This window comes from Pontibacter aquaedesilientis (assembly GCF_014773225.1).
GTDB classification, from domain to species: domain Bacteria; phylum Bacteroidota; class Bacteroidia; order Cytophagales; family Hymenobacteraceae; genus Pontibacter; species Pontibacter aquaedesilientis.
The window spans coordinates 57672-114109 of the sequence record NZ_JACXAJ010000006.1 but is presented as its reverse complement, the minus strand read 5'-3'; the positions used below and the strand labels follow the sequence as shown (position 1 = coordinate 114109).

At 50.6% G+C, this 56438-nt stretch carries 58 protein-coding genes and 2 tRNA genes (2 of these 60 cut by a window edge); 13 read left to right on the top strand and 47 right to left on the bottom strand.

Going from position 1 to position 56438, the window contains the following annotated elements:
* On the bottom strand, nt 1-312 hold the 5' portion of the coding sequence (locus tag H9Q13_RS12905; RefSeq protein WP_191184224.1) for an RNA methyltransferase. 219 nt of this gene lie to the left of the window's left edge; the window shows 312 of its 531 coding nt (coding positions 1-312); the start codon lies at nt 310-312; its stop codon lies off the left edge, out of view.
* Between the two features lie 594 nt (nt 313-906).
* On the opposite strand from H9Q13_RS12905, the gene mutS reads away from it, so the two are divergent.
* The 4 genes from mutS (at nt 907) to H9Q13_RS12885 (ending at nt 5204) form a co-directional block, all read left to right on the top strand.
* Nucleotides 907-3537, top strand: coding sequence for a DNA mismatch repair protein MutS (gene mutS / locus H9Q13_RS12900; protein WP_191184223.1), 2631 nt, complete (start codon nt 907-909; stop codon nt 3535-3537).
* Between the two features lie 167 nt (nt 3538-3704).
* Nucleotides 3705-3777 (top strand) — tRNA-Gly (locus H9Q13_RS12895).
* A gap of 84 nt (nt 3778-3861) precedes the next feature.
* Nucleotides 3862-3945, top strand: a tRNA-Leu gene (locus tag H9Q13_RS12890).
* Between the two features lie 140 nt (nt 3946-4085).
* On the top strand, nt 4086-5204 hold the full coding sequence (locus H9Q13_RS12885) for a hypothetical protein (RefSeq protein ID WP_224744269.1): 1119 nt from the start codon (nt 4086-4088) through the stop codon (nt 5202-5204).
* A gap of 34 nt (nt 5205-5238) precedes the next feature.
* Here H9Q13_RS12885 and rodA read toward each other — a convergent pair whose 3' ends face one another.
* From rodA to H9Q13_RS12710, 35 genes are all read right to left on the bottom strand, one after another.
* A complete protein-coding gene (gene rodA, locus H9Q13_RS12880; protein ID WP_191184222.1) occupies nt 5239-6561 on the bottom strand; it encodes a rod shape-determining protein RodA in 1323 nt (440 codons plus the stop codon).
* A gap of 3 nt (nt 6562-6564) precedes the next feature.
* Entirely contained in the window at nt 6565-8394 is a 1830-nt protein-coding gene (mrdA, locus tag H9Q13_RS12875) for a penicillin-binding protein 2 (protein ID WP_191184221.1), read from the bottom strand.
* Complete coding sequence (locus tag H9Q13_RS12870; protein WP_191184220.1) at nt 8391-8915, bottom strand: hypothetical protein; 525 nt, start codon at nt 8913-8915, stop codon at nt 8391-8393. The genes mrdA and H9Q13_RS12870 overlap by 4 nt, the downstream gene beginning before the upstream one ends.
* Nucleotides 8908-9771, bottom strand: a complete 864-nt coding sequence (gene mreC, locus H9Q13_RS12865) for a rod shape-determining protein MreC (protein ID WP_191184219.1) — start codon at nt 9769-9771, stop codon at nt 8908-8910. Before mreC ends, H9Q13_RS12870 begins: the two co-directional genes overlap by 8 nt.
* Nucleotides 9772-9780: 9 nt before the next feature.
* Complete coding sequence (locus H9Q13_RS12860; protein WP_007652384.1) at nt 9781-10806, bottom strand: rod shape-determining protein; 1026 nt, start codon at nt 10804-10806, stop codon at nt 9781-9783.
* 392 nt (nt 10807-11198) lie between these two features.
* The gene (gene purH / locus H9Q13_RS12855; protein ID WP_191184218.1) at nt 11199-12722 is read right to left on the bottom strand and encodes a bifunctional phosphoribosylaminoimidazolecarboxamide formyltransferase/IMP cyclohydrolase; all 1524 of its coding nucleotides are present in this window, start codon (nt 12720-12722) and stop codon (nt 11199-11201) included.
* A gap of 60 nt (nt 12723-12782) precedes the next feature.
* Nucleotides 12783-13397, bottom strand: coding sequence for a phosphoribosylglycinamide formyltransferase (purN, locus tag H9Q13_RS12850; RefSeq protein WP_317173903.1), 615 nt, complete (start codon nt 13395-13397; stop codon nt 12783-12785).
* An 81-nt stretch (nt 13398-13478) separates the two neighbouring features.
* A complete protein-coding gene (locus H9Q13_RS12845; protein ID WP_191184216.1) occupies nt 13479-14711 on the bottom strand; it encodes a hypothetical protein in 1233 nt (410 codons plus the stop codon).
* Between the two features lie 73 nt (nt 14712-14784).
* Nucleotides 14785-15240, bottom strand: a complete 456-nt coding sequence (locus H9Q13_RS12840) for a DUF1801 domain-containing protein (protein ID WP_191184215.1) — start codon at nt 15238-15240, stop codon at nt 14785-14787.
* An 18-nt stretch (nt 15241-15258) separates the two neighbouring features.
* Nucleotides 15259-16032: a LytR/AlgR family response regulator transcription factor gene (locus H9Q13_RS12835; protein ID WP_191184214.1), complete on the bottom strand. Its 774-nt coding sequence runs from the start codon at nt 16030-16032 to the stop codon at nt 15259-15261.
* Nucleotides 16033-16040: 8 nt separating this feature from the next.
* Complete coding sequence (locus tag H9Q13_RS12830) at nt 16041-17075, bottom strand: sensor histidine kinase (protein ID WP_191184213.1); 1035 nt, start codon at nt 17073-17075, stop codon at nt 16041-16043.
* Between the two features lie 57 nt (nt 17076-17132).
* Entirely contained in the window at nt 17133-17879 is a 747-nt protein-coding gene (locus H9Q13_RS12825) for a hypothetical protein (protein WP_191184212.1), read from the bottom strand.
* Between the two features lie 262 nt (nt 17880-18141).
* On the bottom strand, nt 18142-18963 hold the full coding sequence (locus H9Q13_RS12820) for a Cof-type HAD-IIB family hydrolase (RefSeq protein ID WP_191184211.1): 822 nt from the start codon (nt 18961-18963) through the stop codon (nt 18142-18144).
* 64 nt (nt 18964-19027) lie between these two features.
* Nucleotides 19028-19537: a PaaI family thioesterase gene (locus tag H9Q13_RS12815; RefSeq protein WP_224744268.1), complete on the bottom strand. Its 510-nt coding sequence runs from the start codon at nt 19535-19537 to the stop codon at nt 19028-19030.
* A 73-nt stretch (nt 19538-19610) separates the two neighbouring features.
* Nucleotides 19611-20048: a Fur family transcriptional regulator gene (locus H9Q13_RS12810; protein WP_191184210.1), complete on the bottom strand. Its 438-nt coding sequence runs from the start codon at nt 20046-20048 to the stop codon at nt 19611-19613.
* A gap of 189 nt (nt 20049-20237) precedes the next feature.
* The gene (locus tag H9Q13_RS12805; RefSeq protein WP_191184209.1) at nt 20238-21083 is read right to left on the bottom strand and encodes a geranylgeranylglycerol-phosphate geranylgeranyltransferase; all 846 of its coding nucleotides are present in this window, start codon (nt 21081-21083) and stop codon (nt 20238-20240) included.
* A gap of 115 nt (nt 21084-21198) precedes the next feature.
* Nucleotides 21199-21393 (bottom strand): cold-shock protein, encoded by a 195-nt coding sequence (locus tag H9Q13_RS12800; RefSeq protein ID WP_191184208.1) that lies wholly within the window; start codon nt 21391-21393, stop codon nt 21199-21201.
* A 117-nt stretch (nt 21394-21510) separates the two neighbouring features.
* Complete coding sequence (locus H9Q13_RS12795) at nt 21511-22008, bottom strand: KdsC family phosphatase (RefSeq protein WP_191184207.1); 498 nt, start codon at nt 22006-22008, stop codon at nt 21511-21513.
* 93 nt (nt 22009-22101) lie between these two features.
* Nucleotides 22102-22344, bottom strand: a complete 243-nt coding sequence (gene iscX, locus H9Q13_RS12790) for a Fe-S cluster assembly protein IscX (protein ID WP_191184206.1) — start codon at nt 22342-22344, stop codon at nt 22102-22104.
* Nucleotides 22345-22412: 68 nt separating this feature from the next.
* On the bottom strand, nt 22413-22742 hold the full coding sequence (locus H9Q13_RS12785) for a 2Fe-2S iron-sulfur cluster-binding protein (protein ID WP_191184205.1): 330 nt from the start codon (nt 22740-22742) through the stop codon (nt 22413-22415).
* A gap of 105 nt (nt 22743-22847) precedes the next feature.
* The gene (locus tag H9Q13_RS12780; RefSeq protein ID WP_191184204.1) at nt 22848-23642 is read right to left on the bottom strand and encodes a Rossmann-like and DUF2520 domain-containing protein; all 795 of its coding nucleotides are present in this window, start codon (nt 23640-23642) and stop codon (nt 22848-22850) included.
* Complete coding sequence (locus H9Q13_RS12775; RefSeq protein ID WP_191184203.1) at nt 23639-24856, bottom strand: glycosyltransferase; 1218 nt, start codon at nt 24854-24856, stop codon at nt 23639-23641. The genes H9Q13_RS12780 and H9Q13_RS12775 overlap by 4 nt, the downstream gene beginning before the upstream one ends.
* 106 nt (nt 24857-24962) lie before the next feature.
* Nucleotides 24963-27560, bottom strand: a complete 2598-nt coding sequence (gene ccsA, locus H9Q13_RS12770; protein WP_191184202.1) for a cytochrome c biogenesis protein CcsA — start codon at nt 27558-27560, stop codon at nt 24963-24965.
* A 78-nt stretch (nt 27561-27638) separates the two neighbouring features.
* Entirely contained in the window at nt 27639-28064 is a 426-nt protein-coding gene (locus H9Q13_RS12765) for a cytochrome c maturation protein CcmE domain-containing protein (protein WP_191184201.1), read from the bottom strand.
* Nucleotides 28065-28198: 134 nt separating this feature from the next.
* A complete protein-coding gene (locus H9Q13_RS12760) occupies nt 28199-28528 on the bottom strand; it encodes a hypothetical protein (RefSeq protein WP_191184200.1) in 330 nt (109 codons plus the stop codon).
* 123 nt (nt 28529-28651) lie between these two features.
* Nucleotides 28652-28921: a CcmD family protein gene (locus tag H9Q13_RS12755; RefSeq protein ID WP_191184199.1), complete on the bottom strand. Its 270-nt coding sequence runs from the start codon at nt 28919-28921 to the stop codon at nt 28652-28654.
* A complete protein-coding gene (gene ccsA / locus H9Q13_RS12750) occupies nt 28914-29576 on the bottom strand; it encodes a cytochrome c biogenesis protein CcsA (RefSeq protein WP_191184198.1) in 663 nt (220 codons plus the stop codon). The genes H9Q13_RS12755 and ccsA (H9Q13_RS12750) overlap by 8 nt, the downstream gene beginning before the upstream one ends.
* A gap of 191 nt (nt 29577-29767) precedes the next feature.
* Complete coding sequence (locus H9Q13_RS12745) at nt 29768-30409, bottom strand: heme exporter protein CcmB (RefSeq protein WP_191184197.1); 642 nt, start codon at nt 30407-30409, stop codon at nt 29768-29770.
* Between the two features lie 253 nt (nt 30410-30662).
* The gene (phoU, locus tag H9Q13_RS12740; protein ID WP_191184196.1) at nt 30663-31337 is read right to left on the bottom strand and encodes a phosphate signaling complex protein PhoU; all 675 of its coding nucleotides are present in this window, start codon (nt 31335-31337) and stop codon (nt 30663-30665) included.
* Between the two features lie 61 nt (nt 31338-31398).
* Entirely contained in the window at nt 31399-32160 is a 762-nt protein-coding gene (gene pstB, locus H9Q13_RS12735) for a phosphate ABC transporter ATP-binding protein PstB (RefSeq protein ID WP_191184195.1), read from the bottom strand.
* Nucleotides 32161-32170: 10 nt separating this feature from the next.
* Complete coding sequence (gene pstA, locus H9Q13_RS12730; RefSeq protein WP_191184194.1) at nt 32171-33028, bottom strand: phosphate ABC transporter permease PstA; 858 nt, start codon at nt 33026-33028, stop codon at nt 32171-32173.
* A complete protein-coding gene (gene pstC / locus H9Q13_RS12725; protein ID WP_191184193.1) occupies nt 33021-33896 on the bottom strand; it encodes a phosphate ABC transporter permease subunit PstC in 876 nt (291 codons plus the stop codon). Before pstC ends, pstA begins: the two co-directional genes overlap by 8 nt.
* A gap of 72 nt (nt 33897-33968) precedes the next feature.
* Nucleotides 33969-34964, bottom strand: a complete 996-nt coding sequence (locus H9Q13_RS12720) for a PstS family phosphate ABC transporter substrate-binding protein (RefSeq protein WP_191184192.1) — start codon at nt 34962-34964, stop codon at nt 33969-33971.
* Nucleotides 34965-35064: 100 nt separating this feature from the next.
* Nucleotides 35065-36252, bottom strand: coding sequence for a porin (locus H9Q13_RS12715; RefSeq protein ID WP_191184191.1), 1188 nt, complete (start codon nt 36250-36252; stop codon nt 35065-35067).
* A 280-nt stretch (nt 36253-36532) separates the two neighbouring features.
* Nucleotides 36533-37819 (bottom strand): porin, encoded by a 1287-nt coding sequence (locus H9Q13_RS12710; RefSeq protein ID WP_191184190.1) that lies wholly within the window; start codon nt 37817-37819, stop codon nt 36533-36535.
* 510 nt (nt 37820-38329) lie between these two features.
* Here H9Q13_RS12710 and H9Q13_RS12705 point away from each other — a divergent pair.
* Together H9Q13_RS12705 and H9Q13_RS12700 are read left to right on the top strand one after the other, a co-directional pair.
* Nucleotides 38330-41134, top strand: coding sequence for a TonB-dependent receptor (locus H9Q13_RS12705; protein ID WP_191184189.1), 2805 nt, complete (start codon nt 38330-38332; stop codon nt 41132-41134).
* A gap of 46 nt (nt 41135-41180) precedes the next feature.
* A complete protein-coding gene (locus H9Q13_RS12700) occupies nt 41181-42533 on the top strand; it encodes a T9SS C-terminal target domain-containing protein (RefSeq protein WP_191184188.1) in 1353 nt (450 codons plus the stop codon).
* A gap of 245 nt (nt 42534-42778) precedes the next feature.
* On the opposite strand, the gene H9Q13_RS12695 is transcribed toward H9Q13_RS12700, so the two are convergent.
* The 5 genes from H9Q13_RS12695 to H9Q13_RS12675 form a co-directional block, all read right to left on the bottom strand.
* The gene (locus H9Q13_RS12695) at nt 42779-42967 is read right to left on the bottom strand and encodes a hypothetical protein (protein ID WP_191184187.1); all 189 of its coding nucleotides are present in this window, start codon (nt 42965-42967) and stop codon (nt 42779-42781) included.
* A gap of 288 nt (nt 42968-43255) precedes the next feature.
* On the bottom strand, nt 43256-44248 hold the full coding sequence (locus tag H9Q13_RS12690) for an AAA family ATPase (RefSeq protein ID WP_191184186.1): 993 nt from the start codon (nt 44246-44248) through the stop codon (nt 43256-43258).
* 117 nt (nt 44249-44365) lie between these two features.
* Nucleotides 44366-44833: a hypothetical protein gene (locus tag H9Q13_RS12685; protein ID WP_191184185.1), complete on the bottom strand. Its 468-nt coding sequence runs from the start codon at nt 44831-44833 to the stop codon at nt 44366-44368.
* Between the two features lie 360 nt (nt 44834-45193).
* On the bottom strand, nt 45194-45580 hold the full coding sequence (locus tag H9Q13_RS12680; RefSeq protein WP_191184184.1) for a hypothetical protein: 387 nt from the start codon (nt 45578-45580) through the stop codon (nt 45194-45196).
* A 304-nt stretch (nt 45581-45884) separates the two neighbouring features.
* On the bottom strand, nt 45885-46994 hold the full coding sequence (locus tag H9Q13_RS12675) for a hypothetical protein (RefSeq protein WP_191184183.1): 1110 nt from the start codon (nt 46992-46994) through the stop codon (nt 45885-45887).
* A 34-nt stretch (nt 46995-47028) separates the two neighbouring features.
* On the opposite strand from H9Q13_RS12675, the gene H9Q13_RS12670 reads away from it, so the two are divergent.
* The 3 genes from H9Q13_RS12670 to recO all read left to right on the top strand — a co-directional run bounded on the left by H9Q13_RS12670 (nt 47029) and on the right by recO (nt 49042).
* Nucleotides 47029-47352, top strand: a complete 324-nt coding sequence (locus tag H9Q13_RS12670; protein WP_191184182.1) for a 2Fe-2S iron-sulfur cluster-binding protein — start codon at nt 47029-47031, stop codon at nt 47350-47352.
* A gap of 125 nt (nt 47353-47477) precedes the next feature.
* Nucleotides 47478-48068 (top strand): thymidine kinase, encoded by a 591-nt coding sequence (locus tag H9Q13_RS12665; protein WP_191184181.1) that lies wholly within the window; start codon nt 47478-47480, stop codon nt 48066-48068.
* Between the two features lie 62 nt (nt 48069-48130).
* Nucleotides 48131-49042 carry a DNA repair protein RecO gene (recO, locus tag H9Q13_RS12660; protein WP_317173902.1) on the top strand — a complete coding sequence of 304 codons (912 nt, stop codon included), beginning with the start codon at nt 48131-48133 and terminating at the stop codon, nt 49040-49042.
* A gap of 56 nt (nt 49043-49098) precedes the next feature.
* Here recO and H9Q13_RS12655 read toward each other — a convergent pair whose 3' ends face one another.
* Genes H9Q13_RS12655 through H9Q13_RS12645 form a run of 3 tightly spaced genes read right to left on the bottom strand, consistent with a single transcriptional unit; the run spans nt 49099 to nt 51721 of the window.
* On the bottom strand, nt 49099-49644 hold the full coding sequence (locus tag H9Q13_RS12655) for an FKBP-type peptidyl-prolyl cis-trans isomerase (RefSeq protein WP_191184180.1): 546 nt from the start codon (nt 49642-49644) through the stop codon (nt 49099-49101).
* Between the two features lie 24 nt (nt 49645-49668).
* The gene (locus H9Q13_RS12650; RefSeq protein ID WP_191184179.1) at nt 49669-50676 is read right to left on the bottom strand and encodes an FKBP-type peptidyl-prolyl cis-trans isomerase; all 1008 of its coding nucleotides are present in this window, start codon (nt 50674-50676) and stop codon (nt 49669-49671) included.
* Between the two features lie 25 nt (nt 50677-50701).
* The gene (locus H9Q13_RS12645; protein WP_191184178.1) at nt 50702-51721 is read right to left on the bottom strand and encodes a DHH family phosphoesterase; all 1020 of its coding nucleotides are present in this window, start codon (nt 51719-51721) and stop codon (nt 50702-50704) included.
* 250 nt (nt 51722-51971) lie between these two features.
* On the opposite strand from H9Q13_RS12645, the gene H9Q13_RS12640 reads away from it, so the two are divergent.
* The 3 genes from H9Q13_RS12640 (at nt 51972) to H9Q13_RS12630 (ending at nt 53530) form a co-directional block, all read left to right on the top strand.
* Nucleotides 51972-52391 (top strand): nucleoside-diphosphate kinase, encoded by a 420-nt coding sequence (locus tag H9Q13_RS12640; RefSeq protein WP_191184177.1) that lies wholly within the window; start codon nt 51972-51974, stop codon nt 52389-52391.
* 89 nt (nt 52392-52480) lie between these two features.
* The gene (locus H9Q13_RS12635; protein WP_191184176.1) at nt 52481-52873 is read left to right on the top strand and encodes a T9SS type A sorting domain-containing protein; all 393 of its coding nucleotides are present in this window, start codon (nt 52481-52483) and stop codon (nt 52871-52873) included.
* 3 nt (nt 52874-52876) lie between these two features.
* A complete protein-coding gene (locus H9Q13_RS12630; RefSeq protein ID WP_191184175.1) occupies nt 52877-53530 on the top strand; it encodes a hypothetical protein in 654 nt (217 codons plus the stop codon).
* Nucleotides 53531-53610: 80 nt separating this feature from the next.
* Here the strand turns inward: H9Q13_RS12630 and H9Q13_RS12625 are convergent, their stop codons facing one another.
* Nucleotides 53611-53913: a LysM peptidoglycan-binding domain-containing protein gene (locus H9Q13_RS12625; protein WP_191184174.1), complete on the bottom strand. Its 303-nt coding sequence runs from the start codon at nt 53911-53913 to the stop codon at nt 53611-53613.
* 218 nt (nt 53914-54131) lie between these two features.
* Here H9Q13_RS12625 and H9Q13_RS12620 point away from each other — a divergent pair, with 218 nt between their 5' ends.
* Nucleotides 54132-54560 carry a lipocalin family protein gene (locus H9Q13_RS12620; protein WP_191184173.1) on the top strand — a complete coding sequence of 143 codons (429 nt, stop codon included), beginning with the start codon at nt 54132-54134 and terminating at the stop codon, nt 54558-54560.
* An 82-nt stretch (nt 54561-54642) separates the two neighbouring features.
* Here the strand turns inward: H9Q13_RS12620 and H9Q13_RS12615 are convergent, their stop codons facing one another.
* Both H9Q13_RS12615 and H9Q13_RS12610 read right to left on the bottom strand, forming a co-directional pair.
* Nucleotides 54643-55824, bottom strand: a complete 1182-nt coding sequence (locus H9Q13_RS12615) for an MFS transporter (protein WP_191184172.1) — start codon at nt 55822-55824, stop codon at nt 54643-54645.
* Nucleotides 55825-55985: 161 nt separating this feature from the next.
* Nucleotides 55986-56438: the 3' portion of an alpha/beta fold hydrolase gene (locus tag H9Q13_RS12610; protein ID WP_191184171.1), read on the bottom strand. 318 nt of this gene lie beyond the right edge of the window; the window shows 453 of its 771 coding nt (coding positions 319-771); the start codon falls outside the window, past its right edge — the gene reads right to left on this strand; its stop codon occupies nt 55986-55988.

The window sequence follows — 56438 nt, the reverse complement described above, 5'->3', positions numbered from 1 at the left end:
CTCCACAGATCCTACCTTATACCCCTGGGCTTTCAGCTGCTTTACCAGTTCCAGCGTGTCGGGCGCATACTCCCAGGCCACCGACTCTGTAGCGCCCAAGGCTGTTTTCTCGATATCGCGGTGGGGCGGAGTGCCGGTAATGCCGCACAGGTATACCTGCTCGACCATAAAGGAGTCGGCGGTACGGAATACAGAGCCCACATTATTGAGGCTGCGCACATTGTCGAGCACCAAGACTAACGGTATTTTTTTCTTATTTTTGAATTCCTCAACCGAGTCGCGGTTAAGGTCGTCCATGGAAAGTTTTTTCATTTTTGAGGAACAAAGGATGTCAGACGCAAGCGGCAGGATGTCCGCGCAGGTATAGCACAGGCTATACCTTGTTGCAAAGATACAAAGAAGGGGCATCTGAATCAGGATTTACAGGATTTTAGGATTTGCAGGATTCTCGCAGCTACCGGTTCCAACCACTCCTGCCCCTCCCAAGGAGGAGGGCTGTAGCTACTAGATCTTAAGGTATAAGCCCTGTATTATAGGTAAATAAACTATTGTCAAGCATAGTTAGGTAACTCGCGCAGAAACGATGAAACAGACAGCTGTGCCAGGTGCACTAAACGACACTCCACTGTTCGAGCGTTCAGCGAGTTTGGAGGGTCTTGATTTTTTTGCTTACTTTTTTTATCAAGAAAAAAAGTAAGGCCCGGCTGGCCAAGCCAAGCTTTAGAACAAGAGAAGTATGAGCTAGAGAAGCTGTCGCTACGAACAAGGTATAGCTGAACCGGCAGTTTGAGTCCTGCGGACTCAGTGGAGTCGCAGACTCCACATCATTCACCGTCACGGGACTGAGTCCCGCGCCAGAAGTTAAAGATTAACCGGGAAAGTGCTTCCCAACAAATATATACAGGTATGAAAGGAGGAGACAAAGGCACCGTAACCCCGCTGATGAAACAGTACAACGCCATCAAGGCGAAGCATCCGGGGGCACTGTTGCTATTCAGGGTAGGGGATTTTTACGAAACCTTCGGCGAGGACGCTGTCAGGGCCAGTAAGATACTCGACATTGTGCTGACTAAGCGTGGCGCTGGCTCAACCTCTGAGACGGCCCTGGCCGGTTTCCCGCACCACTCCCTCGACACTTACCTGCCCAAACTGGTGCGGGCCGGAGAGCGCGTGGCCATCTGCGACCAGCTGGAAGACCCGAAATCGGTGAAAGGCATTGTGAAGCGTGGCGTAACCGAACTGGTAACACCCGGTGTGTCTTTCAACGACCAGGTGCTGGAAAAGCGCAGCAACAACTACCTGGCGGCCGTGCATTTCGGTAAGACCGAAACCGGCGTTTCTTTTCTGGACATCTCCACCGGTGAGTTTATTACGGCGCAGGGTGATAAGAACTATGTAGGCAAGCTTCTGCAAAGCCTGGCTCCGGCGGAGGTACTGTTCTGCAAGCGTGAGAAAGAGACCTTCTTCCAAAGCTATGGCCCTGACTTCCGTTACTATGCCCTGGAAGAGTGGGTGTTCAGCTACGACTTTGCTTACGAATCCCTGACGCGCCACTTCAATACCACTTCGCTTAAGGGTTATGGTATAGAAGGTATGCAGGAGGCGATCACTTCGGCAGGCGCTATTCTGCATTACCTCTCCGAGACGCATCACAACGAGATCAGCCACATCGCCACCATCTCAAGACTGGAGGAGGACAAGTATGTTTGGCTCGACCGCTTCACGGTGCGCAACCTCGAGCTGGTATACCCGCAGAACCAGGACGGCGTGCCGCTGATCCAGATACTTGACCAGACGACTACGCCAATGGGTGCCCGCCTGCTCAAAAAATGGGTGGTGCTGCCGCTGAAGGACGTGGTGCAGATCAAGCGTCGCCTCGATACCGTGGAGGCGTTAACCAAGCATACGGAATTACTCGACGAGCTATACCTGCATCTCAAGCAAATCAACGACCTGGAGCGACTCATTTCTAAAGTGGCCGTACGGCGCGTGAACCCACGCGAACTGATGCAATTGGCCAAGGCACTGGACGCCATTCAGCCCATTAAAAAGCTCCTGGCTGCCAGTGGTATACCTGCTCTTGTGAAGCTGGCCGACCAGCTGGCACCCTGCGATGGGCTGCGCGAGGAGATCAAGAACATCCTGAAACCGGAGGCACCTATGTTGACCAACCAGGGCAACATGATCAACGATGGTGTGAACGAGGAGTTGGACGAGCTGCGCCGGATCGCTTTCTCGGGGAAGGATTACCTGGCCCAGTTGCAACAGCGCGAAGTGAAGAATACAGGTATAAGCTCCCTGAAAATCGCCTACAACAAAGTATTTGGCTACTACCTGGAGGTAACACATGCGCACAAGGACAAGGTGCCGGCAACCTGGATTCGCAAGCAGACGCTGGTGAATGCCGAGCGCTACATCACCGAGGAGCTAAAGACCTACGAAGAGAAAATCCTGAACGCCGAAGATCGTATCTATACCATTGAGTTTGGCTTGTTTAACGAGCTGGTGCTGCAAGCCATGGACTATGTGGCGCAGATTCAGCAGAATGCCAAGGTGATCGGTGTGATAGACTGCCTGAGCGCTTTTGCAGGTATAGCCCTTGCCGGAAACTACGTGAAGCCGGAGGTAAGTGAGAGCCACATCCTTGATATCAGGAAAGGCCGGCATCCGGTTATCGAAAAGCAACTGCCGCTAGGGGAAGAGTACGTACCCAACGACATCTACCTTGACAACGAAGAGCAGCAAGTCATCATCATTACGGGTCCGAACATGGCCGGTAAAAGTGCCCTGTTGCGCCAGACGGCCTTGATCGTACTGATGGCTCAAATTGGCTGCTTTGTGCCAGCCGAGGCCGCCAATATCGGCATCATCGATAAAATCTTTACCCGGGTGGGTGCTTCGGATAACCTCTCCAAAGGCGAGTCGACCTTTATGGTGGAGATGACCGAGACGGCCAGCATTCTGAATAACCTCTCGGACCGCAGTCTGGTGCTGATGGACGAGATTGGCCGTGGAACAAGCACGTACGATGGCATCTCGATTGCCTGGGCCATTGTGGAGCACCTGCACAACCACCCTAAGTTCCGGGCCAAAACCCTTTTTGCCACGCATTACCACGAGCTCAACCAATTGGCCGAGGACTTGCACCGCGTGAAGAACTTCAATGTGTCGGTGAAGGAGACGGGCGGGAAGATCCTGTTCATGCGCAAACTGGTAGAGGGCGGCAGTGAGCACAGCTTCGGTATACACGTGGCCCAGATGGCGGGTATGCCGAACAGCGTGGTGCTGCGTGCCGATGAGATCATGCACCACCTTGAGAAAGAGAAGGTGTCGGAGGAAGCGCCAAAGCAGCGTATGAAGTCGGCCCCGAAAAACAACTATCAGTTGAGTATGTTCGAATTGCAGGACCCGCAGCTACAGCGCGTGAAAGAACTCATGGAGCAGCTTGACATCAATACCATTACCCCTGTGGAGGCGCTTTTGAAACTCAACGAGCTCAAATTGCTGTTGAAAGATAAAGGCGAAGTGGTGCGCTAACAGGTATAGCTAGGGTATAGTTGAAAATATTTTAAAAATTTTCTCGCTGAAAATCAGGGTAGAAAGCAAAAGTGGGAGAAAATTTTTACGCAGCCTCTTGACTTCTGAAATTTTGTCTATATCTTTGTATCACTAAATCGCTAAGGGGGTTTAGGGAATGACTAAAAGCGGGAGTAGCTCAGTTGGTAGAGCGCGACCTTGCCAAGGTCGAGGTCGCGAGTTCGAACCTCGTCTCCCGCTCAAAAACGGCAAAAAACAAAGACGTTGTGATAAGCAACGTCTTTGTTTTTTAAAGTCACCCCTCCGATAAACGTTTCGGAAGGCGCCGGGATGGTGGAACTGGTAGACACGCAAGACTTAAAATCTTGTGAGCGCAAGCTCGTGCGGGTTCGATTCCCGCTCCTGGTACTGAATAAACTGCAGAAGAGCCCTTGTAACGTAAGTTGCAAGGGCTTTTTTGTTGGTTTTGCCCTAAATTTGCAAACCTGCGCCAACACTTCCGTACAGGTTAAGCGCAATACACCCAATAGCAGACACCCTGACAACCCATGGCCGCAGCACCCAGCGACTTCTTCAAAACAGAGCGAACAGCTTCGGAGATAAAAGCCGAGTTGTTACCGCGCTTATTTGAGGTATGGACAGCGGCAGTGCTACAAAATGATAACACAGCTGAAACGGCAGTGCGCTTTATGGATCTACAGGCTGGCCTGGATATTGGCGAGGCCGCTCCCACTGCCCCACAAGTATTGCGGCAAGTATACAAAAGCACCGGTTCCCGAACTGATTTGAACAAAGGTGTCAGCACCATTCTCTACGACGTGGACCAGCCTGCCTTAGCCGAACTGCAGGAGAAAGTAGAGCAGTTGCCTTTTTACCATGATTTAGTACATCCACCCCTTACGCTTCAGGAAGCGGATGATGAGGCGCTGGCAGCGCAAATGCTGGAGCAAACGACAACTGGCCTTGCCTTTTTAGACCCGACAATTGAAGGACTCTCACAGCGGGTGTTGCTTCAGGCCGTTCAGACTGGCATCCCGGATTTGTTGATGCTCTTCAATCCGAAGGCATTCGGCAATACTATTAAGAGAGCCAAAGCCGATAGTTTATGGCAGCAACTGTTCGGGGAGAGGCTGGATAAGATAAAGGCCTTCTATAAACAGAACAGGCAGGCTGATAGGCGGGAGGAGTATTTGCTCGATTGCTTTGAAGAGATCTTCCAGAGCCACGGTTTCTATACCCTGCGCTTCCGAATTAACTTCCCGGATAAAAAGCAGACGAGCCATTATGTAGTTTTCGGCGTTAAATCTGAACAGGCTTATCTCAGGCTAAAGGAGTTGCTGGCAAGGTATAGCGATTATCAGGAGGACGGTGTTCCGTTGTTTGGAGCAAACCTGCAAGTGCAGCAGCTGTCCTTGTTTCAGGAGCACTACAAATATTCGGTTACCAGGCTGGCGCAAGAGCTAGCAGGTAGTGCCGGCAGGTATAGCAACCGGTCGCTGCAGTACATCTACGAGTCCCACAGTATCAGTACGCCTTATACCTTAGCCAACTATACCGCAGCCTTTGAGAAACTGATGAAAGATGGGCTGGTGCGTTTTATCAACCCGAAAACAGGGCAGGCCATCACCAAACTCACACCTGTTTCGCTTATCAGGTATAAGAAGTAAGCCGAATAAGATTAGAAGGGAATGCGAATATACCTTACCGCACCAACTCCCGGTTCCTGTTCGCATCAATGGCCAGCAGGATGAATAGCAAAATAGTAAACGACCACAGCGAAGAACCACCATAGCTAAAGAAAGGCAGCGGTATACCTACCACCGGAGCCAAACCGATGGTCATGCCCACGTTGATGACAAAGTGGAAGAAGATGATGGAAACCACGCAGTAGCCATACGTACGGCCAAACACGGATTTCTGGCGCTCGGCAATGTAGACAATGCGCATCAGCAGCAGCATAAACAAGCCAATCAAAATCGTGCTTCCTAACCAACCGTGTTCCTCCCCAATGGTACAGAAAATAAAGTCGGTGCTCTGCTCCGGTACGAAGTCGAACTTGGTCTGCGTGCCCTCCAGAAAACCTTTGCCCCAGAAACCACCTGATCCAATTGCAATCTTAGACTGCGTTACGTTCCAGCCATAGCCCAGCGGGTCTGCCTCCGGGTTGATAAGCGCCTTGATACGGTTTTGTTGGTGCGGCTGCAGGATGTCGTTCACGAAGTAATCCACGCTGAACACCATGCCAATGATAAGCACAAAGAGCGCGATCATGGTCTTGAAGCGGCGCATCAGGCGATAGTCCAGGAACATGGCCAGCCCCATGAGTGCCGCAACCCCAATCAACAGGTATAGCTTAGGCACAAGCAGCGTGAGTATAAAGATAGCCGCCGCTGAACCGCCTATGATCAGGATGAGTGGTGACATACCTTCGCGGAAGAAGGCCAGAATGAATGCGCCGAACACGAGTGCAGAGCCTGTTTCGTTCTGCAGGATAATGATGATGGCCGGCAGGAAGGTGATGGCAGCTAGCACCATTTGGTCTTTCATGTTCTGCTGGCGCAAACTGACATTACTCAGAAACCTTGAAATAGCCAATGCTGTGGCAAACTTGGCCAATTCTGCGGGCTGCAGGCGCACACCTCCTCCTAAATCAAGCCAGGAACGGGAGCCCGCCACTGGGTTCGCTACGGCCAGTGTAAAGAGCAATAGCAGGATAATCCCGCCGTAAATGGGGTAAGCCAGGTGCTCGTATACCTTGTAGTCCACCACCAGCAGCACAATCATCAGAATCACGCCAGTGCCGATCCAAAGCAACTGCTTGCCGGAGTTGATGTCGAAGCTGAAGATGTTCACGATGTTTTCAGGGCTGTAGACCACAGCGTAGATGTTCATCCAGCCCAAAGCCACCAGCACAAAATAGAGCAGCACGGTAAACCAGTCCAGATTGCCGAACACACTGGTAGACTGACGCCGGCTGCTAGGCTGCACGATCTTTCCTCCAAGTACTTTCTGTTCAACTGGCATACCTTACTTCGATTTAATGTTCAAATACTCGCGACTCAGTACCCACTTCTCCTGTGCCTTCATTGTAACTGTGTCCGTCAGGAACTTCTCGATCATGAGGCCGGCAATTGGCGCGGCTGACTGGCCTCCCCATTTGCCGTGCTCGACATACACGGCAATCGCGATCTTCGGATTTTCTTTGGGCGCAAAGGCCACGAACACGGCATGGTCAGGTCCCTGCGGGTTCTGGGCCGTTCCGGTCTTTCCGCAAACAACTATACCTACCTTTTCCAGGTTAGCGCGTCGTGCTGTACCGGCCCGCACTACCTCGGCCATACCTTCTATGATGGGTTCATAGTGCTGTGGCTTCACGGAGGTATAGTGGCGCTCCTGATTTTCTTTCAGTGGCTTGCCATTTTCACCAACAGAGCGGATGATGTGCGGCGTTACATAATAGCCTTTGTTGGCGATAATGGCCATGAAATTTGCCATCTGGAGTGGCGTTACGCCCAACTCACCCTGCCCGATACTAAGTGAATAAATGGTAGAGTATTTCCAGCGGTTTTTGCCGTACACGCGATCATACAGGTCCGTAGAAGCAATAATGCCCGTCTTCTCGCCAGGTATATCAATGCCCAGTTTCTGGCCGAAGCCAAAGGTCAGCACCTGCTCACGCCAGTCTTTTAGGCCCAAGGACGTGTCGGTAAAGGTATTCTTGGATTTGCCTTGGTTAATGAGCGCCCGGTAAGCCTGGAAAAACCAAGGGTTACAGGAGTGTTGCACGGCACCATACAGGTCGAGCGGGGAGGGGTGTGGGTGACAGTTTACCAGCGACTTGTTGCAGGCAAACTGCGTTCGCGGATTAATCACGCCTTCTTCCAGCGCAATGAGTGCTTGGGTCAGTTTAAAAATGGAGCCCGGCGGGTTGCGGTCGGCCATGATCGGGCGGTTGAACATGGTCTTGTCCGGGTCCTGCAGCAGTTGCATATAGTTCTTGCCATAGTCCTTACCCGTGAACAGGTTCGGGTCATAGAAAGGAGCCGAGATGTAAGCAAGGATTTCGCCTGTGGCGGGCTCAATAGCCACTACACTCCCTTTGGCACCATCCATCAGGTACTCGCCATAGGCCTGCAACTCCAGGTCAATGGTGCTCACCAGGTTTTGTCCGGCCACGGAAAGGGTATCGTAAGCACCGTCTTTAAACGGTCCTTTGTCAATGCCCCGCACATTCACCATTTTGTACTTGACGCCGCGCTTGCCCATCAGGTACTTCTCGTACTCCATCTCTATACCTGCTTTCCCGATGTAGTCGCCGGGACGGTAGCCATGGTAAGAGGTATCTTCGAGCTGTTTCGGGCTGATCTCGGCAATGTAGCCCAGCGCATGGCCCAGGCTTTTGTGCGGATAACCACGGGCTGTACGGGCATTGATGTAAAAGCCGGGAAAGTCGATGAGGTTGTCCTGGATATGGGCAAAATCCTGGGTGCTCAGCATCTGCAGGAAAATGGAGGGTTTCACCCAGGAATAGGCGCGTGCCTTTTTGAAGCGCTCACGGGCATCTTCCAGCGGAATTTCCAGCATTTGAGCCAGGCGCAGCGTGTCAATGTTACGCGCTTCCTTCGGCACGATCATCAAGTCATAAACCGGTGTGTTTTGTACCAGCAACTCGCCATTCCGGTCGTAGATCAAACCACGGAAAGGATACTGGATGACGGTTTTGATGGCATTCGTTTCGGCAGCCTGCTTGTAGCTGCTGTCCACTACCTGGATGTAAAAAAGGCGCAGTGCGTAGACCACACCCACCACCAGGAATATTGCTTGTATGACGTATTTTCTGTTTTCCAGGTAATTCATCTATTCGCTCTCTTAATGGAGAAGAACAGTAATTGTAAAATAACCATGACCACTCCCGTGAAAAGCACACTCAGCAAAATTTTGGGTATGGCTGAGGACAAGCCCTCCAGGCTGAAGATTTCCAGCAGGAAAACCGCAGTATGGTGCGCCAGAATGAGCGTAAGTGCATAAGCCAGGAACCAACGCCAGCCCATCACGTGTATGTTCACGGAATCATTGGTATCGTAACCATCTCGGGGTGTGAGAAGGTTCAATATCATGGGTCTTAAGTAGGCCAGCAGAACACTGGCGGCAGCGTGTATACCTATCGTGTCGTAGAAAATATCGACAGTAAAGCCCGCCACCAAACCGAAGAAAAGCAGTAGCACCCGGTTCATGTTAATAGGCAGGAACAACAGAAAGGCGATGTAGATAAAGCAGAAACCGGTGCCGAACAGCACAAGGCTGTCCATCAGCAGGATCTGCAGGGCCACAAACAGGACAAATTGAACGATATGTCTGATACCTAGGCTGCTATTCATGGGGTAGTATACCTGCTTCCAGTTCTAATGAATCCTGCTCTACTCGTCTCGGGTTATCGACCACATACACAAAAGACAGCTGCGCAAAATCAACGGCCAGTTTCACCCGGATGGTGTAAAAACTTTTGTCTGCCTCCTTTGCCACAGAGCTGATGGTGCCCACCATAATCCCCTCCGGAAAAACTGTGTTATAGCCGCTGGTCACTACCGTGTCGCCTTTGGCTGGCTTCACATGCAACGGGATGTAGTCGAGCAATGCGGTGCGGTAGTCGCCACCCATCCACTTGATGGTGCCGAAAGTATTGTCTTTTTTGATCTTGGCCGAAATCAGCATTTGGGAATGGAGCAGCGAGGTTACCGTGGCGTAATGCTTTGAAACCGTCTTCACGCGTCCAACGGCTCCGTTTGGCGAAATCACGCCCATACCCGGCTTCACGCCATCCTGGCTACCGGCTGCCAATGTCAGGTAATTGTTGGTGCGCCGCACAGAATTATTGATTACACGGCCCGCATGCAGCATAAAAGGATGTGCCCTGGAGGAGTCGGAAGGGGCATAAAAGACAGTGTCCAGTTTGTCGGTACTGTCAGCCTGCGCCTCCAGTTGGTAAAGCATCAACTCCTGGCGCAGGGCGGCATTCTCCCGGGCCAGCGTGCTGTTCACAGACGCCAGCCTGAAGTAGTCGGTTATGCCACTCTGAAACTCAAGTACCTGCCCTACATACGTATTGGCGGAATTGAACACGGCGGCCCCCTGATACGTGTTGTAACGCACGATCAGGAAGATGCACAGCGCCTCCAGCATTACGAATATGAGGAATGCACGGAACCGATAAATAAAAGCAAAAAGATTCCGCATGCGGTACTGTTATGTCAGCAGGACATTTTTGAAGCCTTCCAGATTTTTGATGGCCGCACCTGTGCCGCGTACCACCGCTCTAAGCGGATCTTCGGCAATGTGGATTGGTAATTTGGTTTTGGCAGCCAGGCGCTTGTCGAAACCACGCAGCAAGGCGCCACCACCTGTCAGGTGAATGCCATTGTCGTAAATGTCGGCTGACAGCTCCGGCGGCGCGATCTCCAGCGCCTTTAGCACTGCTTCCTCGATCTTAGAAACCGACTTGTCAAGCGCAATCGCGATCTCCTGGTAAGTTACCTTGATCACCTTCGGTATACCTGTCATCAGGTCACGGCCACGGATCTCGTAGTCAGCCGGAGGGTTCTCCAGTTCAGTCAGAGCAGAGCCAACCTCGATCTTGATTTTCTCAGCTGAGCGCTCCCCGATCAGCAGGTTGTGCTGGCGGCGCATGTAGTCCAGAATGTCTTTGGTGAACACGTCGCCGGCAATGCGGATAGACTGGTCGCACACGATCCCCGAAAGGGCCACTACGGCAATCTCGGTGGTACCGCCCCCAATGTCCACGATCATGGAGCCGATCGGCTGCTCTACGTCGATGCCTATACCGATGGCCGCGGCCATGGGCTCCTGGATCATCCACACCTCTTTGGCGCCGGCGTGCTGGGCCGAGTCGCGCACAGCACGTTTCTCTACCTCCGTAATGCCCGAAGGTATGCAGATTACCATGCGGTGCGAGGGCTGGAACAAACGACGGCCCGTGTCGATCATTTTGATCATACCCCGGATCATTTCCTCTGCAGCGTGGAAGTCGGCGATCACACCATCTTTCAGCGGACGGATGGTTTTGATATTTTCGTGGGTTTTCTCGTGCATTTGCATGGCGTTGCGGCCAATGGCTAATACACGGCCCGTGGTGCGATCCACGGCGATGATGGATGGCTCGTCCACCACTATCTTATCGTTATGGATGATCAGGGTATTGGCGGTACCCAAATCAATGGCTATATCGCTGGTAAGAAAGTTAAATAGTCCCATTCTTATTTTATAAAGGCGTATGGCCGCCTCGTTATATTTTTAATATACAATATTTCTTGTCGAAAACTAGCGGCAAAATTAGTGATTTTCAGCGGAATTAATAATGATGTAACAGAAGTGGTGTAAGTTTTAATTTTTTAGAAGACATTTTACATGCAATTTCCAGGCATTGCCTTTGATAACGCATTGCCATACCCAAAAATTGGATGCGATGCCGGAACACACCTTCTGGTGCCCCGCTAGTAAAACAAGGCTTGTATCTCCCTTGACTCGGGTCCTATTACTGAGATAACGTGAAGGTACAGGGATGAAACCAACTTATAGGTAGAGCAGCCAGGTATAAAAAAAGCCCCATCCGTAAAGAGTGGGGCTTTCTGCAACAGGGCTATACCTTAGTGCTTGAAGTGGCGCACACCGGTCATCACCATGGCCATGTGATGGGCGTCACAGTAATCGATGGAGTCCTGGTCTTTGATAGAACCGCCTGGCTGCACTACCGCTTTTATACCTGCCAGATCGGCGATCTCCACGCAATCCGGGAAAGGGAAGAAGGCGTCGGAGGCCATGACGGTGTTACTGATATCGAAACCGAAGCTCTTGGCTTTTTCGATGGCCTGGCGCAGGGCGTCCACACGGGAAGTCTGGCCCACACCGCTCGAAATCATCATTTTGTCGGTAGCCAGCACGATGGTGTTGGACTTAGTGTGCTTGCAAACCTTGGCTGCAAATACCAGTGCCTTTTTCTCTTCGGCAGAAGGTTCGCGCTTGGTGGCCGTTTTGAAGTCGGCTTCTGTCTCGGTCTTCAGATCTTTGTCCTGCTCGATCACGCCGTTCAGCAAAGTCTTAAACTGCTTGGTTGGCAGCTCAACAGGTTTCTGCTTGAGTAATATGCGGTTTTTCTTGGTGCGCAATAACTCCAATGCGTCAGCATCAAAATCAGGGGCGATCAGTACTTCGAAGAACAGCTTGTTCAGCTCTTCTGCAGCGCCCCTGTCAATGGTGCGGTTCGCGATGATCACACCGCCAAAAGCTGAAACCGGGTCAGTAGAAAGGGCGGACAGGTAAGCCTCTTTGATGGTGTCACCGGTGGCGCAACCGCAGGCGTTCGTATGCTTCAGGATAGCCACGGCTGGCTCCTCGAACTCAGCGCCCAGTGCCACAGCGGCGTCCACGTCCACCAGGTTATTGTACGATAACTGTTTGCCGTTGAGCTGCTCAAACAGGTCATCCAGCTTACCATAGAAGGTGCCCTGTTGGTGCGGGTTCTCACCGTAGCGCAGCGGTGTGGCCTCCCGCACGCTCTGCTTGAACACGTTGATATCCTGCTCTTTGCTCAGGTAGTTGAAGATGTGCGTATCGTAGTTCGAAGAAATATCAAAGGCCTTGGCTGCGAAGCGCTTGCGGTCAGCCAACTCCGTCGCGCCGTCTTTTTCTGTCAGCAAATCCACCACCTCGTCGTACTGCTCACGTGATGACACGATCAACACATCCTGGAAATTCTTGGCTGCCGCCCTGATCAGCGAGATGCCGCCAATGTCAATCTTCTCGATTACATCCGCTTCTGATGCGCCCGATGCCACGGTTTCCTCAAATGGGTATAGGTCTACTACCACCAGGTCAATCGGTGGGATCTCGTACTGCTCGCGTTCCGCCAGATCGCTCTCGTTGGCGCGGCGGTGCAAAATGCCGCCGAATACTTTCGGGTGCAGGGTTTTTACACGACCACCGAAGATAGAGGGATAGGCGGTGAGGTCTTCTACGGCCATTACATCAGCGCCCTGCTCTTCCAGGAAGGCTTGGGTACCACCAGTAGAATAGATGGTGACGTTGTGTTGCTTCAAAAGCTCAACCAATGGCTCGAGGCGGTCTTTGTAGTAAACCGAAATAAGTGCGGATTTGATTTTGACAGATTGCATAGGGTATGGGCTATATAATGTGCTAATTTTTAGTTTTCAAATGTGCTCAAAAAACTGCTTTTAAGGCAGTTGAAGTAGCAGTTTCTCCACTACCTCTGGCAGGTATTTGTGCTCGAGCTGCAACACGCGGGCAGCCAGATCCTCAGGGGTGTCGTCAGGGTGTACGGGGCAGCGCTCCTGCAGCACAAATTCCCCTTTGTCGTACTCTTCGTTGACTCGGTGGATGGTAATACCTGATTCCTTATCGCCGGCCGACACAACCGCTGTGTGCACATTGAGTCCGTGCATGCCTTTGCCGCCGTACTGGGGCAGAAGGGCAGGGTGGATGTTGATGATGCAGTCCGGGAAAGCCTGCAGGAAGTTTTGCGGTACCAGCCACAGAAAGCCGGCCAGCACGATCAGGTCGGGATTAAACGATTTTACCTGCTCCAGTACTTTGTCGGAGTTGTAGAACTCATCACGGGAAAATAAAAAAGCCGGGACGTGGAAGGTCTCGGCTCTTTGGAGGGCATATGCTTTTGGGTTGTTGGCAAACAGGGCGGCCACACGAATGTCTGGGTGGTGCTCGAAGTACTCCATCAGGCGCTGTGCGTTGCTGCCCGACCCCGAAGCAAAAATGACTATATTCTTTTTAGCTGTTGGTGTCAAAGGTATAGGTATGTATTGCAGCCGCAAATATAACGGGTTTGGCCGTAGAAGCCAGCACCGGTTCAGGTTAAAATTGTCGATTATACCTTACAAGGTCTTATTGTCAAGCTAGGCCACTGCTTCACTTTTTGGTTTTAAAACAAACCTGAAGACAAAATGGGAAAAGAACAGAATGGCGGCAAGCCCTGTGTATTCGTTAAATAAATTGTCGGAGGGGCTCCCGATCGTCTGAAAATAATAAGAGTTGGTTACAACAAGACTAAGGCCTGCCAGAACTGCTACTAATGCAAAATTCCGTGCTAACTCCATCTTGGTTGCCTGCGATATTTTAGTCCGGATCAATCTGTATTCACTTATAAAGTATTTCCCCAGAAAGGGGAATAAAAAAATCAGGGGCAATGCGAATAACCTGGTCTCTCTGGCCTGCGTGGTCAAAAAGACAACGAGGGTATTGATAACCAATACTAAGACAAAAGCTGCTGCATACCGCTTTTCTGTATTTGTAAGCAACTTTCGACTTGCATAGCAATAGAGCAGATAAGCCTGCAAGCCGGTGGCTAACAAGAAGGAGGTAAATGACTCCAAAGTGAATTTCAGGTTCCGGAAGTTTCCGAAGAAGTGAGAAAAGCGGTCCATGAAATCTTGCCTGGAAGCCTCTTCAATGTTGGTTTCCGAAATGAAAACATATAGGAAAGTCGCATAGATGAGGACGGGCAACCCTAACAGTAATATTCGCTTCAGGCAGAAGGAGAGTGGTTTTTCGTAACTTACAACAAGTAAAGCAAAGCCGGGCAAGAGGATCAAACCACTTTCCCGGGCGATGAGGCCAAGGCTGAAAAAACAGACAAACAGCAACCAGTTGCCATAAAGCAGGGCAATAAGGCTGAGGTAGATAAGCAAATACTGTAAAGGCTCGTCATAACTATAGATTGGCGGGAAAAATGAAAACAGGACGCTAAAGCTGGTATAAAATAAAGTCATGCTCCATAGCGCCTCTGCTGCGTTATGGCCTAGCAAAGTGGAGCACCAGTATACAGCAAGCCCGCATAAAAACAGGAAGGAGAAATTTATGACGGTAAAAGAAGTGCCGAGATCGAGAGAGGAAATACTACTAAGCTTCTCAACAAGATAGGTGGTGAGGGGGCGCTTGGCGAAAGCGGGGTGCTCTTTGTGATAGGTTATGGCAATTGTCAGGTACTCATTTGAGATCAATGGCTTCTCGTCACTTAGGGTGGAGGTTCTCAGATTGATCATGCTATTGGAGGACGGCATGATATGGAGGTATAGGCAGGCCAACGTAAATGCCAAACTGATCAGTACCGCTGCTAATAGTTCTTTCATTCGAATCAGCTCGTATCCTATTTTACACTAATGAGGGATTTTACCCGTTTTGTCCTCATCCGGGTAGTTGTACTCATCTTTTAATCTGACTTTCGTATACCTGTACCCACTCTTGCGGTGTCATTTTAGAGGCGAGCTCACCGATCAGCGCCAAAGGCACTTGCTCGGGTTTCTTAAAACGGATACAGCTTTTGCCCATGTCAAGCTTGGTATTGCTGTGCTTGGAGTACTCTTCCTTAAACCAATCCAGCAACTTTTCATCGGCATACATTCCCATATGGTAAACGGCGATGTGGCGCTTTTGCGAGGCGATACTCATAAATGGCAGTGGCTGCTTGGGGTCGCAGTGGTAGCCGGCTGGGTATAAGGTGTGCGGCACCGCGTATCCCAGCATACCGTAACTCATCACTTCTTCAAAACCAGCGGGCAGGTTCTCGCGAATCACGTCTCGTAAGGCAGTCATGATATGCTGGCGCTCTTCGGGCAGCTCTGCCAGGTATAGCTCGGGTGTTGAAGCGGTTGATTGCATGCAAGGTATAGCGATTGGTTATTCTTCGATCCATTGCCTAAAGGCGGCGGTGCTGCTCTGGCTTGTTACAAGGTGCTGTTCGTGATCGGACAACTTTAGCGCGATGGTGTTTTTGGAGTAGCGCTCTATCCGCTCAATATACTTCTTATTCACCAGTTCGCTCCGGTTTATCCTGAAAAAATGGTTCGGGTCTACCATGGATTCGATTTCCTTTAAAGTGGTCTGCGATAGCAGGTGTTTTTTGCCATTTCCGTCAATTGCCATTACCACGCCCTCCTCAGCCACAAAATACAAAATAGCGGCTATCTCCAAAAAATAAGTTCCTCGGCTTGAATTTACGGCAAGCCTGTTTTTGTAAGCTTTGCTTTCGGGTTGAGCAATATGCAGAAGCCGCTGAAGTTTTTCCAACATGGCCTTTTCTGGCGAAGGGGATTTTCCCAGAAGCATGAACTTGTCCCATGCTTTTTGGAACCGTTCGAAGGAGAAGGGCTTCAGCAAATACTCTATACCGTTGGTCTCAAAAGCGTCCATCCAGAACTGGTCGTAAGCCGTCGTGAAGATGATAGGGCAGCTTACATCCACCTGGCTGTAAATCTCAAATGCGCTGCCATCGCGCAGCTGGATGTCTGACAGAATCAGGTCTATACCTTGTTTGCCGTGTAGGTAGTCCGCCGCTTCGGCCACAGTCTCGAACTCCGCCAAAACAGCCACGTCTTCCTCCAAATCACACAGAAAGCGGTTGAGCTTTTTACGGGCGGGGGCTTCGTCTTCTATAATGACTACATTGATCATGCGCAGTGCTAAGGTATAAGGGGTAAGGTAACTTCGAAGTGATTTTGGGTATGCCTAATTTCGACACTTTCTTTTGATAAAAGCGCATACTGTTCTTGTAGATTTTGCAGAGCCCTGCCGCCAGTGGTTTTGCGTTGACGCCGCTCCACCGTATTGTTCGCCACCGTGAGCTTTGAGTTGATATTAATGGCAATGCATACAGGGCTTTGCTCGGTGCCCAGGTTGTGCTCTATGGCGTTCTCGAGGAGCAGCTGCAATGTGAGCGGAGGTATAAGGCCTTCGTGACTTTCATGATTCGAAATATCCAACTGGTAAGCGTCGCCATACTTGTGTGCCATCAACTTGAAATAGCGCCGGGCAAAGTATACCTCTTCTGAAACAGGTACCAGCTTTTTGTCGGAGGTCTGCAACACGTAGCGGTACAGGTCAGCGAAGTCATTCAGGAAGTCGGAAGCGGTTTGGCTGTCTTCCTCAATCAGTTGGTCCAGCACATTCAGGTTGTTGAACAGGAAATGCGGGTTGAGTTGCGATTTTAACTGGGCGATTTTGCTCTCGGCCAGGGCTTGGTTATAGGTGGCCATTTTCTGGTTGTCTTCTTTGTTTCGCCAAAATAAATAGTGTGCCAGGTAAAAGCCACCATAAATGCAGAAGTTCAAAGCATTGGACAAGTTGCTTTTGATAATCAGGTTCTGTGTGAAATTTCGCTCAATCGTGCCAAAGCTCAACGAGATCAGAAAGCCGAATAGGTTGGTGATGACAAGGTATAGAAGCAAGGCAAGAAGAAAGATAACGGTGGTCGATTTGAAACTGAACTCGTGTACCTTGCTGCGACTCTTCTGAATCAGAAGACCCAGGAAAAAGAAGATCAGGCAGGCGCTCAGGAATCCGAAAACCGCGGCTTCAGGTGTGAAGGTATAGAAGTCGATAGCCCGTGTCGCGCCGATTCGTTGCTGAATGGATTGGAGGTAGGCGAACACGAATGTGAAGAGCAAAAAGTATTTGCTCAGGTATAGGTTGCCGATGGTTAGCTTGCTGGCTCGCATGGGTTTCAGGCTTTTAAACAGCGGAGCAACTATCTGAGTAGCTGCTCCGCTGTTATGTTATTTTAATTGTTCAGGCCAGGTATGCGTCACATTGCCTTTGTCATCGAACATCTCGAGTTTTGGGTTATTTTGGCTGTCGATGTAGAACATGGCGCGGGGCATGCCTTTGTCGTCGAACAGGAACAGACCATTGTTCTGGCTTCTGGACTTGCCCAGCATGACACGCGGAGCGCCTCCCACCAAACCCTGCGCCTCGTACTCCTGTAGCTTTTTGCGGGCGGCCGCTTTGTCCGTTTTGCCAAGTTCCTCAATTTCCCGCATTATTTCATGGGTTTTTTGCTGAGACTCACCTGCAGGACGGTCGTTGAACACAAGACTGCTGGCTACATGGCGCTTGTCGCCCTCTTTGTAATCCTGCGTGAGCAGCTGCATGACCTGGTCGCCGTCGTATTGGTCGTAGGTGAGCGAGAGGCCCGAGCTGTGTCCGTTTGTTTTTTTCTGCCCGTCATAAATAAAGCCCCCGCACTCTATGCCATCCTCATTGTAAAACAGCATACCTGAGCGCTTCTTGCGTGTCACGTTGGTCATGCGGTTGTTCACTTTGTCCTTGCCGTTCGGGAACTGGCCGGCATTGGTAATGATCATCTTCACGGTGCCATCGGGCTCCACAATATTAATGCGCTGCACATCGATCGTGTTGAACTTGTAATTGCCCGAGCCTTTAAAGGCCACGCTTGACAAAAAGATAATGCCGAGCACGGTGATGGCGGCGAAGCTTCTCAGAAAGGCTAATTCTTTGTTCATTGTTTTAAGGTTTAGAGTTTTTAAATCTTACTGAATGACTCAAAGGTATAGCCGCCGACCACGGCCAGAAATCGAAAAGCAATGAGCTAAGGAAGTTATCGGATAAGTGCGGGAACCATGGGGATGAAGCGGGAGAAGTTAGGTGGCATCAACCGCTTACGCAACCGACAGATAAAATTTAAAAAGCGAAGCGACCATACCGGGTGATATGGTCGCTTCGAAGGTTTAGCCTTGTGATAAAGCTAAAGGAGTTATCGTTTCGTTACCAGTACTTCTCAATAGCCGCCGCTACGCCGTCTTCTACACTTCTGAGCGTAACCTCGTGGGCCACCGCCTTTACCTCTTCGCGGGCATTGCCTACGGCTATACCCATGCCCACGGCTTGCAGCATGTCGATGTCATTGTAGTTATCGCCAAAGGCCATGACTTCGTGCATGCCTATATCGTAACGCTCTTTCAGCAACAAGTTAAGTGCGGTGGCTTTAGAGATGGCGCGCGGAGCAATTTCGAGGTAGGTGTCTTTGGAGCGATAGGCGTGTACCTGATCGGCAAAGTTGCTCGTCAGCTCATGCTCTAAAGCATCGATTTCATTGGCGGGGCCCATGCACATAACCTTATGCGCCCCCGTCTCTGCCTGAAGCCAGCCTTGGAGTACGCGCTCCAACTCCGTTTGCTCGGGCCTTACCTTTGTGTTGCGTGCTTCGCGCTCGGCCCAGTAATCGAATGCGGGCACATACCAGTTGTCCTGTGCATACAAGCTGACGTGCATGTCGGTGCCTTGCGCAAAATCGTGTATGGTTTGGCAAACCGTGGCGGGAATTTGCACCGAGTCCAAAGGCAAAGCCTCCGTTTTACCATTCTCAAAATAGATGACATAGCCCCCGTTGAAGCAGATAAGTGGATGGTGCAGTATGTTCAGTTCCTGCTGCAGGTGGCGCATGGCGGCAGGCATGCGCGAAGAAGCCAGTATAATAGGAACGTCTTGGTCTAAACTTTTGATTGTATGAATGGTGCGCTGCGATAGCTGACGGTCGCTGTTAAGCAAAGTGCCGTCTATATCGGTGCAGATGGCTCGGAATTTCATGCTGGGTAAAATAGCTGGTAACGGGCTGCAAGTTACAGGTATAGCTCCCAAAAAGCTAATGAAATCAAGAGCTAGGCCGCTTCTTCGCCTTAAGCGACCACGTAAAGCGGAATTCTGCCACTTTATCGCCGCTCTCGTCGGTGCCGATGCTAGTAGCTACCACCGTCACACCCTCGCCCGTGATCTTGGTCTGGTCGGCAGCAGCTTTTATTCGAGCACCGTCCTCGCAGGAAAAGGAAATCCTACCAACCGCTTTTTTCATGAAGTCGGCTTCCATGTGCACCACCAGCATCGACACGGCCGGATCGGACTTATAGGTCTGTGCCATGCAAAGAAGGCCCGTTGAGAGCTCGGCGGCCATGCTCAGGCTGGCAAAGTAAATGGAGTTGAAGGGGTTTTTGTTGAGGTATTTGTAGGATATGGTCACCATGGCCCTCTCCTCCGAAATAGCCGCTACCTTTAAACCAGCGAGATACGCCATAGGCAATTTTGCCAGCATGAAAAGGCGCAACTTACTTGGTGAAGTGGCTAATCGATGGAAGTGCTCGGGAGAACCTAATTTTTTTGAGGGCATGGGCTATACCTGTTAATGCTATACACTTACGGAAATTAATAAACTAGAGGTATTGGCCTTTTGGCGGAGGTGGCTATGCCTGTTGCAGCCTTTGGGCTTTCAAACAGCTTTTGCAGACGCCCTGTGCCGAAAAGCGCAGTTCCTCTACCTGGTAACCGTCCGGCATACGTAGCGGCGGGAGGTGCACCTCGTTGATGCAATAGGTCTGGCTGCAGGCGGTGCAGCTGAAGTGCATGTGATTGTCATGGTGCTGATGCTGGGTACAGGCCTGCTTGCAGATAGCATACTTCACGGCGCCGCTCCCGTCATTGATGCTATGCAGCAAGCCTTTTTTCTCAAACGAGTGGAGTGTTCTGTAAAGCGTGACACGGTCGTACTGTGTGCCCAAGTGTTGCTCAACGGCGGCGTGAGCCAGCGCATGGTTATTTTCCAGAAACAGGTTCAGGACATCGGCGCGGCATTTGGTTTTACGCAGGCCATACGTATGGATGATCTTTTGAAGTTTGTTCATGTAGGTTAGAGGCAGGTATAAATTTTTTTAGCTTGTAAATATACAACTATACATGAATTTACAATGGCTTGTCGGGAGTGATGGCATAACAAAAAAACGATTTGTTGTGCGGCTGCACTCCGACTGCCTATACCTGCCATCGCAAGCCATTCCGATACTTCTTGGGTCGGCCTGTTTTTCGCTTTAACCCTAGTTGATAAGCAGCATGGAGAGTATGCCTGTCAGCATAATAAACTTGCCCAGGTTGCTGAGGTAAGTGAAATCGCGTTTGCGGTCAGCCCTTACGAGTTTAGCTACCAGCCACACTCCAGGCAGCAACACCAGCATGATCATGTACACATCAAATCCAGAGGATGTGACCGGGTGAAAGATTACCACCAGCAGGAAGGCCTGGAAAAGGGCAATAATAGGGTATAGGACATACTTGGTGCGGCGCTGCCCCAGCACAATGGGCAGGGTGCGGCAATCAAAGGACTCGTCTCCGCGCACGTCCTCCATGTCTTTGATAATCTCCCGAATAAGAGAGATCAGAAAAGCGAATACGGCATAGCTGATCGTGATTTTGTTGAGTTTCCGGGCATATACCGCTACTGCCAGCAGCATAGAGGCGGAGAGCAACGCAATGGCCAGGTTGCCGACCAATGCCATCTTTTTGAAACGGGCCGAGTAGCCCCACAGTAGCAATACCGCCCCCAGGTTGATCAGGCCAACCGCCAAAGACAGCCAAAACCCAAGGGCTATACCTACAAAAGAAAGAACCATGTGCGTGAACATGGCAGGTCGCCGGCGGATTGACTTGCCCACCACCACGCGTTCCGGCTTGTTAATGGCGTCTATCTTGACATCGTAGTAGTCGTTGATGATGTAACCGGCTGCCGCTACGCATACGGTGGCGAAAGTGAGCACCAAAAAGCCCGGCTCGGCGATGCGTTCCCATTTCACGCCGATCGTAAGCAAGCTGGACTGCACCAGCGCCTGACTCAGCACGATAAGCAACAGATTCGGAAAACGGACTAGGTATAAAAACTCTTTCAAAGTAGGGAAGGGGTATAGCCGCCGCAAAGTTAAACCCTCTTATGCGCGCCACAAAAGCCAGCGCATAAAAAAACCCCTTTGGGGAAGGGGTTTCTCTAACGGAGCCTGCGCCGTATCAGATTCTCTGAACGTTTACCGCATTAACGCCCTTTTTGCCTTCCTGTGTGTCGAAAACCACACGGTCGTGCTGCTGGATCTGCAGACCATTCAGTCCAGTCACATGCACAAAGAAATCTTCATTTGTTTCGTCTTCTGTGATGAAGCCAAAGCCTTTTGATTCAATAAAAAATTTTACTTTTCCTGTCTTCATAAAAATGAAATAAATAATTTTAAATAAACTGACTGTAAGATTAAAAAATAATTATATATAAGCAAATAATTATTTAAAAGAAACTTGCTATTTGATTTGAGAAAAGTATAATCCCTGCTACCACGTATCCTGTGCCTTCATAATTTTCTCAATCAGCTCACGCACAGCTCCTCTGCCTCCGTTTTTTGTTGAGATAAAGGTGCATATTTCCCTAATATCATCGGCGGCGTCGGCGGGGCAAGCTCTGAGGCCACAGCGTTGCATAACCTCCAGGTCAGGCATGTCGTCGCCCATGTAGGCCACCGTGGCCGGATGGATGCCCTGCATGTAGAGGTAATCCTCGAAAATCTCCACCTTGTCCTCTGCTCCCAGAAAAATATCCTCTATCTCCAGTTCCTCGAGCCTGACGCGCACACCCGGTTCGTTTTTGGCGGAAATGATAGCGACGCGGTAGCCCTGGCGCAAGGCGTGCTTGATGGCGAAGCCGTCTTTGATGTTGAAGGCTCTTACCTTTTCGCCATCGGCAAATACGTAAAGCGAGCCATCCGTTAGTACCCCGTCTACATCGAAGATGAAGGTGTTGATAAGAGTCAGGTCTGGTTGGGTGATTGACATACAGTGAATTAAAAAAGGTCCTCTCATCAGAAAGGACCTTTAAAAATATATATTTAATTTAATATAAAGAACTTTTTGTGGGCCAATATCGCCTTAGTCCTGGTTGTCGCGCCACTCATATACCCAAGCGGCCTGAATCTGCTCTAAGTGGCCTTCGTTGGACTCTTCGCGTTTGCCGGCAAAGTTGGGCAATGAGAGTACCCACTCCAATAGCTCGGTAAAGCGGATGCGGTATATTTTCGATTCGTTGAAATCATTGCCAAACTTCTCGTACAGGGCCATGGCTATGTCCTCATAGTCATTCCAGTGAATTGGCGGTTCATAATTCTTATCCATATGTTTTTCTTTATCAGTTAACGCTTATGATTCAGCAGCGCCATGCTTATGGCATGAACTGCCAGCCACTAATGGCCCAGGAAATCCTGTGGCGGTATGGTCACCACAATGTCCTCGTTGCCCTGCACAACGCACTGGCAACCCAGTCGTGAGTTAATACGCGGGTCAACGGCACGGTCGATGTAGTCTTCTTCTTTGTCAGAGATTTCCGGCAGGTCATCCATACCAGCCTCGATGTATACATGGCAAGTACTGCAGCCACAAACGCCACCGCAGTTATGCTGTAGTTTAATGTCGTTGTTGAGCGCCACATCCAGCACAGACTCTCCCTCTACAGCAGGGAGTATCTGGTCAGGCGAGCCGTCAGCAAACTTAAACGTTATATTTACAATTTTCATGAATATGTCTTTTTACGGTGCAAAGTTATGAAACCCGCCCCCCGAATCAAAACCCAGGCAATTCATACCTTCTCCGGTTAAGAAACAGGTATACGGCAAAAGAGGTTACTCCTCCGTGCTTTTTCCGTTCATGTGCTGTTCCTGTATGCTTTGGGTGAGCAACCGATATACCTGCTGATAGGTTGGGTGCTCTTGTAACATCTGCATATGCTCATCAATCACATTGTGATCATGGCGCACCGCCGGACCTGTCTGTACCTGGAAAGGGTGTTGTTGAAGCGCCTTGGCTATGGTTTCCTGGATGAGGGGCTGAAGCAGCGAGTCAGGGAGCTGGGCATCGTGCAGCAGCGTCCTGCTTATACCTAGCAGGTGGTTGGTAAAGTTGCAGGCAAACACAGCGGCCAGGTGTAACTGTTTTCTCTTGGTGGAGTCAACCAGGTGAACTTCTTTGGTAATGCTGGCTGCTACTGCCTGTAAGGTCTGTAAGGTGTTTTCATCTTCAGTTTCCAAAAGCACAGGTATAGATTTGAAATCGACAGGTTTAGACTTGGAAAACGTCTGTAGTGGATAAAAAACACCTGCCCTCCCGCCTGTTATACTTTGCAAAACAGCCAGCGGTTGAGAGCCGGAGTTATGTGCCACAATTGTTCCCTTGGCGACTTTAATGGTAGAAGCTACAGAAGCTAGTGCGGCATCCGGTATAGCTATCAGGACCAGTTCGGCATCGGTAGCAGTCAGGTCAGGGGATGGGAGCGGTATAGCCGGTGCGAGTTCCTTTGCCAGTGCTTCCCGGTGGCCTGACGTGGGGCTATACACTGCCACGATTTCGTGCCCAGCGCCATAAAGCGCTTTGCCAAGATGCCAGGCTACGTTACCGGCTCCGATAAGAGCGATTTTCATAGGGTTGATTTGTGCTGGGTGATCACTTTCTGATATAGCGCGACAAGTTGTGGGATGATTGTTTTTTTTGAGAACCTAGTCAAGAAATCCTGTCGGATGATAGCTGAGTCATACCTGCCAGCATTTTCAGTCATGTGCTGCATTGCTTCAGCCAATGCCACAGGACTGCCCTTGTCGATTAGTAGGCCGTTCAGCTCATTCACTATAGTCTCTGGTCCTCCGCACTTGGTCGCTATGATGGGCTTGCCGCATGCCAGTGCCTCAATGTAAACAATTCCAAACGATTCGTAATAACTGGGCAGCACAAAAGCGTCGCACTTTTGGTATTCCCACAAAGCAGCCTCCCTACTGAGTTCTCCTAGCCATTCAATTTTTTCTGATATCTCTAATCCCTCGGCTAATTGTCTGTAGTATATCGCTTTTTGGCCAGTTCCGCCGATGCGAAGCCTCACTTTTACCCCTTTGTTCAGTAAAGCTTTGGTGGCATGGAGCAAGTCCTCTATTCCTTTGCCATCGACGAGCCGAGTAAAGGTGAAAAATGTAAAAGTGGAATCGGTTCTGGGCAATGGAGGGGCTGGCTGGAAATAATCCTCATCAATAAAATTCGACACCGTTACGATGTTGCTAATGCCTTGCTGCTCCATCATTTTTTTTTGGAAAGGGCTTACCGCGATGTTAACGGCGGAAGCCATGTAAGGAGACCTGTGAAATGCCGTTAGTAAACCTTGCTTATTGGTAGCGTAGGGGCTTGGGAAGGGTCCCATATGCTCTGTGAGGCAAAACGGAAGGTTGGTTTGCCGAGCAACTTCCAGGGCAATGTTGCCGGCCGGGTGACCTACATGCGCATGGAGCAGCTGCACGGGGCCGAAGTCACGCTCAAAGGCTTTTAGATTTCGAAGGTTTGCCTTTACTATCTTGTCGAAATTGCCTTTGAATAGTTTCCTGCTCCAGGTGAACGCCGGTGTGTGGTACACCTTTAAGTTAGGGGATTTTGTGATGGTATGGCTCTCTTTGGTAGCGGTCAACTTTGGGAGATTCTTTAAATGATCACTTGCCTTCAGTAAAAAGCGATTGTCCATTTGCCCCCATATGCTGACCCCTATATTGATTGCCGTATTCGCCTTGCTGATGGCTTCGTACTGCTCAGCTATCATGATGCCCGTGGTGGGGTGATCTTTTGATGGATACCACGATGGGATAACAAAGACATTCATGGGCTATGCGGCTTGCTTAACGAAGATTATTGGTCACAGCTACTAGATACAAATAAGGCAGGCCTTTCACAAGCCTGCCTTATTTGTTAGTGTTCATTTCAGGCTTTTACGCCACCTGCGCCTTGCGTTTTTCCTTTGCTTTCGGAGTTTTCCCCTCACCAGTATTCCCCTCTTTGTTACGGCGGACAATCGCCATCACAAAGCCAATAGCCATGATGATGGTGCCGATCCAGAGGACATTCACGAAAGGTTTTTCCATCGCTTTTAGGATGATGTAGTCCTTTTGCGTCACGTTCACACCGATCTTGAAGCGATGGTTCTCCGTGTCGATGTTCAGGAAGGTGATGCGTATACCCAAGTCTTCAATCACTTCCGGTACGCGGCCCATCATCTGGTCTTTGATCATGAGCACCGGGTGGGCGTGATAATTCTTGCGCTCACCCATAATTTTCATGGCGGCCTGCACGGCAACGTCGCCTTTGGCCAGCTGCACGCCCGGCACCTGCTCTATTTGCTCGATGCCGTTGAAGATAGCAATGTAGTCGTTGATCACGATGGTGTCACCAGCTGTTACCTCATACTCCTGCAGTTCACCCCAGTCCTTTTCTTCATTCGGGTCTGGTACCGTCGAAACGTGTGTATATAAGTCCTTGCCAGCGAAATGCTTGATGTCAGGAGAGGCTAGCAGACCCATGTTGGGGTTTACCTGTGCTCTTGGGTATAGCACAAAGTTTTCTTTATCGCTCTCGTAGTTCACTTCGTAGTAAGTGTTTTCCGGGGAAACCAGTTCCAGGGTATCGCCTGTCTCGAAGTATACCTGCTCACCTACCTGAATATTGCCACGGGCAATGGCTTTGTACATGTCATCCGTTTGGTAGAGCAACTCCTTGTTCACATAACCCGGCACGCCTTCCACTTCCTGGAACTGACCATGGTAGCTTACCTTAAAGCGATCCATCTGCACGGGCGTGTTGCGCCACAAGAGCACGTTGTCGCGGTTGATCTCATCCGGGAACTCACGTGAGTAGAGCAGACCCGAGTTGTTCTGCGAAATGATGTTGGAGTAGCCTGACGAGAACAAGATACCGATCAGCATAAGTGCTATACCTATGTGGGCCACGGCACCGCCCGACAGGGTTACTTTCTTCTGCAATAAACCAAGGATGATGCTGAAGTTGGCGAATACCGCAAACAGCGATACCACAAACAGTAGAATGTATACCGGATTATCGAGCTTGAACGTGAAGATATCGAACTTGTTGGATAGGATAATCACCAAGCTGGCGAACAGCAGCGTGAGCATAAGCGGCATGGTGATGGCGTCTTTGAAGCTCTTTTTGTTCGCTTTCTTCCACCACAACAACTGGCCTATACCTGTCAGTATGGCGATGGCTACACCACCCCAAAGCTGAAACTTGGTGTAGTGCGCAATCTGGTCAGCAGGCAGGGCGGCGTTGGACTCGATCCCGATAAACCCAAGGAAGGCGTTGTACACAGGTATAGAGGTCGTGACAAGTACCTGAAAAGCAGCCAGGCAAAGCACGGCAGCACCAATAAATACCCAGAACTCAGCACTGTAGGTCGAAAGCTCTTTCTCTGTTGTCGGGATTTTCTTCCAGTTATACACCAGCAGTCCGATGGCGAGTACTACAAAGGCCATCATGTAAGTAAACAGCTGACCAGACAGACCTAAATCGGTGAAAGAGTGCACGGAGGCATTGCCCAGGATACCGCTTCGGGTCAGGAAAGTCGCGTACAGGATCAGGACAAAAGAGGTGATTACCAAGATGAACGAGGCGCGCAGCCCTTGCTTGCTGCGACGGTAGGCAATCATGGTATGGATACCGCCCACCAGCACGAGCCACGGAATGTATACCGCATTTTCCACCGGATCCCAGTTCCAGTAACCGCCGAAGTTCAGCGTCTCATAAGCCCAGTAAGCACCCATCACAATGCCCACACCCAGCGTTACGGCCGCGAAGTGTGACCATGGCAGCGCCGGACGAATCCACTCGCTGAACTTGCCTTTCCAAAGACCGGCAATGGCGAAAGCAAACGGGACAAGCGAAGCGGCGTAGCCTAAGAACAGCGTTGGCGGGTGAATCACCATCCAGTAGTTCTGCAACAGCGGGTTCAAGCCTGTGCCATCAGCTGGCTTAAAGTTCGGGTCCATGGCAAACACAGGGGCGTCGGCCATGAAGTCGCGCATGAGGATGAAAGGGGAGGAACCCAGCTTAAAGTCGCCGATCACCACACCCAGAATCATAGAAGAGATGAAAATCTGCACGAAAGAGAAGATGGCCATCACAGGCGCTTCCCATTGCTTGTTTTTCTTGCCGGCGTTCATCAGCACCACACCCAAGGCCACGTGCCAGAACATCCAGAGCAGGAACGAACCTTCCTGACCTTCCCAGAAACAGGAGATCATGTAGTGCACCGGCAGGTGGTTAGAAGAGTGGCTCCAGGCGTAATAGTACTCGTAGCGGTGCTCGTAAATAATGTTGAAGAGGCTGAAGATAATGGCCACAACCGCTATGGCGTGCACATAAAAAGCGCCACGTGCCAGTTTGCGCCAGCTGGTGTCGCCGCTCTCTTCGGTAGTCTGGCGCGAGGCCATGAAATAGGCATAGGAGGCTACAATGGCCGCTACAAAAGCAACAATCACACTGGCGTGGCCAACGTCTCCAATCAGCGTATTAATCATCTTGATAAGTTAGAAAGTTAGAAAGTTAAAGAGTTAGAAAGTTAACCTATAGGGAGGCCATACTAACTCTTAACTAATTTATATACCTGCGGTGTTGGTTTGAATTTCGTTTTCCGTGTACTTGGACGGGCACTTGAGGAGTATCTTGTCGGCCACAAACACTTCGTTTTGCATGTTGCCCGTAATCACAACTTGCTCAGAGCGTTCGAAGTCCTGCGGTTTGGGGTTGAAGTAGACCACCCGCTGTTCGAAGCGGTTGGTGTCCACAAGAGTAAAAGCAAAGTAATTCGGGTCTTTCAGTGGGTCGTATTGCATGCCCACGATGTGCCCTTGGTCATCTTTTTTGAGGCGCCCCACCACATGCACTTTGGTGGAGTTGCCATCCTGGGCCATCTCAATGGCGTCGCCAAATGAAACATAGGTGCTCGCGTCGCCAGCCGTGGTCATGATAATGCCAATGGCCATAGCGATCACGATAATACCGATGATGTGTGACTTTTTCATCTTATTTAAAAAATGTAGATTCTCCTTTTCTGATAGCCTAACACACGTTTGGAGGTTTTAAATCCATCGTGGATAGGGATATTCATCAATTTTTGCCTGAAAAGCAGCGCCACACATCATCGGGGTTATACCTGTCAGTGGGTGCCGTTGCCTGCAATCGGTAGCACGCGGGCCACGGTGGCGCTTTCGTTAGCTACGTTGCGCTGCTGCGCTTCCAGTTCTACAAAAAACTCGTCGGAGTCCAGTAGTTTATAGGTGCGCAGGTGTCGCTGCGAAATAAACCACATTTCGCCGTGGGTGTTGCTCAGTATAAAGAAACACTCCGAAGTTTCGCTGGCATTGTACACGCCCAATACTTTGTAGGCGTAGGCGGGGTCGAAGCGGCCGTCATTTATCGGGTGCGGCTTTACATGGTCTAGTGGGCTAAGCGAAACGTATAGTCGGGGATTTAGGGTGATGCTCATGTCTAAAAGTATTTAGTGAATGAGCGTTTCTACGCAAATAACCCCGTGGTGGCCGTTCCGATATCAGGTATAAATGGCCGGCTGCCTTAAATCCTGACAAAGCCCTTTCAGGCACTATTGTTTTTAACGATTCACGTAGTCGTCTTTCAGCTGTTTCTCCAGTCGGCCTACCTTGCGGTCGAGGGCAATCAGGTAAAACAGCACGCCGGCCAGCACTGTGAGCAGCACGGCCACCACCACGTAAATCTTGCCGTCCTGACGCAGGCTATCGGCCATTTCGATGTTTTGCTGCGGAGCAGACGATAACTCGGCCATCTGTTCTTGGGCCATGGCTGGCTCAAAGGCCAGCAGCATGCCTACTATAAAGCAGCAAATGGCCAGTACTCTAAACATTTTCATATATGCGTTGTCTCAGTAATTCAAATCTTGATTTCACGTTCACGATCCAGATGCCCAGCAGTGTCCAGCCCAGCACGGCAGGGTAGAACACCAGGCGCAGGCTACTGTCGAGGTCGTAGGCGTTAAAGCCGGGATTGCCGCCGTTTCCCGGGTGAAGCGAATCGGTGAGGCGGGGCAAAATGAATAGCAAAGGGATAAGGGCCGCAAAAGCGAAAATGTTGTATACCGCGCTGATACGGGCTCGTTGCTGTTGCTCGGCAAAAGAGCTGCGCAGTACGAGATAGGCAAAGTAGATCAGCAGACCGATGGCCGCCCCGTTCTGTTTCGGGTCGTTGCTCCAGTACTCCCCCCATGTAAATTTAGCCCACTCCATACCTGTCACAATACCCAGCACGCCAAAAAGTATACCCACCTTAGCGGCTTCGTGCGCGATAATATCGTTTTTGATGCTCGGCTTGCGCAGGTATTTAATGGCATACACCACCGACATGAGCAGGATCAGGATCATGCCAAACCACATTGGCACGTGGAAGTACAGGTTACGGATGGTTTCGTTCAGGATGGCCAATCGGGGAACATCCGACAGCATACCCACCGCCACGGTAAACACCAGCAGCAGCACGGTCAGTATTTTCCACCAGTTCTTCATATTCAGATATTAGTATTTAGATGCTAGATTTTAGACACAGGTCGTCAAACTTCTTTTTAAACAAACAATTGGTTCTTATCTGTTTCGTTCTTGAAAATTATTAACATCTTTTGCTCTTTTGCCATTCCCCTTTCATCACTTTTCTAGGCCTTTGTCTATTGTCTAATTTCTATTGTCTAAAGTCTAGGACCTTACGAACGCCAAAGGTACGGGAACAAAATATAAGAAACAGTGACAACGATCATGTTTATGGCAAGCAAAGTAAGCAGTTCGTCGAGACTGGCGGCCCGCTCCAGCCCATCCATGGCGTTTTTGGACATTTTGATGAGCATGAGCAGCATAGGCACGATTACTGGGAAACTGAGCACGGCCATTAGGGTGCTGCTGTTGGCTGCCTTAGAGGCTATACCTGATATCATGGTTAGGGAAGTCGAGAAACCGATGGCACCGAGCAGAATACTGAGTAGGAACATCGGAATGTCCTGTACCGGGTTGCCCAGCACAAAAGCATAGAACACAAAACAGATCAGTGCCAGCACCAGCATAAGACAGGCATTGTAAAGAATCTTGGCCAGAATGATGCCCTGCGGACTCACGATGGAGTAGAAATAGAGTAGTCGGCCGCGGTTTTCTTGCATAAAACTCTTGGCAATGGCATTGACCGACGTAAACAGCAGGATAATCCAGAACAGGGCATTCCAAACAGGCACTTGCAAGGCATTGGAGCGAAGCCCGAAGCTGAGGTAGCAGACAAAGACTGTGCTGCTGACGTAGAGCAGCATACCGTTGAAGGCATACTTCTGCCGCCACTCCAACAGGAAATCCTTCTGCATTAAGTATATGACTTCTTTGAACAGCACCTTCGTAATTTTGCGCAAAGGTACGACACAAATTGTATAATTGCTAAAGTAGGGATGGGGTGAACTGGCGCAGGGTTTTCCCCTGTGTTAAGGTATAAAGCTGAGCTACTCGAAAGCCTTTGGGGAAGCTTGACGTCATAAAAAAGGCGCAAGTCTTAAAACCTGCGCCAATTATTGTATTCCCCTCGAACCAACAATTAAACCATCAACAATTTAACAATTCAACCTACTCCTTCTTTTTCTTCTTCCTTCTGTGCTTTACCACTTTTGCTTCACGGTAGAAGATGATCTCTTCGGCCATATTGGTGACCTGATCGCCTACGCGTTCCAGCTTTTTGATGATGGAGAGCAGGGCGAGCGACTCAGCGATGCGATCCGGATGGGCCTTGATGTACTTGGTGATCACAGCGTCTGACTTGCGGTAGATCTTGTTCAGGGTCTTATCACGTTTGATAAGCGCTTTGGCCTGCTTCGGATCGTCTTCCTTAAAGGCGGTGCGGCACTCTGTAAACATGGCCAAAGCTTCGTCATACATCACCAGCACTTTGGTGAGCTCAATCAGCTCCGGGTCGAGCGGGTGATTAAGCTTGCAGGCAAAGCGGGCTATCCCTTCGGCGGTATCGCCTACGCGCTCCAGGTTGGTGTTGATTTTCAGAATGGCCAGTACGGTACGCAGGTCCACGGCAACAGGGTTGAAAAGGGCGAAGAAGTTTTCGCACATGCGGTCAATCTTGATATCGAAGTTGTTCACTTTCCGATCAAGCTTGATAATCCGCTGTGCCAGTTCCTTATCGCCATTCACGACAGCTTCCCGGCCGCTGCTCAGCTGGTACTCCACCAGGTCCCACATCTCCAGGAGTTTGTTTCGTAAGCGGTCGAGTTCTACATCTATATGAGGCATTCGTGTCTTGAGGTTATGAGTGAGAATGTTTTTTTATACGTAAACAAGGCGCAAAAAAAGCTTAACCGAAACGGCCCGTAATGTAGTTCTGGGTACGCGTATCGTGCGGACTTGTGAACATGGTTTTGGTCTTGGCGTATTCCACCAGCTCTCCCATGTAGAAGAAAGCGGTATAGTCGCTCACACGGCCTGCTTGCTGCATGTTGTGCGTTACAATCACGATCGTGTAATCTTTCTTCAGCTCGTAGATCAGCTCCTCAATTTTGGCAGAGGAGATGGGGTCGAGGGCTGAGGCGGGCTCGTCCATGAGGATAACGGAGGGCTGTATGGCCAAGGCGCGTGCAATGCAGAGGCGCTGCTGCTGACCACCCGAAAGCGCTAGGGCCGACTTGTCGAGCTTGTCTTTCACCTCGTCCCAGATGGCGGCTTGCCGCAGCGATTTCTCACAGGTTTCCTGCAATATTTTCTTGTCCTTTATTCCTTGAATCCTGAGGCCATACACCACGTTTTCGAATATGCTCTTCGGAAAGGGATTGGGCTTTTGGAACACCATGCCCACTTCTTTGCGCAGTTCGTCTACCTGCACGTCGTTGGCATAAATGTCGCGGCCGTCCAACAGAATCTGGCCATCTATGCGGAAGCCGTCAATGTAATCGTTCATGCGGTTGAATGTGCGCAGGAACGTGGACTTGCCGCAGCCCGACGGACCGATAAAGGCGGTCACGGCCTTCTCTTCCATCGCGACGTTGATGCTCTTGAGCGCATGGAAGTCGCCGTAGTAGGCGTCAAGGTTAATGGCTTCTAACTTACTTGGTTTCTTCATGGGTGAAAACTTACCATTTTATTTTCTTTTGCTGACGGTGGCGCAGGTATACTGCGACGCCGTTGAGCAGGAAGGTGATCAATAATAAGATGATGATGGCCGCCGCCGCATTGGTCAGAAAGGCCGCCTGCGGTCGCGAGGTCCAGTTAAAAATCTGGATGGGCAGTACTGTGAATTCGTCCATTGGCGAACTCGGCACAAACGGCACGTAAGCCAGCGCTCCGATCACAATAAGCGGGGCCGCTTCGCCCACAGCCCTGGAAAGTGCTAGAATCACCCCCGTCAGGATGCCGCCAAACGAAGATGGTAGCACTTGGTACCACACCGTTTGCCACTTCGAAGCGCCCAGGGCAAAGGAGCCGTCGCGGATGGTGCGGGGCACGGCACGGATGGCTTCGCGGGTAGTGACAATAATGATGGGAAGAATCAGCAGGGAGAGCGTAAGCGCACCGGCCAGCAAACTGCCACCCAACTTCATGAAACGCACAAAGAGCTCGAGGCCCAGCAAACCGTAGATGATCGAAGGTACGCCTGCCAGGTTGGCGATGTTAATTTCCAGGAAATTCGAGAGTTTCGTCTTTTTAGCATACTCTTCCAGGTATACGCCAGCGGCTATACCTAATGGGAAAGCGATCAGGGCAGAAAGAATCAGAATCCAGATGGTGCCGGCCCACGCGGTGAGTATACCTGCGCTGGCTGCCCGGCGCGATGGCAGGCTGGTCAGGAAATCCCAGTCGATACGGGCTATACCTTCTATCACAATGTCGATCAGGAAGATGGCCAGCACCACCAGCCCGATAAAGGTGCAGAAGACGCCAAATACCTGGAAGGCTTTGTCCTTGAGGCGGTTTTTCTCGGAGTTAGTCATACTTTTCCTGATATTTCTTTTTGATCCAGAAGCTGAGGTTGTTCAAAATGAACGTGAACACAAACAGCGTCATACCTGCCGCGAAAATAGTGCGGTACTCCAGCGAGCCGTGCGGCACGTCACCGAGGCTCACCTGCACGATGTAAGTCGTGATTGTCTCGATCGGCACAAAGGGGTTGAGCGTGAGGCGCGGTTGCTGACCCGCTGCAATGGCCACAATCATGGTCTCGCCAACGGCTCTCGAAATAGCCAAAATTACCGACACCAGTATACCTGACGACGCGGCAGGCACCATGACGCCGAAAGCGGTTTGCAGTCGGGTAGAGCCCATGCCATAGGCGGCTTCGCGCAAAGAGCGGGGCACGGCACTAATGGCGTCTTCACTCAGCGAGGAAATCATGGGGATGATCATAATGCCCATCACAATGCCCGCTGACAGGGCATTGAAACCAGCCAAACCAGGTATAAACGATTGCAGGAAAGGCGTCACCACGGTCAGGGCAAAGAAGCCATATACTACCGTGGGGATAGTGGCCAGCACTTCCAACAGCGGTTTGATATAGGTTTTGAAACGGGCATGAGCGTACTCGTTTAGGTAGATGGCGATGGTAAGGCCGATCGGCAACGCCACCGCTATGGCAATAACCGTGGTGAGGAATGTGCCTGCCACGAGGGGCAGGATACCGAACTTTTTGTCGGCGAAGAGTGGCGTCCATTCCTTTTCGGTGAGGAAGCGCACAAGGGACACTTCGCTGAAGAACAGCACTGATTCCGAGAGCAATACCCAGACAATGCTGATCGTGATCAGGATAGTGATGGCGGCTGACAGCCACAGCAGGCTTTCGATAATTTTCTCCTGTACTCTCAAGGTGCTTTTGCTTTAAACCCAGGTATAGCTCACTATTGCCAGTCGCTATACCTGGGTTGTTTGTTCAGGAATCTATTGCTTGTTGGCAGTAGCGCCACCGGTGGCGAATTGCTGAAACTTCTGCTTCTGTTCTTTGTAAAGGTTGTCTGGCAGACGAATGTAGCCTACTTCTTCACTCAGATCACCGGCATTGTCAAGGTAAAAGTTAACGAAATCCACTACCTCTGGCTTAGCTACGGCTTTAGAGCTCACATAGATGAAAAGAGGACGCGATAGCGGGGCGTAAGAACCATTCTTTACGGTTTCCAGTGATGGCAAAATAGCACCTGCACCATTGCTGTCGTTTTCGTCGTTGACAGGCACAGCCTTCAGTTTGCTCTTGTTCTCTTCGTAATAGGCATAGCCAAAGAAGCCCAATGCCAGCGGATCGGTCGATACACCCTGTACCAACACGTTGTCGTCTTCACTGGCGGTATAGTCGCCGCGGCTCGAGTGGCTCTTGCCCACGATAGCTTCGGTGAAGTAGTCATACGTGCCCGACTCTACACCAGCGCCGTAGAGATGGATTTCCTGATCAGGCCACTCCGGGCGAATCTGGTTCCAACGCATGATCGTGCCCTGTGCTTCCGGCTCCCATATTTTTTTCAGTTCAGCCACGGTGATGTCCTTTACCCAGTCGTTTTCAGGGTGCACCACTACCGTCAGACCGTCGTAGGCCACGGAAAGCTGCACAAAGGAGATTCCGTTCTCACCGGCCGTCTGCTCTTCGGAAGCATTCATCGAGCGGGAGGCATTCACGATGTCGATCTCGCCACGGGTGAATTTCTTCATACCGCCACCTGTTCCCGAAACACCCACGGTCACTTTCACTTCCGGCGCCTCGGCACGGTACTCTTCTGCCACGGCCTCTGTGATGGGATACACCGTAGAAGAACCGTCGATCTGGATAGAGCCTGACAGGTCGCTACCACCTTCTTGACTATTGCCACCGCAAGATGTCATGGCGAGCGAGGCACCCAGCATAAGAGCTGCGCTAAGTCTGAAATACGTGAGCCTAGATTTTAACATACAATTCGATTTTGGGTTATAAGATGAGTGTTGTGGGTTAGTTGGTATTGAATTGTTGATTTTTAAGCTGATATACTGATTTGGTATTCAGGGAGTTGTTTTAGAGGGCTAATTCCATCTGCAGTCTGAACTGGGTACGGTCCTCGCGGCCTGCTTCCTCTATCAGCGATACGTCGCTCTGTACCTTCAGGGAGTGTCCTACGATGTATTTGGATATACCCAGGGTATACTGGTTCTGCGCCCGCAAGCCCGTTGCATTTGTTGGGTTGTAATCGGTATAGCGGCCTGCCACTTCCCAGTTGCTCGGCAACAGGTAGCCCGCCTGCAGGTTCAGGGCGGAGCCCGTCACAAAGGTTTCCTGTACTTTGCCTGCTTCGTCGCGTAGCACTACAGGGCCGTCAGGGGCTTTGCGGTTGGCATACTCGCCCATAGCCGAGAAGCCGCGGTACTTGAACATTGCGTCTACGAACCAGGTGCTTAGGTCGCGGGTGTCGCTCAGGAAGCTGCCAAGTTGGGCTCGCTGGCGAACGGCATTGTCGTTAAAGTCGTAGGAGGCTGCTAAAGAAAGTTTGGGAGTCTGCTCACGCTCGAGGTCACTGCCCACATAATCGCCGTCTCCTTTAAAAGCTCCGAAAGGCAGTACTTCCACACGGCCTGTAAAGCCGTACCCACCCGTGTTGTTCACCGTGATGTCGCGGCCCTCACCCATGGCAATAGAGCCGATCTCTCTTAACACTACTTGCCCTAGTTGGTGCTCATGGTGCAATTGCAGGCCAGCGTCGCGGTCGAGGTTAAAGCGGGAGTTAAGCAAGCTGCGGTCCACGAACTGCAGCTTCTGCGAAGAAACCACACGCTCCCGGTTACCAGGCAATTTGGTCTGTCCCACCCAAAGTTCCAGGTTGGGTGTCATTTGCCACTTGGCCACAGCGTCCAGTATGATGTTGTCGGCATTGTTGGTCTGATCAGGTATATCGTTGCCGATGTCGCTATTGCTTAGGCCAAGCTCTATTTTATACTTCAGCCTTGGCGAGAAAGCAAAGCCATCGAACTTCAGGCGGGCCCTGCGAACCAGGAAGCGGTCGTCCCATTCTTGTGTGGCCGGGTTTTGCCCGCCCTGATAGAGCAATTGAAAACGAGTACCGAATTTAAGGCTGAAAGAGGAGTCGGCGGCCATGAATTGAAGTCCTTTACCGAACTTGCTGTTGTTGATGGTTTGTGCTTGCGTACTGAAGGCGAAGAGGCAGATAAATGAAAGTGCGATAAGCCCCCGGTTAATCGTGTTGTTCACTGTTTTGTATTAGTTAAGGTGAGAATTAAGCTAATAACTTTTTATTCAAAGCCGGCTTTCGGCACTGTGGCCCAAAACGCCGGTAAGTTACAGCTCAGGTCAGAGGATGGTTAGTCGGGCCATCTGTTCTGCTCCTGAATGATGCTGCAAAGTTACCGTCCCAATATTACTCGGAGGTTATGGGCATGTTACGGATATGTTAAGAATAGGGTACTGTAGAACGAAACAGCCGCTGATTCCAGAGAACCAGCGGCTGTTTCGATAAAAGCGAGCTGTTGTATTAGAAGTTAAACTGCGCCTGTAGTCTCAGGCGGTTGCCGTGCTGGCGGTTGTTGAAGTTTTGTGCGTTACGGACGGTACGGTCACCGATGCTATAGTCTGCTGTCAGCTCTATACTCTTATGCACCAGCCACTCCACACCAATTTCGGTCTCGTATACAGTATAGCCTGGAGCGTCGCGCTCGTGTTTTTTGCCGCCTTCGTAGTGCTGTACCTTCACGAAGGGTATAAGTACCTGCGACCCTACCTCTTTGCGGTACATCACCTGTGCGTATCCCCCACGCAGGTTTTTCACCTCAATGGCTTTTGTGTCCGGGTTGAATTCCGGGCCTCGTCCCACGTTATACTCCGCCTGGAAACCGAATGGCTGTGGATATACCACAAAAGTTGCTGCGACACGCTGATCCGTAAACCCATCCTTTGCGTACTTCTCCGCTATACTTACACCAGATGAAACTTGGTCTGACGTTACCACATACCTGCCTGTATAGGCCTGAATACCGGGCTCGATAATCTGCTTGCTGCCTACCAGAAACGGATAGGAGAGACGGGCCACGGCATGCTGCGTGTTATTGGCTTCCGGCTTGTTGGCGGTTTGGCCATTGTAAATACCGATGCCGAACACACCGTAATTACCCGAGCCTTTCAGGCCTTCGTCTGTCAGCATTTTGAAACGCTCCTGAATTTCTACAGGTGTCCAGTAGAAGAATACACCCAGGTCACGCTCGTTGGCTATGGCACTGTTCAGGGCGTCGTTACGGTCCAGGGCCAAACGGTTGCTGCTCGATTGCATGTTTTCGAAGCCATACGGGATCTTGCTCTGGCCTACCCGGAAGCGGTATACCTTGTTCTTGTCGAGCGACACGTCGAAATAAGCATCGCGGAGCTGAAAGAAATTCAGGACAGTAGAAGAGGACGAAGAGGCAAAGTCAGGCTGGATGTAGATTGAGAGGCGGTCGCTCACGTCCCCGCTGAAGATCAGACGGCCACGGCGCAGAAACAGGCCCCCATTTTCGCCAAGAGACCTGTCGCACTGGTCGCACTTGAGGTTAGGGTTGGTCTCAAGCAGGCGGTTATAGCGCACTTGGGCGTAACCACGCAAAGAGATTCTATCATACCAAGCTTTCTTTTTAGGAGTCTCCTGCGCAACGGCAGGGGCTTGCTGTACCACTACCGAAGTGGTTTGGGCAGTAGAGTCTGTTGTCTGGGCACTCGTTTCATTAGAAAGGAAAATGCCTGTGGCTAATCCTGCCGCCAGAATGGCACGCGTTACGGTTGTTACTTTCATTTTTGGGTGAGTAAAGTATATAAACCGCCTTAGTCAGTTCCCGCTACGGAGTCTAATCGTTTTGGGAAGGCAGTTGCCAAGTTTGAAATGTCGCTAATCCCTTGATTCAGAAGGCGCTTTCAATTTGAGCGGTACAAAGATCGGGAGACAATGTTATTCGTCTGTTATGCCAATGTTAAGTTTATGTTACTAAAAACGGGTGCGGTATCAACCTTAGAACCGGCTGGTATAGGTATAGCAGGAGGCATTGAGAAATAGGCGCTTCAGCAGGGAATGACAAAGGGACCTACTTTCCGACAGGCAGAGTAAAGCAACTGCTCTTATACCTGTTCGAAGCCGCCTTTATACGTGCCACACCATAATAAGGAGTGGCTGTAACAGCTTTTCGCGCACACTTTACAGTAACTTAACAAAGCAGGTTGATCTTTAACAGTTTAGTAACCGGGTAGTAATTTTAGCTTAAAAGACCAGCTATACTTTTGCAGCGAGACTAAGACACAGTTAATCGCTATGAAATTACTTCTAACACTTCTCGCCATCCTGCATACCACTGTTTACTGTTTGGGTCAACAGGGCACGCTGTCGGGCACCGTAACAGACAAGACAAACGGGGAGGCCATTATCGGGGCCGTGGTATTCATCAAGGGTACATCCAAAGGAACAACCACCGATTATAATGGCCACTACACCTTGCCGCTGGAGGCCGGCACTCATAATATCTCGGTTACCTTTCTGTCTTATAAGCCATTTGAGAAAGTGGGAGTAGCGGTAAGTGCCGGGCAATCTGCCACGCTGCACATCCAGCTCGAAGAAAACACAACACAGATCCAAACAGTGGAGATTGTGGGAACGCGCCAGACCAACACAGAGATGGCGATAGTGGCCGACATGCGCCAAAGCGAAGTAGTGGTGAGCGGTGTGGGAGGCGAGCAAATAGCCAAGTCAATGGACCGCGACGCCGCCGAAACAGTAAAGCGCATACCGGGAGTAACCATCCTGAACGATCGCTATGTGGTGATCAGGGGGATGAGCCAGCGCTACAACACCGTAACCCTGAATGATGCGCTTACGCCTAGCACTGAGCCGGACCAGAAAGCCTTTTCGTTCGATATTCTGCCCACCAGCGTGATAGACCGCATCATGATCTATAAGAACGGATCGCCGGAGCTGCCCGGCGAGTTTGGTGGGGGCATTGTCAAGGTCTACACGAAAAACGCCAGCGAGAACCTTACCACGGTTGGGGTATCGGGCTCTTACCGTGTCGGCACCGCTTTCCAGAGCTTCCTGACCGACCACAAAGGCAGCACCGACTTCCTGGGATTTGATAACGGCAAACGCGCCATACCTGCCAGTGTACCTGCGAACCTGGACGCTGTGAAAGGTCAGGAGCAGTATGCCAATATAGGCCGTGCGTTTCCAAATGCCTGGTCTCCTCAGTCTGTCACGGCGCTTCCAGATCTTAGAATGTCAGTAGGCCTCAACCGTCTGTTCGATCTGGGGGATGTGCGGATGAGCACCGTGTCTGCCATCTCTTACAGCAACACGCAATCTATCACGGAAGGTACCCGGAATTCGTATGGGGCCTTTGACGAGGCCGTCGGTGCCAGCGCACCTTACCTTAGCTTCCAGGACAATGTGTATACCAACAACGTGCGGGTTGGTGCTGTGAGCAACTGGTCGGCTCGCCTCAACAATAATAATAAAATAGAATTCCGGAACCTGCTCAACCAACTGGGCAGCAACGAGGTGCTGGAGCGCGAAGGGATAGACTTTACGAACGGTGAGCAACGGCAGAAGAACTACTCGCTGCGTTACGAGAGCCGCACCATCTACTCGGGCCAGCTGCAGGGCACACACGATTTCCAGGATGACAGGTCGACTGTGACCTGGACAGGCGGATACAACTACACCAACAAGAACGAACCGGACTACCGTAGGCTAAGAACGGTTTACGAAGATGACAGGCAGGCTTACAAAGTTCAGTTTCAGCCGGAGTCAAATCCAAGCCTTCAGGATGTCGGCCGTTTTTACTCTAATCTGAACGAGCATGCGCTGATGGCCAGCGGTCAGTACGAGCATCGGTTCCACCCTGCTGACTCAGCGTCGGAGAATGCTCCCAAAATGAGGGCCGGTTTTTACGCAGAGCGCAAAAACAGAGACTATACCTCCCGCTATTTCTCATTTGGCTATACCCAGCGCGGCACCTTTAACGAAGCGATTGCTTACCAGCCGCTTGATCAGGTGTTCAGCCCGGAAAACATAAACAGGAGCAACGGCCTGGTGCTGGTGGAAGACGCCAACCCTCAGAACAACTACCAAGCCGCCAACTCAAACATTGCCGGGTACATAAGCGGTTCTGCACCGCTCACTGATAAACTGTCAGCCTCAGGCGGGCTGCGAGTGGAGTACAACAACCAGGAGCTCTCTTCAAAAGGGTTTGACGGGAGCGCGATCGTCAAAGACAACCCGGTGCTTAGCCTGCTTCCTTCCGCAAACTTCACCTATACCTTAACCCCGCGTGCCATGCTGCGTGCCGGTGGTAGCATCAGCGTAAACAGGCCGGAGTTTCGTGAAATCGCCCCGGCGCCATACTTCGACTTCGTCAACCTGCTGGAAGTTATAGGCAACCCCGATTTAGATATTGCCACAATATACAACGGCGATGTGCGCTACGAATTCTATCCGAACCCGTCCGAGGTGCTGTCTTTTGGGGCGTTCTACAAGTACTTCCGCAAGCCGATTGAGTCCGTTTTTGAGAACACGCCGGGCGGTAACACCATCACCTTCGAAAACGCGGAGAACGCTTACAGCTATGGCATAGAGGCCGAGGTAAGAAAGTCGCTTCTGGATCTGTCAGCAGTGCCATTTGTGCAGCACCTGACCCTGGTGTTGAACGCTGCGCTGGTCCAAAGCCAGGTTGAGCTGCAGGCTACAAGAGCTGCCTTCCAGCCAGGCAAGCGTGCCATGGTAGGGCAATCGCCTTACGTGGTGAACACAGGTGTTTATTATCAGAATGATGATCGCCAGCTACAGGTCAACCTGCTGTATAACGTCGTTGGCAAGCGCATTTTCGCAGCGGGCAGCAACCAGCGGCAGGCGGTGTATGAAATGCCGCGCCACCAGGTTGACCTTTCCCTAACAAAAGGCATAGGGGAGCACTTCGAGCTAAAAGCCGGCATTCAGGATGTGCTGAACCAGAAGACTCGCCTGATCCAGGACTCAAACGACGACCAAAAGATCACAGGTATAGATGAGTCGTTCAGGGAGTTCCGCAAGGGCCAGTATGCCACGCTGGGTATCACCTATAAGTTTTAAACCCAAACAATAGAATTCTAAACCTTTTAACAATTAGACGATGATTATGAAAAAGCTATTTAATCTGGTATTGGTGGCGTTGATTTCTGTTGCAGTGTTTGCCTGCGACGAGGATAGCACAACAACGCCAGCGCCAACCGGCGAACAATTTGCAATGACCCAGGAGAACGGGATGATGGTTATAGCAGGGTCAACAGAACAGAATTATGAGTTTAAAGCCGACCAAAAGTACTTGTTGAAGGGCTTTGTTTACGTAAAGGCAGGCGCGACGCTCACGATTGAGCCAGGTACCATCATCAAAGGAGACAAAGCTACCAAAGGCACCCTGATAATTGAGCGTGGCGGCAAAATCATGGCCAATGGCACAGCCCAGAAGCCGATCGTGTTTACCTCGTCGCAGCCTGCGGGCTCACGTGCCGCCGGCGACTGGGGCGGTATCATTATACTGGGCAAGGCGCCGGTTAACCTGGGTACGGCTGCCAAAATTGAAGGCGGGGTAGACAGAGAATTTGGAGGCACCGACGCTGCCGATAACTCCGGCGTGCTTAAGTATGTGCGTATTGAATTCCCAGGTATAGCTTTCCAGCCAGACAATGAGATCAACGGTTTGACGATGGGCGGTGTTGGCTCGGGCACCACGCTGGACTATATCCAGGTATCCTACTGCGGCGACGACTCTTTCGAGTGGTTTGGAGGCACAGTGAATGCCAAACACCTGATTGCTTACAAAACCGTAGACGATATGTTTGACACGGATAACGGTTACTCTGGCAAGCTCCAATACCTGGTGGGTATCGCTGACCCGAACGTGGCGGACGCCTCCGGCTCGAACGGTTTTGAGTCGGATAACGACTCGCAAGGTTCCGCTGCCACGCCCGTTACGGCACCAACTTACTCAAATGTGACCTTGTTTGGCCCACTTGGCACCAACTCAGCGGCCTCTGTAAACGCTAACTTCAAGCGAGGCCTGCACCTGCGCCGCAATAACCAGACTAAACTGCACAACTCCATCGTAATGGGCTGGCCTGTCGGTTTGCTGCTGGATGGCAGCGCAACCGAGGCAAATGCAACCAGCGGCTCATTTAAAATTCAGAACACGGTTATAGCCGGGGTGCCTTCAAGCAAAGCACTTACCTTGGTGTCTGGCAGTACATTCGATCTGGCCAGTTGGTTTAATGCCTCCAGCAAGGGCAATGCAGTGGTAGACCAGGCTTCTTCCCTAAACATAGCTGGGGCTTATAATACAACGCCAAGCTTTGTAAAGGCTTCCACCACGGTCGTTCCAAACTTCTCGGGTCTCGACAGCTTCTTCGACCAGGTTGATTTTGTGGGGGCGTTTGGCGCGACAGACTGGACTGCGGGCTGGGCAAACTTCAATCCGCAAAACACCGCCTACTAATCATTTAAATTACTGATTGCGCCTAATGGGTGAGAAACATGGCTGCAATCAATAGCGGTAAGGCTTAGTCTCCCATGCCGCGACCCAAGGCCCGCCTCGAAAGAGCGGGCCTTTTTAATGCGTGCCTGGTGCTGCGCCAATCGCAAAATCAGGAACCATACCTATGCGCAGCTTTTTGTTATGAGGTATGGCAGGGTTATTACTGAAAATCAAGTTGGCCGTGCATCAGTCCACCGCTTCAAGTTTTAGAAATCGGCTGTGGTGCCGCCATCTCCACCCAGGTACTGGAAAAGGAAATAAGCCAGTACTGCCAGCACGATAAGGCCGAGGCAACCAATACCACCGCAGCCGCCGCGTCCTTTTCCGCCACCAGCGCCGCTTCGGCCACCGAACAACTTGCTGAGAATCCAGAATTTAAATAAGCCTCTTAACATAGTCTATACCTTAGATTTGAAAATGTTGCCTGCTCTGAAGGTGCTGGCGCACAGCTAAAGCAGCGGTAAGACTTACGGCAATGCAAATGAGCTAGTTGAGCATGCAGGCTGTATTCTTCCCGGAAGGTATAGGTATAGGTATAGGTATAGGTATAGGTATAGGTATAGGCGCGACTATGGTTAACCCAAATGCTTCATACAGTATAGGTGTCTGGGTTTAGAATAAAGCAGAACCGCCTTGCGCTAGGTATAGGCAAGGCGGTTCTATCTCTGAGGTTTGCTTGGGTTTTAGCTGATCGGCACTTTTCTTAGAACCGCCTCTATAAAATCTTTGGTGCGAATGCCGTCGGCCTCTGCTTCGTAATTGAGGATGATGCGGTGGTTCATTACGTCATGGGCGACTTCCTTGATGTCCTCTGGCAGCACATAGTCACGGTCGTCGAAGTAGGCGATGGCTTTGGCAGCACGGTTAAGGGCAATACTGGCACGCGGCGATACGCCAAACTGAATGTAATCGGCAAATTCGCTGAGGTCGTACTCGGCGGGACGGCGGGTCGCAAACACCAGTTCGATGATATACTTCTCCAGCGTCTCGGAAATCTGCACCTGGTTGATCTCGTTGCGGATGGCAAAGATGTCTTCCTTGGAGAGTACTTTGTTTACGGAATCATTGAAGGCCATATTGGCCATCCGGCGCATGATCTCAAGTTCGTCCGACTTCTTGGGGTAGTCAATGTATACCTTCATCATAAAACGGTCTACCTGCGCCTCGGGCAGTGGGTAGGTTCCCTCATGCTCCACCGGGTTTTGGGTAGCCAACACCAAAAAGGGAAGATCCAGCTTGAAAGTGGTCTCGCCAATGGTCACCTGTTTCTCCTGCATGGCCTCCAGCAAGGCCGACTGTACCTTGGCAGGAGAGCGGTTCACTTCGTCGGCCAGGATCAGGTTAGCGAAGATGGGACCTTTCTTGACCTCAAACTGCGAAGCGTTCTGGTTATAGATCATGGTGCCGATGAGGTCGGCGGGCAAGAGGTCGGGCGTGAACTGTATACGCTGGAAGTCCAGGCGCAGAGCGCGGGCCAAGGTGTTTATGGTCAGGGTTTTGGCGAGTCCGGGTACGCCTTCCAGCAAAATGTGCCCTCCTGTGAACAAGCCGATCAGCAGTCGGTTCACCATGTAGGACTGACCTACCACAACTTTCCCCACTTCCTGAAAAACCTGCTTTATTTTCTGCTGGTGGTTTCTCACCATGTCCTGGTACACTAATTCTTCTGCTGGCATACGTCAAATGCGTTTAAAGGCCTTAAATATAGCGATTCTGGGGGACGGGCGCAATTAATTGACCGCCAGCCTGCAGCGGAAGGCAAATGAGGGAGGACCAAACATGAAAAAAGCGCCCTAGGCGCTTCTTCTGTGTTCTGTCTCGAATATCGGGGTGTCAGGCATTTTAGTGGCCTTTAGGGTGGCTACCCGTTCGTGCTTAGCCTGCCGCACCAGTTCTACCATACTGCTCAGCCTGTTCTCCTCCACATCCTCTATCGGAAGCACCAGAGTGGTATAGGGCGACTCAATGTGTATGCGGTGCTGGCGCGTCATCAGGTATAGCATCAGAAAGAAACCGCCGAGCAAGGCGAAAGAATCATTGAAATAAACGAAGAGCGTGGCTGCAACGCTGGCTACCAAGTAGAGGGGCTTGCCCGTAGCCTTGATCTGCCAGGACGTAATGTCCTCCAGCATAATGGCTTTGCTGCTGCGAGCAAACCAGTTTAACTGACGCTGTATAACACGGTGCGTCGTCAAGGTAAGCTTCTTGTCCACTGTCTGGATAAGGTACCTCTCCCCATCAAGTAATTTTGTTACTGCCATACCGGATGGAGTATTAAGTTTGTTTATTTTCGTATGTAGGCGTAGCGCGTGTATCACAGCTTTTTATTGGTGTTGCTCTGTATCCAAGATTCCTTGGCGCACCAAATGGTTGCATGCAAATCTGAGACAAAGATAAAAAATATTAATGCATCTACGATAGCTGCAATTGGCTGTCTTTGTAAAGTTATAATTGCAACCGGGTAGCATTATTACTACGATTATTTGTCTGCTTAGATAATAAATGAGCCCTCAGGTTTAATGGGTTGTCAAATAAATTTATAGATTTTTATATTTATATATAGAAAAAGCCATCCCGATAACACAGGATGGCTTTTTTTGAATTTTTTTGCCCGGTAAGGACTAGGCGGTCAGGTAAAAATCGCCTTCATGGCCATGGGCCCGCTGGTTTTTGAACCGAGCGATATCAGCCTGCATATTCTCGTAAATTTCCAATATTTCTTCTGAGTCATTGGTGAGCGGCTTGATATGCTCGCTCAGCAGTTTGGCGGCCAATGGGTAGAACTTAGCGTCATCGGTGTTTTTGGCATTCACCTTAAAGCTTGTTACATGCGTCTCAAGTTTTTTCAGGGCCGGATAGTCGCTCTTGAACTCCTGAATGGTGTCGCGGAGTTTCTCCCGTATCATCAGATATAAATCTTCTTCGAAAGTCATCCCGAAGTCATCCTCCTCTTCTTCGTCATCGAAGCTGTAGTTTAAATCGTCATCGTAGTCGAACTCGTCTCTCATGGCTGATAATAAGGTTATTTATAATGGTTTGTACGCGCTCCTGCTCGCTGGTTGTTGCATAAAGTATACTGATTTGAGGCGCAACAGATTCAGAAAAACGGCGCATCGTACGTTAGCAAACACCAAAGAAACTGCATAAATAATGCTTAGCCCGCTTATTTGCAATGCTTCGGGTAAGCCCAAAGCCGAATTATTTTTTTGCGAAAGCAGTTGCTCGCGGTAGTGGCTTGAATGTAAAGCCTATACCTGCCAATAAAAAAAGGCCTGCTCCGGAGAGAGGCCTTTTTTAGGTATCGGGTTGTTATCAGGCAAATTTTCGCTCAATCAACCGGATTAGTTTGCTGACATTTTCCTGCTTTTTGCTCCAGTCATACTTGTGAGAGAGCTCATGCAGCACAAAATGCCGAGCCTCGTCCGGGTTGTTGTATTCGTCCAGTTTCTGGATGGTATGGTAGTAGGTCATGTTGTCGCCGTCGAACAACTCATTGATAAAGCTGAATCGCTGGTTAATGGAGATGGAGTTCTTGAGTGACTCTATCTTCCGGTTGCTCAGTGAGTCGGCCACAGAAGACGAAACCGGTTTGCTGAATTTCTCATTCATGGTCGGTCGCTCAGCCCGGAAGCGCTCGTTGAGGTTGCTGTCGGCTACGGCTGCTGGCCTTGTGGCTGCTGCCACTGGAGCCGAAGCCTCCCGTTGTGCCATATGGATGGGCGCTACCACGTCTTTTTCCTCCACTGGGGCTGCAGGAGTAGGTTTTGCCGCATAGGCTGCCAGGCTTGGTGCCTGTGGTGCTGCCTGGCAAATCTCTTCCTCTGTGATAGGCAGCAGGCTGTTGAAAGTGGCCACCAGTTCAGACAGAGGGGCAATGCTTTCTTTGTTGGCGTTCAGGTATAGCCTGAAGCGGCTCAGGATGTAGTCGCGGTCGCGGTTGGATGGCGAAAGCGTACCCACAAATCCGGAGAACAAAGCTTTGTCAAGGTCGATGTACTTGAGGTTTTCCTGCAGTTTCGGCAGGGTGATCTCCTCCTGTATGCGCAGGAATTTTTCCTCGAATGTTGCCGCCGGGGCCAGTTTGAGCAGGAACGTGTCGTAAATGGCCTTTTGCAGCAGCGGCTCAAAAGCGTCACGCTTGATGAGGATCTTGCGCGAGAGCACATTCATGAAATTGAGCAGGGCCTCCTTTACTTCTTCGTGCTCATAGTCGAAATAAGGGCTGCGGAGGTTGGCCATTTCGTGGTGCCACTTGAGCAGCAGTTCCTTGATCACAAAAAGATTGATCTGTTTGATAGGCGTAAAGCCAATCAGCTGAGGACCATTGATGGTATCGTGGGCTGCAAAGTGACGGTCACAAAGCAGATTTGCCAGCTCTTTGCTGTAACGTTCCAGGCGTAATTGATTATATTTGTCTTCCATTGGTATCGCTTTCTCTCGTAAAGTTATAAATAATATGCCAAAGTTAACCGTGCAAAACCTGCATGATTGTGAAGTGGAGGTTGCTCCCGGTCAAACGCTGCTGCAAGCCCTTCAGGACGCCGGCATCGACTGGATGCATGCCTGCGGAGGGAAAGGGCGCTGCACCACCTGTCGCATAATAGTGCAAGAAGGGATGGAGCACTTCGGTCCGCTAACGGCAAACGAAGAGCGCTACCGGAACAACGACCGCCTAAAGGATAACGAAAGACTGACCTGCCAATGTACATTGGAGCATGGAGATGCCCGGGGCAGCGTGCCACAACAGACCATGCTGCCGCACATGCAATACAGTAGTTAGAAAGTTTAAGAGTTTAGAAGTTAAAGTGGCTTGCAGGCACAGGTCGCGACCTGTCCGAATCGTGCACCTGACAATCAACGAACAACGAATAACAATCAACGGAATTTAGCCATTTTAATAAATAGATGTTTATAGAACCGCGCGTGGGAAATGATAACCACGCAATCAGAAGAGGGTGGATAGAGGTGATCTGCGGGTCAATGTTCTCGGGCAAAACGGAAGAGCTTATCCGCAGGCTCAACCGGGCCAAAATCGCCAAGCAAAAGGTAGAGATTTTCAAACCAACCATCGACAAACGCTACCATGACGAAGATGTGGTGTCGCACAACGCCAATGCCATACGCTCCACGCCGATAGACTTTGCGCAGGATATGCTGCTGCTGGGTGGCAGTTGCGATGTGGTAGGTATAGATGAAGCCCAGTTTTTTGATGAGGGCCTGGCCGAGGTATGCGTGAAGCTGGCCAACAGCGGCGTGCGGGTGATCGCCGCCGGCCTCGACATGGACTATCTGGGCAAGCCCTTCGGGCCGATGCCGGCGCTGATGGCTGTGGCGGAGTACGTGACAAAAGTGCATGCCATTTGCGTGCAGTGCGGCGATATTGCTACATACTCTTATCGGAATGCGATTTCGGAGCACCAGGTACTGCTCGGCGAGACAGAATCTTACGAAGCCCGGTGCCGCCATTGCTTTCAGGAAGGTCTCAAGAAGAAATAAGCCAGGCGCTATACCTGTTTCTCCCATTATATACTTGCCAAAGCACGCCCTCTTAACTGGAAGTGACAACCCAGGCCACTGCCGCTATACCTGCAGGCCTGCCTGGTTTTGCTTTCAGGGGCTTGCCGGGTTATGGGCAGATCTGTGTAGGTATAGCGAGCGGGTTGACAGTTGCATATGCCGGCACCCAGCTATACCTGCTGCGCCTTTCCGGCCTTAGAGGCAAGCAAACCTGTATCAGTGAAATAGCCGTACTGGAAGAAATGTTAGTCAAAACAAGAGGCATCGTCCTGAACTATATCAAGTTCCGTGAGTCGTCCATCATCGCCAAGGTATACACCGAGCAGTTGGGGGTGCAGTCGTACATCGTGAACAGTGTGCGCAAAAAAGGCCCTGGTTCCCGCATTGCCCTCTTCCAGCCTTTCACGCTGCTCGACATGGTGGTCTATACCTCGCACAAGGGCGGACTGACACGGATCTCTGAATATAAAAGCGCCTACCCCTTCTCATCTATCCCTTTCAATATTCTGAAGAGCAGCATCCTGCTGTTTTTGTCAGAAATGGTATCGCGCACGGTGAAGGAGGAGGAGGAAAACCCGGCGCTGTTTCACTTTCTTTACAACGCCATCATCGAGTTTGATGAACTGACGGAGCATTTCGAGAATTTTCACCTGGTCTTTCTGCTGCATTTGAGCCATCATCTGGGGTTCGGTCCTAGCAATGCGGCTGAGATCATTGAGCAGGTGGCCTTCTCAGCCAATGCGCAGTCCAATACCGGGGCGCCGCCGGTGCTGGCGCTGCAGGCCTACGAGGTGTACTTCGACCAGTTGCTGCAAAACCCGCAACAGGCGGCTATACCCAACGGGAAGGTGCGCCGCGAAATGCTCTCGATCCTCATACGCTACTACCAACTGCACGTGGAGCGACTGGGTGAGATAAAATCACTGGCGATACTCTCGGAGGTATTGGGCTAAAACAGGAAGGGCGATGTAATTTACATCGCCCTTCCTGTTAATGAATTGACTACAGCCTAGCGTGCGCTCAGCACTTTGATCTCAAAGATCAGCACGGCATTCGGAGGTATAGAGCTGCTGCCGTAAAAGCCGTAACCCAGGTAGGAGGGTATAAACAGCTTGGCCGTTTCGCCTACGCGCATCAGTTGCAAGCCTTCGTCCCAGCCTTTGATCACACTTCCGGCGCCTACCACAAATGAGAAAGACTGCCCTCTTTCGTAAGAGGAGTCAAACTTAGAGCCATTTACAGTCCAGCCAATATAGTGTACTTCCGCACGCTGCCCCAGCTTTACCAGATCGCCGTTGCCTGCCTCTAAAGTCAGGTGGTAAAGGCCGCTGTTTGTCCGCTGCACGGCAGTGGTGTCCACTTTGTTCGTCCGGAAATATTTGCGGATCGTCTCTTCGTCAATCTTCTTCTGCTCCTCCCGCTGCTCTGGCGTCTGGTAATACGGGTTCTGAAACTCCTGCTCTTTGCAGGCAGCGAATGAAACCACAATGACGAAGAATAGGAGTACTTTCGCTAGCAGACCGTTAGTCGCTTTGCTTTTGGTAGTCAGGTTCATAAGAAGAGATAAGAGGTGATCGGATTATTTTTTGTTGCCCATGCCTGGTTGAGCATCAGGCGCAGATGCGGCTTTGGCAATATCAACAAGCTCCACGTCGAAACGCAGGATAGAGTTGGCCGGCATTTGCTCGCCGCGTGCCTGCTCGCCGTAAGCCAGCGGAGAAGGAACAAGCAGGATCGCCTTGCTGCCTTTGCTCAGCTGCGCGATGCCATCGTCCCAACCCTGGATCACCTGGCCCTGACCAAGCGGGAACGTGAAAGGCTGACCGCCGTTCATCGGGTTGTCATAAGAAGACTCCAGCTCTTTGCCATCCAGGAAAGACAGTTTGTAGTGTACCGATACGTTGTCACCGGCTTTGGCTTTCTCGCCTTTGCCAGGCTGCGTGATCACGTAGTAAACACCTGCATCAGTCTTTTGTACGTTCTTCAGACCTTTTTCTTTGATGTACTCCTGTATTTTGGCGTCGTCGATTTTGATCTGCTCTTTGGCGCGCTCCTGCTGGGCTACCATCTGCTCTTCAAACATCTTCTGCTGGTCAGCAATAGCAGCCTCTTTCGACTGTACTTTCTCCGCTTTCAGGTAGAAGGTGAAGTGTGAGCCAGGCTTGATGAACGGAGGCATTGGCTGGTTGAAGGTCTTGGCAAACAGGGAGTCCGCGCTGATCTTGAACACGCCGCTGTCGCCGGCACGCATCATGGTGAGGGCATTCTCAAGGCTGCCTTTGAAAGTAGGCTCCATTACCGGGATCATGATCGGTTGGTTCTGCTGGCGTGAGTCAAACAGCAGGGAGTCGCTCTCAGTGCGGTAAGACATGTGCATGGTCACCACCTGGTCCATACGGGCACCGGTTGTGTCGTTGGCGTCTATTTCGCCGCGGTTCTCATACTCGCCTTTGTCGTTTTGCTCATAGATTCTATAAGACAGGCCATCAGCCGTAGTATAAAATTTATCATCGGCTCCTTTGTTGCAAGATTGGAACGCAAGAGCACCGGCCAGAACCGGCAATAAAAATTTTGATTTAGATAGCATGGATTATGGTTGGTATAATATTGTGTTACTTAACAGAAGCCAGCAGTTGATCTTTGTACTGCGGCAATAGGCGCTCGAACTTCTCAACAGTCGCCTCCAACGAATCGATGGAGATGCCACCGGCCGCGTTGCGGTGTCCGCCACCGTTAAAGTGGGCGCGGGCAAAATCGTTTACCGAAAATTCTCCCACTGAGCGGAAAGAAATTTTCACGGCCTGCGAGCGGTCGATGATCACGGCTGCAAAAACAATGCCCTCAATGGAAAGCGCAAAATTCACCAGCCCCTCTGTATCGCCTGTTTTGGAATCGTAGGCTTTCAGTTCGTCAGCTGAGATGGCAATGTAAGCCGTCTTATACTCGTGGTGCACCACCAGTTTGTCCTTCAGGGCGTAACCCAGAAAACGCAGGCGTAACTCCGATGAGCTGTCGTAGATGAGGCGGTGTATGTTGGAGGTATTCACCCCGATGTGCAGCAGGTCGGCTATGATCAGGTGCACGTTTTTGGAGGTACTTGGATGGCGGAAAGAACCCGTGTCGGTCATGATGCCGGCATAAAGGCACTCGCCTATACCTGTGTCGATCATGTCGCCGTCGCCCAGTGCCTTGATCAGGTCGTAAACCAGCTCGGCAGTAGCCGCCGCCTTTGGGTTGGAGAAATCCAGATCGGCAAAGTCTTCGGGCTGCAGGTGGTGGTCTACCAGCACTTTCGTGCCTTTGGCTTCGCGGATATAGTCACCCATCTCGTTGATGCGCGACAGGTTGGAGAAGTCAAGGCAGAAGATCACCTGTGACTCGCCGATGATGCGGCGCACCAGGGCGTCGTTTTTCTCGGAGTACACCAGCACATCGTCGTTGCCTTCCATCCAGGTCAGGAAGGTGGGGTAGTCAGAAGGGGTGATCACCGTAACACGGTGCCCCAACTTTTTGAGATAGCCAGCCAGTCCCAGCGACGAGCCAAGTGCGTCGGCGTCAGGTTTATGGTGAGTGGTGATCATCACCTCTTTAGGTTCTCTCAGGAGCTCTTTGAGAGCATTAATATCGTGCATAATGCTTGTTATAAATCCGCTGATTAGTAGGGATATAAGCCGCAAATTTCTGAAATAATAACTTCTAAAACAATAAAATAGCGTTTTTAAGACGCTTAATGCCCTGGTAGGGGCGTTTCCTGAATAGAGCGGGAGGGAGCCTATCGTAAATATTTACAGAAAGTATAAGCCAATTGCTGCTATAATTGAGCTAAATGCGCTAATTTTGCAGCTTCAAAAAGAAACATACACACATTAACAGTAAATAGACATGGCTGGACAGATCACATTTACCATGATTAAGCCGGATGCGGTAGCAGAAAACCACATTGGCGGCATTACCAAAATGATTGAAGAAGGCGGCTTCCGCATCGTGGCGATGAAGAAGACAAGACTGACTGAGGAACGTGCCGGTAAATTCTATGAAGTACACAAGGAGCGTCCTTTCTACGGTGACCTGGTAAAATACATGTCTTCTGGCCCGATCGTAGCCATGATCCTGGAGAAAGACAATGCAGTAGAAGATTTCCGTAAGCTGATCGGTGCTACTAACCCGGCTCAGGCTGAGGAAGGTACTATCCGTAAGGTATACGCCAAGTCTATCGAGGCAAACGCCGTACACGGCTCTGACTCTGACGAGAACGCGCAGATCGAAGGCGATTTCTTCTTCGCTGCTGACGAGCGTTTCTAAGCTGCCAAAGATTACTTATTGATTGAAAAGCCTGCCGGACGGTTATAGTTTGGCAGGCTTTTTTTATCTTCATATTCAGAAATTGAGATATGAGAAAAAATCTATACTTAGCTGCCATCTGGGCGCTGCTTTGTTTGGTTAGCTGCCAGCATACCAGTCCAGAGCCGGACTTCTCTGGTCTGCAGAACATTTCCTATGCCGTACACCAATCTCCGGGCACAATGAGCGGTGAGGTTGAGGTGAGGGTATTCCCAAATCCATTCTTTCGGGAGGTGAACATTATGGTGCATAACCCTGCGGCAAAAGATGTTGCTATATTTATTTCCGACGAAAAAGGGAAATATACCAGGAAGTTTGAACTGCCTGATGCGAACAAAAACTATCTGCGCGTAGATTTTAACGATATGCCCAAAGGTGTATACATCTGCGAGGTGCAGCAGGCAGGAAAAGTTGACAGATACCGTTTGATCAAGACACAGTAACAGATGAAAGCGCTACTTTTTAAGCTGACATTTTTGGTTGCAACTGCAGCTACGGGGCAAGATGCATCCTATGGTCTTACAGGAAGATTCGGAGCTTACAAGACCATTGTGAGCAGCAGGGAGCATGTCGGTTACGATAACAACTATGGCCCTGGAATCCAACTCGAATTGGGCGCCTGGATCCGATTGCATGCAGGCGGGAAAAATGGTGTGCAATTTTCTTTGTTGCAAGGATTGGAACGGCAAAGCGGTGGAACGTATTTGGCAATTGATGAGCAGGGAAATAGTGTTGCAGACATTAAAACCAGGTATGGCAGTCTGTCAATCAGCGCTGCGGCACTCTATTTATATCGTTACAGTGACAGAGTAAGCGTGGGGGTGGGTTTTGCAGGCAAGTACAAATACGCAGCCATCATGGCAATGCAGAAGATTGAGTATCGTGGAGGGTATACGGCAGGCGGTAATAATTACTATAATGATACCTATCACCGGAAACTAAGCCTGTATGTACCCTTGGAGGCGCAGGTTCAAGTTGGGGAGCGTTTTCAGGTTATTGGACAAGTGCAGGTGCCCTTTAGCAATAGAATCGTAGCGCAAGAATCTGCTTTTAAAGAGCGGGATCTGGGGCTTACTTTAGGAGTAAGCTATACCTTATAGCCTTACTTAATTAAAAAATAAAAGCAAAACAGCCGGTTCAGTTATGAACCGGCTGTTTTGCTTTCGATATCAGGAAGTGGCTACTGCTTCGGAATGACAAACTGCTGGCCTGGTTTGATCAGGTCAGGGTTGTCGCCGATGGTGGCCTTGTTCGCTTCATAAATCTTTTTCCAGGCGTTGGCATCTCCATAGTAGTGCTTCGCAATCTTGGAAAGGGAATCGCCGCTCTTCACGGTGTAAGTATCCTGACTGGTTGGCTGTGCCGTAGGTTGCTCAGGCGTATTTTGCTTAAAGAATGTACTGTCGCCAGGCTGGCGGTTCGTTGGGTTAGGAGCCTTGGCAGGTTCTTCCTTCCCTCTCTTGAAAAAATCACGCAGTCCCATATTTCTTAATTTTTATCGTCTTAATTATTTTACGGTGCAGGTATAACTATACCTGCTGCTTAGTTAAATACGCCAATAGGTACACATGGTTGTGCAGGGGCCAGAGCGAAACCCTAACAGCAAGTATCACCAACTTTCACTTTGCTTTGCGCGTAATCATTGCACGTCTGCTTTCGCGCAGACAAGCAGCATACAGATGACATGTCAAACCAAAAACTATGAATAAAATGAATCTCAATTTGAAGCAAGTAAAGAACTATTGGTCTTTTGTGATGGCCTTCCTGCTGGTGGCCGTAATGAGCAGCTGCGGGGGCGATGACAAAGTGGGTAATGAAAACATGATTTCGGGGGGCAGCAGCAAAACCTGGAAAGCCGACAAGGAATTAACGGCCTCTGGCGACAAAGACAAACTGACCAAGGAGGAGAAGCAGGAAACCATGCAGTTCTACTCAGACGGTCGGTTTGCGATGAGCGGCGGCGGTTCCCTGGAAACGGGCACCTGGTCATACGATCAGGCTGGCAAACGCCTCTCCCTCACATTTGAAGGGCAGGATATGTCAGAAAACTTCACAGTAGAAAAACTAACTGAGAAAGAAATGCACCTGGTGGCCGGCGATGGCTCCAAAATGGAATTGAAAGCCGACTAGGTATACAGCAAACCTTGAAAAGGAAGAGCCGACCAGTTTTCTGGCCGGCTCTTCTGTTTAAGCAGGTATAGCATTTCTTTCTCTAGCTAATGAGTAGCCTGCGAAGAGCCCCCAAACCCAGCGCCGGACCGATGGCCAGCAGCGCAAATACAGCATGGATTGGCAGTAAAGTGAGCAGGAAGCCTGTAAGTTGTATGCTCACCACCGTAATGGCAAATCCGATGGCTACCACTATCGTCAAAGCAGTGCCCACCAGGTGTGCGGGCGCGGTTTTGGCGGTCAGGGCTGAGAACTGGGGAGAGTCGCCGGCTACCACCACACCCCAAAACAGCAGGAAGACTACCAACACAAGCGGGGCCTCTACCTGGAACATAAAGACAGAGAGCAAACAGCAAATGCCGGAAAGCAGCAGTTGCACAAATGCCACCCGGGCACTTCCCCATACCTGCGACAGGTAACCACCGCCAATGCAGCCTACGGCACCTGCCGCAATCACCAGGAAGGTATACACAGACACTTGCCCACCCGATAGTTGGGGGGCTATAGTAACCAGAATCAATGGCGTGAAGGCCCACAAGGTATAGAGTTCCCACATGTGGCCGAAATAACCAAAGGCAGCCGCCCTGAAAGCTTTATCACGAAAAGCCTGCAGCATGTTACCCATTTTGAAGGTAGCCCCCTTGCTCAGGAAAGGCCCGTCAGGCACCAGCAGGTATAGTAAAACTCCGCCTATTGCTGCCAGCATGCTGATGGCCAGCAGCACCTGCTGCCAGGGCAGCGTGGCACCGAGCCCACGGATGAGATGCGGAAAAGCAGTTCCCAACACCAAGGCCCCTACCAGGTAGCCAATAGCCTTGCCAAGCCGGGCACTATACCAGCTAGCTGCTATCTTCATACCGACCGGATAAATGCCAGCAAGCAGAAAACCTGTTATGGCGCGAAGTATGAGTACGGGTACCAGACTGGCTGCCACAAATGGCACTAAGGCATTGGCTATAGCCCCGAGCAAGGCACAGAGCATAAAGAGCAAACGGGGAGAGAATCTGTCAGATAATGACAGGAAGGCAAACACCAGTGTGCCGGCAATAAATCCAAGCTGTACCGCCGAGGTCATCAGGGCCAGTGCCCCTTCCTGCAATTGCAACGAAGCTTGCAGCTCAGGCAACACCGCATTCCCTGCAAACCAAAGCGAAGTGCCCGCAAACTGCGAGAACACAATAGTGGGCAAAATGCGTGCAGGCGGGGCTAGGGGCTGGTCAGGCAATTGAGTTAGAAAGTTAGAAAGTTTAGGAGTTTAAGAGTTGGGAAGTTAGAAAGTTGCATGCAGGTATAGTCAGGGGGGTGTTTGGAGGGATAGGTCGCGACTTATCCGAATTGTGCACCAACAATCGACAATTTAACAATCAACCATTTAACAATTCAACCTCACCCGTAAATTGTCTCGGCGAATTTCTCAAGTGCTTTACGGGTCTCATATTTGCGCTCGAACATGCCCATGTGGCCAGTCTTGCCCAGGAAGTAGACCATGCTGTTGTCAGGTAGGTGGCATTGCTCCAGGGCTTTGTCGAGCGGGACGGCGCCGTCTTCTTTGCCAAAAATAAACAGCACCGGAAACTTGGCAGACGCCAGCACATTCGTCCTGTCAGGCCGGTCGCGCATAGCAGCCAGGCCGCTGGTTACACTTTCTTTCGGCGTACCGGTACCAATCTGTTTCATAAGGGCAATTTCTTTTTTCAGTCTTTCCCGGTTTTCGCTGTAGAAGAGCGGCTCGATAAAGGACTGCATGAATTTTTCTACCCCATGTTTCTCTACAAACTCGATAGTCTTGTTGCGGTTTTCTTTCTTCTCGTCGGTGTCAGGTAGGGCAGAAGAGTGGAA

What these genes read in the sequence shown, in the direction of transcription:
- H9Q13_RS12650 (WP_191184179.1), bottom strand. Translation starts at nt 50,676, where the DNA reads ATGCTATCTAAATCAAAATTTTTATTGCCGGTTCTGGCCGGTGCTCTT.
- H9Q13_RS12620 (WP_191184173.1), top strand. Translation starts at nt 54,132, where the DNA reads ATGAATAAAATGAATCTCAATTTGAAGCAAGTAAAGAACTATTGGTCT.
- H9Q13_RS12860 (WP_007652384.1), bottom strand. Translation starts at nt 10,806, where the DNA reads ATGGGACTATTTAACTTTCTTACCAGCGATATAGCCATTGATTTGGGT.
- H9Q13_RS12820 (WP_191184211.1), bottom strand. Translation starts at nt 18,963, where the DNA reads ATGAAATTCCGAGCCATCTGCACCGATATAGACGGCACTTTGCTTAAC.
- H9Q13_RS12800 (WP_191184208.1), bottom strand. Translation starts at nt 21,393, where the DNA reads ATGAAGACAGGAAAAGTAAAATTTTTTATTGAATCAAAAGGCTTTGGC.
- H9Q13_RS12825 (WP_191184212.1), bottom strand. Translation starts at nt 17,879, where the DNA reads ATGAACAAAGAATTAGCCTTTCTGAGAAGCTTCGCCGCCATCACCGTG.
- H9Q13_RS12630 (WP_191184175.1), top strand. Translation starts at nt 52,877, where the DNA reads ATGAAAGCGCTACTTTTTAAGCTGACATTTTTGGTTGCAACTGCAGCT.
- H9Q13_RS12680 (WP_191184184.1), bottom strand. Translation starts at nt 45,580, where the DNA reads ATGAGAGACGAGTTCGACTACGATGACGATTTAAACTACAGCTTCGAT.
- phoU (WP_191184196.1), bottom strand. Translation starts at nt 31,337, where the DNA reads ATGCCTCATATAGATGTAGAACTCGACCGCTTACGAAACAAACTCCTG.
- H9Q13_RS12870 (WP_191184220.1), bottom strand. Translation starts at nt 8,915, where the DNA reads ATGAATAGCAGCCTAGGTATCAGACATATCGTTCAATTTGTCCTGTTT.
- H9Q13_RS12810 (WP_191184210.1), bottom strand. Translation starts at nt 20,048, where the DNA reads ATGAACAAACTTCAAAAGATCATCCATACGTATGGCCTGCGTAAAACC.
- mrdA (WP_191184221.1), bottom strand. Translation starts at nt 8,394, where the DNA reads ATGAATTACCTGGAAAACAGAAAATACGTCATACAAGCAATATTCCTG.
- H9Q13_RS12655 (WP_191184180.1), bottom strand. Translation starts at nt 49,644, where the DNA reads ATGAACCTGACTACCAAAAGCAAAGCGACTAACGGTCTGCTAGCGAAA.
- iscX (WP_191184206.1), bottom strand. Translation starts at nt 22,344, where the DNA reads ATGGATAAGAATTATGAACCGCCAATTCACTGGAATGACTATGAGGAC.
- H9Q13_RS12640 (WP_191184177.1), top strand. Translation starts at nt 51,972, where the DNA reads ATGGCTGGACAGATCACATTTACCATGATTAAGCCGGATGCGGTAGCA.
- H9Q13_RS12690 (WP_191184186.1), bottom strand. Translation starts at nt 44,248, where the DNA reads ATGCCAGCAGAAGAATTAGTGTACCAGGACATGGTGAGAAACCACCAG.
- pstA (WP_191184194.1), bottom strand. Translation starts at nt 33,028, where the DNA reads ATGACTAACTCCGAGAAAAACCGCCTCAAGGACAAAGCCTTCCAGGTA.
- pstB (WP_191184195.1), bottom strand. Translation starts at nt 32,160, where the DNA reads ATGAAGAAACCAAGTAAGTTAGAAGCCATTAACCTTGACGCCTACTAC.
- H9Q13_RS12775 (WP_191184203.1), bottom strand. Translation starts at nt 24,856, where the DNA reads ATGAATGTCTTTGTTATCCCATCGTGGTATCCATCAAAAGATCACCCC.
- H9Q13_RS12815 (WP_224744268.1), bottom strand. Translation starts at nt 19,537, where the DNA reads ATGCCCTCAAAAAAATTAGGTTCTCCCGAGCACTTCCATCGATTAGCC.
- H9Q13_RS12675 (WP_191184183.1), bottom strand. Translation starts at nt 46,994, where the DNA reads ATGGAAGACAAATATAATCAATTACGCCTGGAACGTTACAGCAAAGAG.
- H9Q13_RS12695 (WP_191184187.1), bottom strand. Translation starts at nt 42,967, where the DNA reads ATGTTAAGAGGCTTATTTAAATTCTGGATTCTCAGCAAGTTGTTCGGT.
- H9Q13_RS12635 (WP_191184176.1), top strand. Translation starts at nt 52,481, where the DNA reads ATGAGAAAAAATCTATACTTAGCTGCCATCTGGGCGCTGCTTTGTTTG.
- H9Q13_RS12705 (WP_191184189.1), top strand. Translation starts at nt 38,330, where the DNA reads ATGAAATTACTTCTAACACTTCTCGCCATCCTGCATACCACTGTTTAC.
- H9Q13_RS12760 (WP_191184200.1), bottom strand. Translation starts at nt 28,528, where the DNA reads ATGAGCATCACCCTAAATCCCCGACTATACGTTTCGCTTAGCCCACTA.
- purH (WP_191184218.1), bottom strand. Translation starts at nt 12,722, where the DNA reads ATGCAATCTGTCAAAATCAAATCCGCACTTATTTCGGTTTACTACAAA.
- H9Q13_RS12745 (WP_191184197.1), bottom strand. Translation starts at nt 30,409, where the DNA reads ATGCAGAAGGATTTCCTGTTGGAGTGGCGGCAGAAGTATGCCTTCAAC.
- H9Q13_RS12780 (WP_191184204.1), bottom strand. Translation starts at nt 23,642, where the DNA reads ATGAAAATCGCTCTTATCGGAGCCGGTAACGTAGCCTGGCATCTTGGC.
- H9Q13_RS12685 (WP_191184185.1), bottom strand. Translation starts at nt 44,833, where the DNA reads ATGGCAGTAACAAAATTACTTGATGGGGAGAGGTACCTTATCCAGACA.
- ccsA (WP_191184202.1), bottom strand. Translation starts at nt 27,560, where the DNA reads ATGATTAATACGCTGATTGGAGACGTTGGCCACGCCAGTGTGATTGTT.
- H9Q13_RS12755 (WP_191184199.1), bottom strand. Translation starts at nt 28,921, where the DNA reads ATGTTTAGAGTACTGGCCATTTGCTGCTTTATAGTAGGCATGCTGCTG.
- H9Q13_RS12720 (WP_191184192.1), bottom strand. Translation starts at nt 34,964, where the DNA reads ATGTTAAAATCTAGGCTCACGTATTTCAGACTTAGCGCAGCTCTTATG.
- H9Q13_RS12670 (WP_191184182.1), top strand. Translation starts at nt 47,029, where the DNA reads ATGCCAAAGTTAACCGTGCAAAACCTGCATGATTGTGAAGTGGAGGTT.
- H9Q13_RS12840 (WP_191184215.1), bottom strand. Translation starts at nt 15,240, where the DNA reads ATGCAATCAACCGCTTCAACACCCGAGCTATACCTGGCAGAGCTGCCC.
- H9Q13_RS12845 (WP_191184216.1), bottom strand. Translation starts at nt 14,711, where the DNA reads ATGAAAGAACTATTAGCAGCGGTACTGATCAGTTTGGCATTTACGTTG.
- H9Q13_RS12785 (WP_191184205.1), bottom strand. Translation starts at nt 22,742, where the DNA reads ATGAAAATTGTAAATATAACGTTTAAGTTTGCTGACGGCTCGCCTGAC.
- mreC (WP_191184219.1), bottom strand. Translation starts at nt 9,771, where the DNA reads ATGCGGAATCTTTTTGCTTTTATTTATCGGTTCCGTGCATTCCTCATA.
- H9Q13_RS12835 (WP_191184214.1), bottom strand. Translation starts at nt 16,032, where the DNA reads ATGATCAATGTAGTCATTATAGAAGACGAAGCCCCCGCCCGTAAAAAG.
- H9Q13_RS12665 (WP_191184181.1), top strand. Translation starts at nt 47,478, where the DNA reads ATGTTTATAGAACCGCGCGTGGGAAATGATAACCACGCAATCAGAAGA.
- H9Q13_RS12795 (WP_191184207.1), bottom strand. Translation starts at nt 22,008, where the DNA reads ATGTCAATCACCCAACCAGACCTGACTCTTATCAACACCTTCATCTTC.
- rodA (WP_191184222.1), bottom strand. Translation starts at nt 6,561, where the DNA reads ATGCCAGTTGAACAGAAAGTACTTGGAGGAAAGATCGTGCAGCCTAGC.
- H9Q13_RS12830 (WP_191184213.1), bottom strand. Translation starts at nt 17,075, where the DNA reads ATGCGAGCCAGCAAGCTAACCATCGGCAACCTATACCTGAGCAAATAC.
- H9Q13_RS12625 (WP_191184174.1), bottom strand. Translation starts at nt 53,913, where the DNA reads ATGGGACTGCGTGATTTTTTCAAGAGAGGGAAGGAAGAACCTGCCAAG.
- H9Q13_RS12645 (WP_191184178.1), bottom strand. Translation starts at nt 51,721, where the DNA reads ATGCACGATATTAATGCTCTCAAAGAGCTCCTGAGAGAACCTAAAGAG.
- mutS (WP_191184223.1), top strand. Translation starts at nt 907, where the DNA reads ATGAAAGGAGGAGACAAAGGCACCGTAACCCCGCTGATGAAACAGTAC.
- H9Q13_RS12885 (WP_224744269.1), top strand. Translation starts at nt 4,086, where the DNA reads ATGGCCGCAGCACCCAGCGACTTCTTCAAAACAGAGCGAACAGCTTCG.
- H9Q13_RS12700 (WP_191184188.1), top strand. Translation starts at nt 41,181, where the DNA reads ATGAAAAAGCTATTTAATCTGGTATTGGTGGCGTTGATTTCTGTTGCA.
- H9Q13_RS12710 (WP_191184190.1), bottom strand. Translation starts at nt 37,819, where the DNA reads ATGAAAGTAACAACCGTAACGCGTGCCATTCTGGCGGCAGGATTAGCC.
- ccsA (WP_191184198.1), bottom strand. Translation starts at nt 29,576, where the DNA reads ATGAAGAACTGGTGGAAAATACTGACCGTGCTGCTGCTGGTGTTTACC.
- H9Q13_RS12765 (WP_191184201.1), bottom strand. Translation starts at nt 28,064, where the DNA reads ATGAAAAAGTCACACATCATCGGTATTATCGTGATCGCTATGGCCATT.